At 35.7% G+C, this 50,140-nt stretch carries 36 protein-coding genes and 2 pseudogenes; 28 read left to right on the top strand and 10 right to left on the bottom strand.

The window, feature by feature from the left end; translation table 11 throughout:
- The 3 genes and pseudogenes from HNS38_RS11150 to HNS38_RS11140 all read right to left on the bottom strand — a co-directional run.
- A pseudogene (locus HNS38_RS11150) lies at window positions 1–1,339 on the bottom strand (hypothetical protein); the annotation flags it as partial.
- 21 nt (window positions 1,340–1,360) lie between these two features.
- On the bottom strand, window positions 1,361–2,710 hold the full coding sequence (locus HNS38_RS11145; protein WP_172346471.1) for a T9SS type A sorting domain-containing protein: 1,350 nt from the start codon (window positions 2,708–2,710) through the stop codon (window positions 1,361–1,363).
- Window positions 2,711–2,757: 47 nt separating this feature from the next.
- The gene (locus tag HNS38_RS11140) at window positions 2,758–4,539 is read right to left on the bottom strand and encodes a T9SS type A sorting domain-containing protein (protein WP_172346470.1); all 1,782 of its coding nucleotides are present in this window, start codon (window positions 4,537–4,539) and stop codon (window positions 2,758–2,760) included.
- Window positions 4,540–5,074: 535 nt separating this feature from the next.
- On the opposite strand from HNS38_RS11140, the gene HNS38_RS11135 reads away from it, so the two are divergent.
- The 3 genes from HNS38_RS11135 (at window position 5,075) to HNS38_RS11125 (ending at window position 7,772) form a co-directional block, all read left to right on the top strand.
- On the top strand, window positions 5,075–5,905 hold the full coding sequence (locus HNS38_RS11135) for a serine O-acetyltransferase (RefSeq protein ID WP_172346469.1): 831 nt from the start codon (window positions 5,075–5,077) through the stop codon (window positions 5,903–5,905).
- A 12-nt stretch (window positions 5,906–5,917) separates the two neighbouring features.
- Window positions 5,918–6,823: a cysteine synthase A gene (gene cysK, locus HNS38_RS11130; protein WP_172346468.1), complete on the top strand. Its 906-nt coding sequence runs from the start codon at window positions 5,918–5,920 to the stop codon at window positions 6,821–6,823.
- A 256-nt stretch (window positions 6,824–7,079) separates the two neighbouring features.
- Window positions 7,080–7,772: an SOS response-associated peptidase gene (locus tag HNS38_RS11125; protein WP_172281076.1), complete on the top strand. Its 693-nt coding sequence runs from the start codon at window positions 7,080–7,082 to the stop codon at window positions 7,770–7,772.
- Between the two features lie 2 nt (window positions 7,773–7,774).
- Here HNS38_RS11125 and HNS38_RS11120 read toward each other — a convergent pair whose 3' ends face one another.
- The gene (locus HNS38_RS11120) at window positions 7,775–8,575 is read right to left on the bottom strand and encodes a cation transporter (protein WP_172281078.1); all 801 of its coding nucleotides are present in this window, start codon (window positions 8,573–8,575) and stop codon (window positions 7,775–7,777) included.
- A gap of 115 nt (window positions 8,576–8,690) precedes the next feature.
- On the opposite strand from HNS38_RS11120, the gene HNS38_RS11115 reads away from it, so the two are divergent.
- Window positions 8,691–11,120, top strand: coding sequence for a mechanosensitive ion channel family protein (locus tag HNS38_RS11115; RefSeq protein WP_172281080.1), 2,430 nt, complete (start codon window positions 8,691–8,693; stop codon window positions 11,118–11,120).
- A gap of 3 nt (window positions 11,121–11,123) precedes the next feature.
- Here HNS38_RS11115 and HNS38_RS11110 read toward each other — a convergent pair whose 3' ends face one another.
- On the bottom strand, window positions 11,124–12,179 hold the full coding sequence (locus tag HNS38_RS11110; RefSeq protein WP_172346467.1) for an aldose epimerase family protein: 1,056 nt from the start codon (window positions 12,177–12,179) through the stop codon (window positions 11,124–11,126).
- Between the two features lie 83 nt (window positions 12,180–12,262).
- On the opposite strand from HNS38_RS11110, the gene HNS38_RS11105 reads away from it, so the two are divergent.
- From HNS38_RS11105 to HNS38_RS11095, 3 genes are all read left to right on the top strand, one after another.
- Window positions 12,263–13,789 carry a head GIN domain-containing protein gene (locus tag HNS38_RS11105; protein ID WP_172346466.1) on the top strand — a complete coding sequence of 509 codons (1,527 nt, stop codon included), beginning with the start codon at window positions 12,263–12,265 and terminating at the stop codon, window positions 13,787–13,789.
- A 146-nt stretch (window positions 13,790–13,935) separates the two neighbouring features.
- Window positions 13,936–14,841 carry a M48 family metallopeptidase gene (locus HNS38_RS11100; protein ID WP_172346465.1) on the top strand — a complete coding sequence of 302 codons (906 nt, stop codon included), beginning with the start codon at window positions 13,936–13,938 and terminating at the stop codon, window positions 14,839–14,841.
- Window positions 14,842–14,844: 3 nt separating this feature from the next.
- Window positions 14,845–15,558, top strand: coding sequence for a porin family protein (locus tag HNS38_RS11095; protein ID WP_172281088.1), 714 nt, complete (start codon window positions 14,845–14,847; stop codon window positions 15,556–15,558).
- On the opposite strand, the gene HNS38_RS11090 is transcribed toward HNS38_RS11095, so the two are convergent.
- Both HNS38_RS11090 and HNS38_RS11085 read right to left on the bottom strand, forming a co-directional pair.
- Window positions 15,555–16,319: an SDR family NAD(P)-dependent oxidoreductase gene (locus HNS38_RS11090; protein WP_216663698.1), complete on the bottom strand. Its 765-nt coding sequence runs from the start codon at window positions 16,317–16,319 to the stop codon at window positions 15,555–15,557. The two genes, HNS38_RS11095 and HNS38_RS11090, sit on opposite strands and share 4 nt — an antisense overlap.
- Window positions 16,320–16,349: 30 nt before the next feature.
- Window positions 16,350–17,909 carry a hypothetical protein gene (locus HNS38_RS11085; protein WP_172346464.1) on the bottom strand — a complete coding sequence of 520 codons (1,560 nt, stop codon included), beginning with the start codon at window positions 17,907–17,909 and terminating at the stop codon, window positions 16,350–16,352.
- Between the two features lie 261 nt (window positions 17,910–18,170).
- Between HNS38_RS11085 and HNS38_RS11080 the strand changes: the two genes are divergently transcribed.
- From HNS38_RS11080 to HNS38_RS11010, 14 genes and pseudogenes are all read left to right on the top strand, one after another.
- Window positions 18,171–19,103 (top strand): M23 family metallopeptidase, encoded by a 933-nt coding sequence (locus tag HNS38_RS11080; RefSeq protein ID WP_172281092.1) that lies wholly within the window; start codon window positions 18,171–18,173, stop codon window positions 19,101–19,103.
- A 391-nt stretch (window positions 19,104–19,494) separates the two neighbouring features.
- On the top strand, window positions 19,495–21,636 hold the full coding sequence (gene rnr / locus HNS38_RS11075; RefSeq protein WP_172346463.1) for a ribonuclease R: 2,142 nt from the start codon (window positions 19,495–19,497) through the stop codon (window positions 21,634–21,636).
- A gap of 130 nt (window positions 21,637–21,766) precedes the next feature.
- Window positions 21,767–22,357 (top strand): outer membrane beta-barrel protein, encoded by a 591-nt coding sequence (locus HNS38_RS11070; protein WP_172281096.1) that lies wholly within the window; start codon window positions 21,767–21,769, stop codon window positions 22,355–22,357.
- Complete coding sequence (locus HNS38_RS11065) at window positions 22,347–23,570, top strand: CotH kinase family protein (RefSeq protein WP_172346462.1); 1,224 nt, start codon at window positions 22,347–22,349, stop codon at window positions 23,568–23,570. Before HNS38_RS11070 ends, HNS38_RS11065 begins: the two co-directional genes overlap by 11 nt.
- Before the next feature lie 200 nt (window positions 23,571–23,770).
- Window positions 23,771–24,376, top strand: coding sequence for a hypothetical protein (locus HNS38_RS11060; RefSeq protein WP_172281100.1), 606 nt, complete (start codon window positions 23,771–23,773; stop codon window positions 24,374–24,376).
- Window positions 24,369–25,592, top strand: a complete 1,224-nt coding sequence (locus tag HNS38_RS11055; protein ID WP_172281102.1) for a CotH kinase family protein — start codon at window positions 24,369–24,371, stop codon at window positions 25,590–25,592. The genes HNS38_RS11060 and HNS38_RS11055 overlap by 8 nt, the downstream gene beginning before the upstream one ends.
- A 155-nt stretch (window positions 25,593–25,747) precedes the next feature.
- Window positions 25,748–26,326: a TetR/AcrR family transcriptional regulator gene (locus tag HNS38_RS11050; protein ID WP_172281104.1), complete on the top strand. Its 579-nt coding sequence runs from the start codon at window positions 25,748–25,750 to the stop codon at window positions 26,324–26,326.
- A 100-nt stretch (window positions 26,327–26,426) separates the two neighbouring features.
- Window positions 26,427–27,251: pseudogene (locus HNS38_RS20415) on the top strand (metallophosphoesterase).
- Window positions 27,252–27,404: 153 nt separating this feature from the next.
- The gene (locus HNS38_RS11035; RefSeq protein ID WP_172281108.1) at window positions 27,405–27,992 is read left to right on the top strand and encodes a hypothetical protein; all 588 of its coding nucleotides are present in this window, start codon (window positions 27,405–27,407) and stop codon (window positions 27,990–27,992) included.
- Window positions 27,993–28,123: 131 nt separating this feature from the next.
- Window positions 28,124–28,657: a methylated-DNA--[protein]-cysteine S-methyltransferase gene (locus tag HNS38_RS11030; RefSeq protein WP_172281110.1), complete on the top strand. Its 534-nt coding sequence runs from the start codon at window positions 28,124–28,126 to the stop codon at window positions 28,655–28,657.
- Window positions 28,658–29,159: 502 nt separating this feature from the next.
- On the top strand, window positions 29,160–30,071 hold the full coding sequence (locus HNS38_RS11025; RefSeq protein WP_172281112.1) for a proline dehydrogenase family protein: 912 nt from the start codon (window positions 29,160–29,162) through the stop codon (window positions 30,069–30,071).
- A 141-nt stretch (window positions 30,072–30,212) separates the two neighbouring features.
- Window positions 30,213–32,153, top strand: coding sequence for a T9SS type A sorting domain-containing protein (locus tag HNS38_RS11020; RefSeq protein ID WP_172346461.1), 1,941 nt, complete (start codon window positions 30,213–30,215; stop codon window positions 32,151–32,153).
- A gap of 398 nt (window positions 32,154–32,551) precedes the next feature.
- The gene (locus HNS38_RS11015) at window positions 32,552–33,811 is read left to right on the top strand and encodes a peptidase U32 family protein (RefSeq protein ID WP_253916330.1); all 1,260 of its coding nucleotides are present in this window, start codon (window positions 32,552–32,554) and stop codon (window positions 33,809–33,811) included.
- Window positions 33,807–34,394: a sugar transferase gene (locus HNS38_RS11010; RefSeq protein WP_172281152.1), complete on the top strand. Its 588-nt coding sequence runs from the start codon at window positions 33,807–33,809 to the stop codon at window positions 34,392–34,394. Before HNS38_RS11015 ends, HNS38_RS11010 begins: the two co-directional genes overlap by 5 nt.
- Window positions 34,395–34,403: 9 nt before the next feature.
- On the opposite strand, the gene HNS38_RS11005 is transcribed toward HNS38_RS11010, so the two are convergent.
- The 3 genes from HNS38_RS11005 to HNS38_RS10995 all read right to left on the bottom strand — a co-directional run bounded on the left by HNS38_RS11005 (window position 34,404) and on the right by HNS38_RS10995 (window position 37,895).
- A complete protein-coding gene (locus HNS38_RS11005) occupies window positions 34,404–35,156 on the bottom strand; it encodes a hypothetical protein (protein ID WP_172281116.1) in 753 nt (250 codons plus the stop codon).
- Window positions 35,157–35,256: 100 nt separating this feature from the next.
- Window positions 35,257–35,502: a DNA-binding protein gene (locus HNS38_RS11000; RefSeq protein ID WP_371742942.1), complete on the bottom strand. Its 246-nt coding sequence runs from the start codon at window positions 35,500–35,502 to the stop codon at window positions 35,257–35,259.
- Between the two features lie 122 nt (window positions 35,503–35,624).
- The gene (locus tag HNS38_RS10995; RefSeq protein WP_172281120.1) at window positions 35,625–37,895 is read right to left on the bottom strand and encodes an NADP-dependent malic enzyme; all 2,271 of its coding nucleotides are present in this window, start codon (window positions 37,893–37,895) and stop codon (window positions 35,625–35,627) included.
- A 270-nt stretch (window positions 37,896–38,165) separates the two neighbouring features.
- On the opposite strand from HNS38_RS10995, the gene HNS38_RS10990 reads away from it, so the two are divergent.
- From HNS38_RS10990 to HNS38_RS10960, 7 genes are all read left to right on the top strand, one after another.
- Window positions 38,166–38,702: an RNA polymerase sigma factor gene (locus tag HNS38_RS10990; RefSeq protein ID WP_172281122.1), complete on the top strand. Its 537-nt coding sequence runs from the start codon at window positions 38,166–38,168 to the stop codon at window positions 38,700–38,702.
- Window positions 38,695–40,509, top strand: coding sequence for a hypothetical protein (locus HNS38_RS10985; protein WP_172281124.1), 1,815 nt, complete (start codon window positions 38,695–38,697; stop codon window positions 40,507–40,509). The genes HNS38_RS10990 and HNS38_RS10985 overlap by 8 nt, the downstream gene beginning before the upstream one ends.
- 47 nt (window positions 40,510–40,556) lie before the next feature.
- A complete protein-coding gene (locus tag HNS38_RS10980; protein WP_172346460.1) occupies window positions 40,557–42,578 on the top strand; it encodes a T9SS type A sorting domain-containing protein in 2,022 nt (673 codons plus the stop codon).
- A gap of 490 nt (window positions 42,579–43,068) precedes the next feature.
- A complete protein-coding gene (locus tag HNS38_RS10975; protein WP_172281128.1) occupies window positions 43,069–43,605 on the top strand; it encodes an RNA polymerase sigma factor in 537 nt (178 codons plus the stop codon).
- The gene (locus HNS38_RS10970; protein ID WP_172281130.1) at window positions 43,598–45,214 is read left to right on the top strand and encodes an outer membrane beta-barrel protein; all 1,617 of its coding nucleotides are present in this window, start codon (window positions 43,598–43,600) and stop codon (window positions 45,212–45,214) included. Before HNS38_RS10975 ends, HNS38_RS10970 begins: the two co-directional genes overlap by 8 nt.
- Window positions 45,215–45,279: 65 nt before the next feature.
- Window positions 45,280–47,292 carry a T9SS type A sorting domain-containing protein gene (locus HNS38_RS10965; protein WP_172281132.1) on the top strand — a complete coding sequence of 671 codons (2,013 nt, stop codon included), beginning with the start codon at window positions 45,280–45,282 and terminating at the stop codon, window positions 47,290–47,292.
- Between the two features lie 262 nt (window positions 47,293–47,554).
- A complete protein-coding gene (locus HNS38_RS10960; RefSeq protein WP_172346459.1) occupies window positions 47,555–49,300 on the top strand; it encodes a T9SS type A sorting domain-containing protein in 1,746 nt (581 codons plus the stop codon).
- Window positions 49,301–50,140: the final 840 nt, after the last annotated feature.

The raw sequence follows: 50,140 nt of genomic DNA, 5'->3' as shown, positions 1-50,140 counted from the left end.
GAAATTCTCCTGTACTAGCACTAATAGGTGTTAACTTCACCACTGTGGCATCTGCTGTCCAAATATCAACATGTAAAAACTCCATGGCTGATAAATCTTGATTACCATCCAATTGAGTTCCTTGATAGTTGAAACTAGCATATTTCATCATTTCATTGCCACCAATATCTTCATTACTAACTACAGTTGTTTGTCCCCAGCCTGGATTAAAATCCGTTCCTGCAAGATTTGTATAGCTGTCACTATAAATAGAGACTACATCTTCTGCATCCTCTGTTGGTAATGGTGCCGCTGCACTTGGTTCTGTGGCTGTTGTTGGCTCTTTATAGAAATAAATATTATCTAAATATATATTAGATGGATTTACGCCCGCTTGGCCATCAAACTTTAACTGATGAATATCGGCCATGGAAACATCTGTGAAATCACCTACTGGAATATCATAACTATTCCATGTTCCTTGTGTCAGAGGAGTCAATTCATAAAGAAATTCTCCTGTACTAGCACTAATAGGTGTTAACTTCACCACTGTGGCATCTGCGGTCCAAATATCTACATGTAAAAACTCCATCGCTGATAAGTCTTGTACTGTACCATCATTACTACCTAAATTAATTCCTTGATAGTTGAAATTAGCATATTTCATGGTTTCATTACCTGCAACATCAACAAAAGAAATAGCCGTAGACTGACCCCAATTTGGATTGAAGTTCGTTTCAGCAATATCAGTATATGTTCCGCTATAAACGGAAACTACATCTGCCTGATCATGACTTGGAACTGGAGCTGCGATAACTGGGGCAGCAGGTGCAGAACCAGCATTAAAAGTCATTTCGTCAAAATAAATGATATTATCTTGGTCTCTAGCTGCAAAATCAGGAAAAACGACCAATTTATTATAGGTATTTCCAATTACAGCTGAAAAATCAAAAGTCAATTCTTCCCATTGTCCAGTAAGGGTATTTAGAACGTCATAACTTTCAACATTTCCACCTGTTCCTTCAAGTTTGATTTTTACTTGACTCAAGATATCTTTATAAACCCAAAGTTTAATAAGGCTATTGTCCTCATCAAAGGTAAAACTGCCAATGTCAAGAGTTTCACAACCTGCCCAATCCATTCCGGCATCTAGAGCTGTGAATTTAGCGACTGTAGTAGTGGTATTTCCATCACCACTAAAAGGATTTGGAATTATTTCTAAGGGAGGGTTGGTGCTGTTTTCGAAGGTAGCCCATGTCCAATCTGCTCCATTTCCACCAGCTTCAAAATCAATCGGATTATTTTGAGCAAAACCGAAAGCCAGTGAAAATATTAAAATAAACGTACTTATATATTTCATTGCGATAAGTTTAATATTTCATTATTGAATAATACATTTCTTAACATCCACAAAGCTTCCAGCCTCTATTTTAATAAAATAAATGCCCGCTTTTTCATTGGTGATATTCCATTCTACCTGATGAGTTCCTGCCTCAAATACAGTATTCACTAAAGTTGAAATCCTACGTCCAGAAATATCAAGGATGCTAATCTCTGTTTGTTCCTGACTAGGAATTTCAAATTTTATAGTTGTAGCATGAGAAAAAGGATTGGGTTGATTATCATATAATTTATAGTTGCTTAAGCTGGAATAATCGTCAAGTCCCACTATATCTTGATAATAGAAAACATTATCAACAAAAATAGTTCCTTGAGGAGCTTTCACCAATATTAACTGAGCAATATGGTCTCTATTCAATAAATCTGTGAAATCACTTAGAGCAATATCGTAAGATATCCATGTTTCTATTTCTGGAGCAGCAAAAGTAATTTCATGTTCCGTATCATCACCCCCACCATAGGCAGCATCGGCTCCAAAATCTACAAGTTTCACTTTAAAATCATTAGCATCTGGAGTCCAAACATCTAAATGGAAATGAGTCATTGCGGTAGCATCTATCAAATTTACTCCAACCGTTTCGATTCCAACATAATTTAGAGCTGTATATTTTTTTGTAGGATTTCCATCAATCATCACATCTTCTAATGCAGCTTCAGACCAATCAGTTCTCCAAGTATCAACAGTAACATCATCATATACATCACTAAACATAGAAATTACGTTTTGAGGATCCTGAGTAGGTTCTACTGCAGCAGTTTCTGGCTCAGCACCTGTTCCGCCACCACCTTGTTCAGAGAATGTAATATTGTCAAAATAGATAATATTATCTTGCGTTCTTCCTGCCAGATCAAAATCAGGAAAAATAACTATCTGATCATATCCATCTTGAACTTGACTGCTAAAGTCAAATGTTAGTTCTTCCCATTCATTTACAACTGTATTTGCCACTTTTATTTCGCCCATAGACCAACCATCGGGTTTTACGAGTTTAATTCCAACATCGCTGATAACTGATTTCCAAACCATTATTTTGATTGTAGCATTACTTGCATTTATTGAATAGCTGCCTATGTCTGATCCATGCATGGATTCACAACCTACCCAGGGGGCACCTGTTTGACGGGCTGTGATTTTGGCTACTGTAGAAGAGGTATTGACCCCTGTCATATCGGGGTTTTCGATAATTTCCACTGGTGGATTATCATCGTTTTCGAATACCGTCCAGGTCCATTCAGCACCATAACCACCGGATTCAAAATCAATAGGAGCATTCTGAGCATTCAATCCTATAACGGATAAAAGCGAAATAATAAGTATTAGATTTTTCATAGATTTTGTTTTGATATTATTTAATTGTTTTAATTATTTTCTTTTCTTTATTGGATAATAGTTTTCTTAACTACCTCACCAGAAGCTGTTTTTAAGTGAATGAAATAAATTCCAGGATTTAAATTTTTAGGACTCCAAGTAAACTCATATTGACCTGATGGTCTAAAACCTTTGACCAAATCTTCTATTTTACGACCAAAGATGTCATAAACTATCATTTCTATATCACCAGAGTCCTCTATTTCAAATGCAACAGTAGCCTGAGTCATTACGGGATTTGGATTTATAGATAATAAAGATTTATTACTTAGGTTTTGTGTCTCAATGGCAGCCACCATTCCCCCATCATAATAAATATCATCTAAGGCAAACTCACAATTGGCTCCATTCACCTCAAGTATTACAAATTCATAACTTAACATCCGCAGATCGATGAATTCTCCTCTTAAATCAGAGATGGGAATGCTGGCTTGTCCCCACTCACCATTCCTTACCAAATCATATTTAGTTTGGTTCGCTGGAAACTCTACGTAATTTTGATTTCCCCAAGCATCAATCACGCCTATCTGAAAACTCACATGAGCAGGAATTTTAATTCTGAATTTCAAATATCCTTCGCCAAAACCCAAAAGATTAATAGGTTGAGCCGACATAATTCCAGCACCAAACCAACCTAAACCATTACTAATCCAACTAATGCCATTTTCTCCTTCGTAAGGTGGGATATTACCATCTGATAGCGTACCTTCCCAAACATAAATATGTGCAGGTTCATTAGTAAATAGGGCATTATTAGTGGGTGTTTCGTCGGTAAATATTCCAAATGTTTCTAATTGTTCTTGAGGAGGTCCAACATTAACACTACCCTGACCATTCCATTCCATTACTTTTATATAATCAACATACATTTCAGCATCAAAAGGCATTGAAACAGCCTCTCCACTCCCTGGGTCGCCAAGATTATAAGCATCTGTAAAGGCTCCGCCAATAGCCATATTTACAATCAAGAAAAAAGGTTGATTAAACTCATCACTAATAGAATCTATGTAGAATGTCTCAGCAAATAAATCATATTCAATATCATTATCGATTACTGTAAATCTCAAACTATTTTCATCCCAATAGGTACGGTAAATAAGGTATCTATCAATAAGCGGATCGTTATGATTAAAATAAGGTCTGCAGTACTCATCATCCGGATCCCATGCAAGGCTAGCTGCTCCAGAAGGATTATCAGGATTTATAGCATCCTCACTAAAAAAGATGGCATTAGAACCAACCATTTGATTCACTGTAGAATTATTTAATCCATTGCCTCCATTATGTCCATCATGTAAGTCTCTGAAAGCTTGCTGATGTCCCATTTCCATGATGTCTATTTCTCCTTTAGTTGGCCATGAATAATTGGCGGTGCCTAACATCCAAACTGCTGGCCAACCACCTAAATCTATATTAGGAATTCGAACACGAGTTTCTACCACTCCATATTGAAGAGAAACTTTCGATTTGGTATTGATTCTCCCGGAAGTGTAATTTAAAGGGTTTCCCCATTGGTCCACTATATTTGCACCTGATTCTTGTCGTGCTGTTATACGAAGGGCGAAATTCCCAGGTTCTTCTGAAACTTCCTCAATAGTGACATTATCGCTCTGATAAAACTCTAATTCACCATTACCCCATCCCCAACTACCATTTCCAGTCTCAATGATCCAATTATCAAGATTATTAAAGTCTTCTTGCCAGATTACTTCGCCTACTTGGGAAGAAGCATTAACAACAAATAAAAAAACAAAAACATGGATAAATAAATAATGTAAAGTATTGCTCATATAGTCTTTTTGTTAAAGGTTAGTTAACAAAACTCGGTATAATTAACTGGTTAAGACAAACTTTCCACTACATAATTAATACATCATTATCAATAAACACTACACTATTTATACATCATTTTCATTTTTTAAACACTGTATATCTGGCTTTTATATTATACGCAATTTACTCAAAAGCTATACTACAATTTAATTGCTTTTTAATTTTACTAAAAATCATAGAAATAGATAATTATTCGAATGAGCAATTCATTGACAACCATAAAAACCTTACATTTTCATCCACTTCATTATTGATATCTTTAATGAAGTGGATGGTAAAAAAGGAATAAATTAACATGCCATCTATTTATTGAAAACCAAATAATCAATACTTTTGCCCCATGATAAAAAACATACACATTACTAATAATTGTTGTTGCTCTTGGGAAACCAATAGTGATAGGGTGATGTGTATTCGAGAAATTTAGAAATCAAGATATTAATATATACAGCCCTTTCGAAATTCGAGAGGGCTTTTTTTATGCTAGAAAAAATGAGAAAAAACAACTTTATACAATCCCGTGGTCAGTTTTTGGAAAACAGCTTAGGCAGAGTTCCCCGTAGAAAAAAGGTTCATGATTTCCTCAATGAAACCATAGGCTATCTATTTCCTATTTTATCATTCTGTGATAATGAAGATGAAGAAATAAACCTAGATGATATTCTAGTTCTTCTAAAAGAAATACTGGAATCTTATGATTCGGGTGTTTCGGATACCAAAGAGCCTATCATTCAATTCAAAGAAGAGTTACCTAAAATCTATGAGACCTTGATCAAAGATGCCACGGCGATTTATGAAGGCGATCCAGCAGCAAAATCCATAGAGGAGGTTATTATATCATATCCTGGTTTCTATGCCATTTTAGTCTATCGAATTGCTCATGTTCTGAATAATTTATCAGTGACTATCATTCCCCGAATGCTCACCGAATTTTCCCACAGCAAAACAGGAATCGATATTCATGCCCATGCTAAAATTGGGGAGTCTTTTTGTATAGATCATGGCACGGGTATCGTGATTGGAGAAACTACCGAAATTGGTAAACATGTAAAGATATATCAAGGAGTAACGCTTGGCGCTTTGAGTGTTTCGAAGAGTTTAGGAGGTAAGAAGCGACATCCAAGCATCGAAGATCATACCGTGATTTATGCAGGCTCTACAATTCTTGGTGGAGATACTATCATTGGCCATCATTCAACCATCGGCGGAAATGTTTGGCTTACTCAGTCTGTAGCTCCCCATTCTGTGGTTCTAAATCAAGCTAAGATTCATTTAAGAAATAACCAACAAGAACAAAAAGATAAGATTGACTTTGTCATCTAAAAACGAAAAGACATGAAAAAACAAAATATATTAGAATTAATAGGAAATACTCCAGTTCTTCAAATCAACAGACTATTTAAACCCAATTTAGACGCTTGGGTCAAACTAGAAAAACAAAATCCTGGTGGAAGCATAAAAGATAGGATTGCTTTAGCCATGATCACGGATGCCGAAAACAAAGGAATCCTCAAAAAAAATGGTATTATCATAGAACCCACTTCGGGAAATACAGGAATAGGATTGGCTCTGGTTTCTGCTGTAAAAAAATATCGCTTAATATTAACCATGCCCGAATCCATGTCCATAGAAAGGCGAAAACTTATGAAAGCTTATGGTGCTGAAATCATACTCACCCCAAAAGAACTAGGTATGAAAGGTGCCATTGATAAAGCCAAAGAATTGCAAGCCGACTTAAATGCTTGGATGCCCATGCAGTTCGAAAATCCTGCCAACCCTGAAATACATAGTCAAACTACAGCACAAGAAATCATAAATGACTTTCCAGAGGGATTAGATGTTTTGATAAGTGGAGTGGGAACAGGTGGACATATTAGTGGTATAGCCTTAGAGTTAAAGAAGCATTGGCCAAACCTAAAAGTAATCGCAGTAGAACCAAGCGACTCCCCCTTTATAAGCGAAGGTAAAGCTGGACCTCATGCCATCCAAGGCATTGGAGCTGGATTCATTCCCAAGAATCTAAATACAGAAATCTTAGACGAAGTGATTAAAATAACAAAGGAGGAGGCTTATTTATTCACCCAAAGAGCTGCTTTAGAAGAAGGTTTATTTATCGGAATTTCCACAGGCGCTTCCCTTGCTGCCATTCATCAAATACAAGAACAATTGGTCGGGAAACGAGTATTGACTTTTGCTTATGATACTGGGGAACGCTATTTATCATTGGAAGATTTGTTTTAAGAATCCTTAATCACTCCAGTCAAAAAAACCAAAGTCCTATTATTCATTATTGAGTCTACTCCAAAAAGCCTTTTTTAGCCACAAAGGCTCAAAGACACAAAGATGCACGAAAATTAAAGCGTTAACGGTAAGCCCTTTGTGTTTTTTTGGTGTCTTAGTGGCGATATCATTTTATTTACTTTTCGGTGTGGACTCATTATTGACATTCAAATGTTGTCCAAGAGTATCAATTTGTATATTTGTTCAAACTAAGGCTATGTGTGGACGCTATTCTTTTGCTCAATTAAGTTCGGAAGTCGAGAAACGATTTAAAATTCATGTGGATGGAAACACCTATGTGGCAAGGTATAATAATGCTCCAGGCCAAAAACTCGGAGTCATTACCAATCATTCACCCAAGCACCTGAGCTTATACCATTGGGGCTTATTACCCTCTTGGGCTCAGGATCCTCGTATGGCTTTTAAAATGATAAATGCCAGAGGGGAGACTATTCAAGAAAAACCAGCATTTAAAGAAGCATTCTCCTCCAAAAGATGTTTGGTACCAGCCGATGGGTTTTACGAGTGGAAGAAGCATGGAAAGCAAAACATTCCCCATTATATCTGTTTAAAATCGAAAGAAATGTTTGCTTTTGCGGGTTTGTGGGAAGAGTGGAAAGATGCAGAAGGAAGAATAAAAAACACCTTTACTATCGTTACTACAGCATCCAATGAAATCATGAAACCATTACATGCAAGAATGCCTGTCATATTACCTCCTCATTTGGAAAAAGAATGGGTTGAAAATCAAAATACAAAAGACTTACAAAAGATGATTCAGCCATTTGACTCTTTAAAAATGGAAGCTTTCGAAGTGAATACCAGAATCAACAAAGTGGAAAATGAGGATTCAGATTTAATTCTGCCTTTTCAAAACAATAAACAGATTTCTTTATTTGATGAAGACTAAACCTAATTGCCAAGCCTTAATATTCTATAAGCACCTTTAATAACAATAATAAATACTAGAGTCCCAATCACCAAGTCTGGAATACTCGATTGCAGCCAATAAACTAATCCTCCAGCCAAAATCACCCCTAAATTAATAATGATATCATTGGAAGTAAAAATCATACTTGCTTGCATATGTGCTTCTTTGCTCTTGGATTTTTGTAATAAAAACAAACTGACTGTATTTGCCAATAATGCTATGAAAGAAATGGAAATCATCATACGAAAATCGGGAGATAATTCTGGATAAATAAACCTCCTCATCACTTCAAACAAACCTACACTAGCTAAGGTAATTTGCAAATAACCTGCTACTCGTGCCACTCTCTTTTTAATTATTATTGAGGAACCAACAACAAGAAGGCTAAGCCCATATACCAAAGAATCAGCTAGCATATCTAAACTATCAGCAACCAAACCCATGGATCTGGAAATAAACCCAGTAACCATCTCTATAATAAAAAAGCCAAAATTAATAATCAAAACGGCCCAAAGCAATTTCCTTTGCTGCTTTTGGTCATGGACTTTTTCTATGCTTTCCCCATTGAATTCAACCGTGTTTAGCCTTTTCCCTCCAAGGTTTAAATCCAATATTCCTTGCTCTATTTTCTCTAGATCTTCAAAATGAATAACCTCAAGTCTACGTTTTGGAATATCAAAATTCAAACATTGGATTCCAGAAATAGATTCCAATTTCATACGGATTAAAGCCTCCTCTGAAGGACAATCCATTTGACTAACCTCAAAAGTTGTTTTCTGCATAAATATATTATTGATTTTACAATGATACTAAAATACCCTTTCCATGAAAGTTTTAAAAATCATTTTAATATTCTATATTTGTTTTGGATCAAAATCATCAACAAAACCTCATAAAATGAAAACTATACTTCAATATAAAAACACAAAGTACTCCTTCATTTTTTTAGTTTTGTTCTATTTAGTGCCCAATTTAGGAGTAGGTCAAACCAATGATAGCATACCAGCTATTAAACCCATACCCATATCAGAAATTACCTTTAAGTATGAAAGCTTATTAAAATCACTGGAAAAAATCCGTGAAAATTCCAAGCGACCCTCATTCGTGATTGAACTAGATACAAATTATCAGAAATATATTTTCGCTATTGATAGCCTGAGTACCAAGGTGATAAAAGATAGCAGCAGATATACACTTCAAAGAATTAATAATTTAATTGGCGAGTGGAATGGATATAGCCTTCGAATACATAACTGGCAAACGGATGTAAGTAGGCATGCACAACTATTGGAAGTCAATTTAGATTCTCTTGAATATAAAAAAAGCGTATGGCTCAAAAGCTTGAAATATGCCGATGAAAAAGAAGCTCCACAGGAAATTCAAAACAGATTAAAATCGGCTATTGATAGTACACAAATGATTGATGATGAAGTATCTGAGATAAACGATCATATGATACGTCTTCAAGATAAACTCATCTATGCACAAAACCAGGTGAGCAAAGTCATTGACTATCTAGAAATAGAGAAATCAAATTATCAAGGTCGTTTATTTATTCTCGATAGCCCTCCCCTATGGAACTACCAATCGGAGAAATCGGTTGAGGATTATTTTGCAGAAATAAAAGCCAATTGGGCAGACCAACAAAGGATACTCAAAATTTTTTATGCTGCATATACATGGCAATTCATTATTCATCTTTTTTCTTTCATTATCCTGATTATCGTATTTCTATATTTTAGAAAAACCTATTCCACCACAGAATTCCCTGGAAATGATCATCGAATAAAACTAGCCATTACCACTATTAATCATCCTATAATATGTGCCTTCGCATTAGCTTTGATGCTCAGCATCTATTTCTATGAAGGAGGTCCAGTAGTGTTTTTTAGTTTCGTTACCTTATTAGCTGCCATACCGGTCATCATCTTATTTCCTAAATATGTTAGAATCGAGAACAAATGGGTGCTCTATGTGGTTTTAGCCGTATTCTTGACCAATGAAATACAAGAGTTCCTGATCGTAAACCCATTAACTAATAGGATATTTCAATTAATCAAAGCCTTTGCCCTTGGTTTTGTTTTATACAAAGCCCATCAAAGCCAGATAAAGAGTAAGGAACATGTGATAGGAAATCCTTATTGGAAAAAAGCAATCTTGTTTTTAGCTCCCCTATTTATGTTATTAATTCTTTCATCTATACTTGCCAATATTGCAGGTGCCTATCAGCTTTCAGAATTATTAGTGAATGGGGTTTTAGATACAACTACTTACGCCTTGATTTTCTTTGTTTTTGGTGCAGTATTCTCTAGTGTTTTGGTAATCCTTCTAAGATCTAAATATGTAAGTTCCATAAAAGTATTTTCACATAAAAACTTGAAATTCGAATCTAGAATTAGCGGATTGATCTTTCTATATATTGCCTTTTTATGGATAAAGATAGTGTTTGGGGCCTTTCACCTCCTCAAACCAATGATAGATGCTTATGAGGCTTTCCTAGACTTGTTTTGGCAAATTGGAGGAGTAAAGATATCGGTAGGGGGAATTATGTCATTTGTCATTATTCTTGCTGGAACTTTCATACTTGCTCGCCTGGTAAAGGAATTGATCAACGATAATGTATTCCCCATTCGTAATTCAACCAGAGGATTGCCAAATGCCTTCTCCATGGTCATCAGATATATGATAGTGGTATTGGGAGTTTATGTGGCCTTATCGGCTGCGGGCATCAACCTGTCTGAATTTGGTTTAATGGCTGGTGCACTTGGTGTGGGTTTGGGGTTTGGTTTACAAAACATCCTCCATAATTTAGTATCGGGCTTAATTGTAAGCTTCGAAAGACCTATTCATGTTGGCGACACTGTAGAAGTTGATAAGCTTCATGGTACTGTTACTGAAATTGGAGTTCGAAGCAGTAAGATTCGTACTTTCGAGGGCTCAGAGGTGATATTACCCAATGGAGATTTGTTGAGCAAACAAGTCATCAACTGGACGCTCACCGATCAAAAGCGAAGACTAGAAATTAATATCAGAACCTCTTTTGATGCCAATCCACATGAGGTTATTGAACTATTGAAGAAAGAAATTTCATTACATCCGAACGTAAATCCAGAACCTAATCCTCTATGCTTATTTGAAGGATATGGCGATTCGGCCTTGAATTTTAGAATCTTGTTTTGGGTTCAATACAATGTAGGCTTATCTACCAAAAGCGATGTCGCTTTAGGTATTTATGATAAACTCAAAGAAAAGAAAATTGAAGCTCCTATTCATCAGCAACGCTTGATTTATCAGGATAGATTTCCTGATCATGGTCATCCCATGTAGTGTTTAATGATGATGGCTATGGCTCACAAGCCCAAATGTAAATTGATTGCGGCTTTTATATATTTCACCAGCCCTAACAGTAATACAAGGAAAGTTGTCATGATTTGGAGCATCAGGAAAATGCTGTGGCTCCAAACAAAAAGCACCATGTCTAATCAATGGTTTTCCATTTCTTCCCATTTCACTTCCATCAAAATGATTACTGGTATATAAGACAACGCCAGGCTGATCGGTAACTAGATCTAGAGTGCGACCACTCTTCTCGTCTACTGCTTTTGATGAAATTCCAAAAACACCATATGCTTTATTGATGATATATACTCTATCAATTCCCTCTTTCATCCCTTTTAAAGCCTCCCCTAGTTTGGCTCCTCTACTGAAATTATAGGGTGTTCCTAGCACATAATCAATCTGACCATCTGGAATCATTTCCCCATCCACATGAAGTGCTTTTTGGGCATTCATCATCACTAGAGTATCATAGATATTATCGTCTTCATTGGACATATTAAAATAAGAATGGGAAGAAAGATTAATGATGGTGTCTTTATCTGTAGTGGCATCAAAATAGATCAATAATTGATTCTTATTATTGAGGATATAGGTGGTTTTAAACATTCTATTACCTGGATATCCACCTTCACCATCTGCTGCTAAAAATGTTAAAACCAATTTCACAGAATCTGTTCGTTTCTCCAATTCTGCGGTCCATGTTTTTTTTCCTAGACCTGCAGCTCCACCATGCAGACTATGCTTTGCTCCATTATTATCTAAGGAGAAATCCCTATCATCAATTGTAAAATGACCCAAAGATATTCTCCCAGCTGTTGGCCCAACAATGGCACCCAGAGAGCTTTCATCTTTTTCATATCCTTCTAAATTGTCCTTACCTAGAACAATATTCTTTAAAAACCCCTCCTCATCTGGCGTGATTATGCTTTCTATAATACCTCCATAAGTAAGTATTTTAATGGTAATCTTATGGTCGTTGGAAAGTTCAATGATGTCGACATTACTGCCGTTTGAGAGTGTTCCGTAGTGTTTGCGAGTGATATTCATAGTCTTTTTTTGAAATGTAACTGTAACAAAAGTAAATATACTTCCGTCACATGGAAAACAACAAAATTATTAAAACAATAATTATGAAGACAAAAATGATACAATTTTTTATTTTAAGCCTGATAGTTCTTTTCCCATTTCTATCAGAAGCTCAAGATGCAAATATAAGCGAACGCACACCAGAACAAAACTTCACTGGTCTTATAGTAGGTGGATATTATAAAATCTATTTAATGAATGGCGATCCAAAATTAGTGATTCATGCTAAGCCTAGCGTTGCTGAAAAAGTTAAAACAGAAGTTAGAAATGGTGTTCTTGAGATTTCAAACCGTCCCATCAGACAAAGTAATCCCATCAGAATAGATATTTATAGTGATTATATTTCTGATTTCGATATCAGTGGTGCGGTGATAGTCGTTTCGGAGGAGCCTCAAAAACCAGAGCATATAAACTTCGAAGTGAGTGGTGCTGCACAAGTAAACCTAGAAGTAGAAACAGGTCATATAGATGGACAAGTAAGTGGAGCTAGCATCTTAGAATTGAGTGGAAAAGCAAAATCCATTAGCTGTAAAGCCAGTGGCGCATCTATTTTGAAGACTTCTCTTTTGCAAGCTGAAAGTAGCGATATCGTGGTCTCAGGTGCTGCTGGTGTTTTAGTAACCGACAAGCGTACCGAGATTCCTGAAGACAGAGAAGTAAATTATGATAATGAAATACAAGCTACCGATGAAGATGGCGAAAAAACAACCTATGGAGTTACTTATGATGGTTCTACTGCAAGAGCAAAATTCTTAGGAATTAAGGTAAATGTAGACGAAGATGATGAGACTGGTGAAGTAACAGTGGGTAGTCACAAATGGGTTTATGATAGTGAGGGTGAAGTAACCCATAAGCGAATTCGTCACAATAGATTTAATGGCCATTGGGGTGGAGTTGGTATAGGAATCAATGGGTATGTAAACGATAAATATTACTATTCACTACCTGAGGAGTATGAATATCTAGATCTTTTATGGCAAAAATCAATAAATGTAGATTTGAATATCTATGAGCAAAATATAAATCTCTCAGAAAATAGAAACTTCGGGTTAGTCACTGGAATTGGATATTCCATCCATAATTATAGCTTTACCAAATCCTTTACCGTCATGCAAGATTCTACCTATTTTGTTGGTGCCTATAACAAAGGAGTTAATGTTCGCAAAAGCAAAATCGTCACCAATTTCATTACCATTCCAGTTTTATTCGAATTCCAAGATAAAAATCCAAGTCCTTTAACAAAGCATCGCTGGCATGTAAGCCTTGGAGCTATTTTTGGCGTTCGTGTTCATGCCCATCAGAAAACCTATTTCAACGAAAACAACAAAGACTATAATTTAGTTCATGCAGTAAGTGGCGATGTAATAGCTACAGCTACTTCACCATCTTATAACAAAGCAAAAGTTCACGACAACTTCTATATGCGTCCTTTTAAAATGGATGCCAGTTTAAGAGTGGGTTGGGGATGGATTAATTTATATGCGAATGTATCCTTAACAGAAATGTTCAACTCAAGTAAAGGCCCAAAACTTTATCCTTTCTCAGTTGGAATTATGTTAGTGAGTTGGTAAAACATCTTGATTATTGATCATACCTTTTGAAGACCCAATGCTATTATAGTGTTGGGTTTTTCTATTAACCTTAATATGATTAAAGAGATATTCTTATATGTAATTGTTCTTATCTTTGCCACGAGATAATATAATGATACCAAATGATGAAGAAACCTATATTGGCTTTTACCGCCTTATTGATTGCGCTTACTTTTCTAAATTCTTGTAGCACTGTTCCAGTAACAGGTCGTTCCCAGTTAAATATGATTCCATCTAGTGAAATGCTATCTATGAGCTTTCAGCAATATGACCAATTTTTGGCTGAAAATCAAGCCAGTCAGGACCAAGCTAATGCACAAATGGTAAAACGAGTAGGCCAAAAAATACAAGCCGCTGTGGAACAATATCTACAACAAAATGGCTATGCTGATTTATTAGAAGGCTACGAGTGGGAGTTTAATTTGGTAGATAACGAACAAGTAAATGCTTGGTGTATGCCAGGCGGAAAAGTAGTAGTGTACACCGGAATCCTTCCTATTACTAAAGATGAGACTGGATTAGCGGTGGTCATGGGTCACGAAATTGCTCACGCTGTAGCTGAACATGGTAACGAAAGAATGAGCCAACAATTAATGCAACAAGCTGGGGCAACTGGCCTAATGCTAGCACTAAGCGAAAAACCAGCCGAAACACAAATGATTTGGTCCACAGTATATGGCTATGGAAGCCAATACGCGGTGATGCTTCCATATAGTAGAACTCATGAAAGCGAAGCCGATCATTTGGGATTGATATTTATGTCCATGGCAGGATATAATCCACAAGAAGCACCAGCTTTTTGGGAAAGAATGTCATCAGTTGGTGGAGCAAAACCACCAGAAATATTAAGTACCCACCCCAGCGATGATACCAGAATCAGCAATTTGAATAAATGGATGCCTGAAGCCATGACCTATTATAATAAATCGGGCGGAACAAGTACTGGAGTGAATAGCAATACCAGTGGTTCGAATAATTCAAATAACTCAGAAACAAATGGAAAACCAGTTCAAATTATTCGTAAAAAATAGAATATGAAGAAACTTCTTCTAGCCATTTTATTATTGGGTATGGCTCCCTTAGCAAATTCGCAAATATTGATCTCATTGCTTTTAGGGGATAAACTAAACTCCGGTGGTATAGAGTTTGGACTAGAGGGAGGTATTAATTGGTCGAAAATTAATGGCTTTGAATCCCATAAATACAATAGAGCATTAAATCTTGGCTTTTACTTCGATATAAGATTAAAAAAGCAATGGAGCTTAAACACAGGAATATTGGTGAAATCCAAGTTGGGAACAGCAAAACTCAGTGCGCATGATTTAGAAGTTTTAGAAGCTCCTACTTATGACTCCATAGGGAATTATGCTCAAGTGATTAATTATTTTATCCTTCCTGTTTTAATTAAATATAAATTTAAGAACCACATGTATGTGGAGCTTGGAGCTCAAGGAGGATTAATGTATAGTGCTTGGACAGAGTTTATTCGCAAATCGGATAATTCTGATGTCAGCATTCGAAATTTTAATGAAGAAAAAATCAACAGAATAGATGCCGGAATGACCATTGGAGCAGGATATAGACTATTGAAGGGGAAAGGGTTTACTCTTGGTGCCAAATATTATCAAGGATTCACCAATGTATATAAAGGCAAATCTGGTTCTGTAAATAGTGGTTTCTTTTTAAAAGTGAATATCCCCATTGGTGCTGGTGATAAAGAAGATAAAAAAGTAGAAGAAAAGGGTTAAGACCTTAAATAAGAAGCCCCATTCACATCAATTATTCCACCGGTAAGGTAATCAGTACCTTCGGATGCCAGAAAAGCTATAGTTTTGGCTATTTCCTCTGGTTTAGAGAATCTCGATAATGGACTTTGATTTTTATAGAAATCTGCATCTTCTCCATCTAATAAATACTGTACCATTTCGGTTTCTATAAAACCTGGAGCCACCGCATAAACAAATACATTTTTGTTTCCTAAAGCTTTGGCCATGGACTGGCTCACTGAGTTTAAACCTGCTTTTGCTGCACCATAGGCTGTAGCTGTGGGCTCACCTCTAAAAGCGCCTCTACTGGTGATGTTTATGATTTTTCCGCCTCCATTCTTAATCATATATGGCGTGGCGGCATAAGAAATATGAGCAGGTGCCAAAAGACAAATATTGATGGTCCGCTCCCAAACATCCATCCAAGATTCTAGGTCGGTTTCTTCTTGGGGATGCTCTTCATAAATACCTGCATTGTTGATTATGATATCGATGTTTCCAAATGCATTTATCACTTGTTCTACCAGTTCAACTCCAGCTTCTTTTCTCACCAAATCTGCTTGAAATAATTGATGGTTTTCACCAGATAATGAACCTATAACAGCCTCCGCCTTTTCTTTGTTTTGATTATAATGCAAAGCTACTCTAGCTCCAGCATTGGCAAATAATTGAGCGGCAGCAGCTCCAACACCTTTACTTGCTCCTGTAATTAAGACCGTTTTGTTTTGAAAATTGAAATTCATGATATCTGTATTTATGGGCTAATGTCGCCATTATTCATCAATTAGAAATAGTAGAGATATATTTATTTTCTGCTTTGATAACTGAAGCAAATAATAACCTTTATGATTCTGGAATGGAATTTCGCCTCTTCCACCTTCTATAAAGACTTCTCCTTCTCGAATATATTGTCCTTGAAGATTATAAATCTTAAAACCCATAGCTCCTGATATTTCAGAAGAAATAAATATTTGCTTATTGGAATAGTATATTTGAAATACTTCTTCCTTTATTTCAGGAATGTCATCGAATGCCTTTATCACAAAGCTCTGCCTCTTTCCCAAATGGCAGCTATTTGCTGGCCTCACCATAATACTATCTCCTTCATTAAAATTAAAGGCAAATTGTAAATCTACAGCATCCTCCCAAAATGAGGAATCAACAAAAGAAACACCCGGTGGCAATACCCAATAAAAACGATTGGCATTTTCATAATCCATCACCTGAAAAGTATAAATGGAATCTTTGAGCAATTCGCCCTCTGGTCCATCTAACCAGCCTTCTGCTCCCAGAGAATCAAAACAAAGGGGCATATTAGAATAATTATACCAAACATAGCCTTGTAGATTTATATTCTCGGTATAAGCAGAAGTATCCATTAAATAATCTTGTGTATAATCCTCATATACATAAGGAACAATGCCAATAGAATCGAGCCAATCACCTAAATCATTGCCTTCACTTTCTTTACTTGCAAAAATGGGTAAAAATTTGATTTGAGTATTCTGATTGCCCAAAAAACTCATTCTTCTCAATTGGTGATAGAAATAGTAAAGATTCAAGCTTCCATCCTCCAAAGCGGGTTTATAAATGGCTCCCAGAATTCTATCAATGATACCCTGCTCCATTTTATCAGCCAAAACTTCTGCATGATATTCATTTATCCAACCAATATATATTTCAGTACTTACGACACTTGGCACTTCTGTTAAACTGGTATCAGCAAGTATTCCTGCTATAGAATCGATTTTCACCATTTCATCCATAGCAAACTCGAAAGCACCAATACTATCGCAGCTATAAGAATTAGGCTCTAGGTAATAATCACAATAATAGCCTTCATAAATTCCAGCATTATAAGACTTCCAAAACTCAAACTCCAAATTATAGGAATCTAGTCGTTCAATGGAATCTACAATTTCTAAACTTTGGTATTTCTGGTGTATTCTATCGAAGAACTTGGAGGATTGCCCAATGCAGCCCACCTTCATATCATAATTCTCATGCGCTCGTCTCACAAAACTTCGTAAAGCATCCACAGCATCAGGATTACTTCCCAATGGAACCTGAGAAAGTCCATAAAGAATTAGGTAATTAAAACCACAGTTTTGGGCATAATTGAATAATTCTTGCTCTGCTACGGAATCACCTAATAGGATCTCTGAGCTATCGGCTGAAAAGAAATTGTCGATATACATGGCCTTTATTAAGGTATCTGAAGACAGAGTTTGCAAACCTTGCTTTAATATAGAATTTACCTCATTTGCCAATAGGCTTAGAGGAAAAAGCAAGGACAATACAATAATGATGAGTATTTTAAGTTTTTTTAGCAATTGTTCAAATTTAAGTTTTATTGGTATTTCAAATATAGTATAAATCAAGCTCTAAATGAATGTTTTTGCATCATGCTTATCAACAGAAGCCTTTTGAAAACTAGTATTAGGGGCCTTTAATAGTAATGAAAATTATTGCTTTATTTGCCAGATTACGAGAAGTCTTGCTCCAAGTAATCGCACTTAATCAGCTGAACAACACCGATTTTGTGGTTTAAAAAATAATATTACTTTTGCAGCCCGATTTTTTAAAACGGATTTATGATAAGAAGAAAATATTTTTATAATCAAAAAACACTCTCTTATGAAAGAGTAAAACCAAGCGCAAAGCGATTTTTTATGCAAGCAGGATTGGTTTTAGGATTGAGTGTTGTTTTGGCCATTGTTTTCACTTGGACATACTCTCTAAACTTTGATACTCCGGAGGAGGCCCAATTAAAATCACAGAATAATAAACTAGAAACTCAACTCTATGTATATGGACAGAAGTTGGATAGTATTCATGGTTATTTGAGTCAGGTAGAAAAACGAGACGAGGACTTATATAGAGTTTTATTAGGTGAAAAACCTTTGGAAGAGGAAATCAGACTTGCTGGTATTGGAGGTTCTGAAAGTTTTACTTTTAATGAAGACCAATTTATCTCACTATTAGACATGGATAAAGCTCAAGCTCGTGTGGCTGTTCAAAAGTCCTCATTAGATGAGTTGACTTATAAAGCCAATAAACTAGCTGGAGAAATAGTAAGCAGACCAAAAATCACTCCTATTCGCAAAAGCGATATTGTAAGGTTTACTAGCGGTTTTGGCTATAGAAATCATCCAATATATCACATCAGGAAATTCCACGAAGGAATTGACATCACCGCCAGAAGAGGTACCCCTGTTTATGCAGCTTCAGCTGGACGAGTAGTTATTGCAGGTAATATGAAAGATGGTTATGGGAATAAGATTGTGATTGATCATGGAAATGGATATCGCACCTTATACGGTCACCTCAACAAGATTAATGTAAAATTTGGCCAAGAAGTAAAACTAGCTACTAAAATTGGTGAGGTAGGAAATACAGGTGGCTCCATTTCTGCACACTTACATTATGAGGTTCAAAAAGACAGGAGGGTCGTCGACCCTGTTCCTTATTTATATGAGCATTTTAGCGATGAGGAATTCGATGACTTGGTGAGTTTGGGAAAATAAGCTCAAATACATAAGATTTTATAAGAGTTGGGGGTTTCTCTGGCTCTTTCTGTTTTAGAATATTACCATATCTTCAGATTTACAAGTGATACAGATCATTTGAGTAAGTTTACATTTGTCCGAATTTGTATTTAAATCTTTTAAATAATATTGGATTAATATTCTCTTAATCAAGTATTCCACAAATAGTGTATCTTTGCAGCAAATAATAACACATCCGTTTCTATGACGGACAATTTAATACCGTAAATATCCCCCTCTCGAATTTCCGGACTCATATCTAAGATTGCCCTTCATTTCACGGAAAAATAGAATACATATCATTTCGCTATTATTTATAAATTTGATGAATAACAAGCACATATAAATAGCGGAATAAAATTAACGAATAATGAAGAATAAAAACAATAACACAATAGAAAAAAACATACTAAAAGAATTTGCTAATAATCCATTTAGTGCGTTCAATTACAAGCAGATGTCTAAAAGATTAGGGATTAAAGATACGGCTGGAAAAATGCAAGTATTAAACCTAATCCTCAGCTTTTTTGAGCAGAAAATAATTGTAGAATCCAAAAGAGGGAAGTTTCAAATTTCTCCAAAATATATTACTACCCACGGGCAAAAACAGACTAAAATCACTGGAAAAGTAGATATGCAATCTACCGGAAAGGCCTATATCATAAATGATGAAGGCGGTGACGATATTTCTATTTCGGCAGGAAATACCAAAAATGCACTTCATGGCGATAAGGTGAAGGTTTTCATCTTTCCAAAACGAAAAGCTCGCAAGTTAGAAGGACAAATAGTAGAAGTATTAGAGCGAGGTAAAAATAAATTTGTAGGTTCTATAGATGTATCTAAAAACTATGCATTTGTTATACCAGACGATCCTAAAATCCATGTAGATTTCTTTATCGGAAAAGAACATTTGAATAAGGCTAAAAATGGCCAAAAAGTTATCGTTGAATTGCTCGAATGGCCTGAGCATGCTCGTAATCCATTTGCTAAAGTAACTCAAGTTCTTGGAGAGCCAGGCGATCATAAGGTGGAAATTGAAAGCATCGTTTTCGATTATAATTTCGAGAGTGAGTTCCCAGCTAATGTGGAAGCCGATGCCGCCAAAATCCCTAATGAAGTAGACAAGGCCGAGATTAAGAAACGTAAAGACCTTAGAGATACTTTTACCATCACCATTGACCCTTACGATGCTAAGGATTTTGATGATGCTATTTCTTTGAAGAAGTTGAAAGATGGACTCTGGGAAGTTGGTGTACATATTGCCGATGTGAGTCATTTTGTAAGACCAGGAAGCGCCATAGAAGAGGAGGCTTATAAACGAGCTACTTCTATTTATTTGGTGGATAGAGTTATTCCTATGCTTCCAGAGAAGCTTTCTAATCAGGTTTGTTCCTTACGTCCTCACGAGGAGAAACTGGCATTTTCTGCTATTTTCACCATGAATGAGGAAGCTGAAATTAAGTCAGAGTGGTTTGGAAAAACAGTAATAAAATCTGACCACAGATATAGCTATGAGGATGCCCAGCAAATTATAGAAGGCGGAGAAGGTCCTTTCCCAGAAGAAATTTTGAAGATGAACGAGTTATCAACTAAGTTGAGGGACAAGCGCTTTAAAAGAGGTAGCATTAGGTTCCATTCCACCGAGGTGAAGTTTAAGTTGGACGAGAAAAGCAATCCCATAGGCGTTTATGTAAAAGAGCAAAAAGAAGCTCATAAGCTTATTGAGGATTTCATGCTATTGGCCAACCAAAAAGTGGCTGAGCTTATAGGTAAAGTGGATGGTAAGCACAAGGCCAAAACCTTTGTTTATCGTGTTCACGATGAGCCAGATCCAGAAAAGCTAAATACCTTCGCCAGATTTGTGAGCAAGTTAGGCTATAATCTGAAATTGAATAACCGGGAAGACGTGGTGAATTCCTATAATCAGCTTTTTAAAGATATAGAAGGCAAAGGTGAAAAGAATATGATTGAAACCATTGCCATCAGAACCATGTCGAAGGCTTATTATTCCACCAATAATATTGGTCACTATGGCTTGTCCTTCCCCTATTACTCTCATTTTACCTCTCCTATTCGTCGTTATCCCGATTTAATGGTGCATAGATTATTGCAGCATTATTTGCAAAATGGAAACGATATGTCGGCAGTGGATTACGAAGAGAAATGTAAGCACTCCTCCGAAATGGAACGCAATGCAGCTATGGCCGAAAGAGCTAGTGTGAAATATATGCAGGCCGTTTATATGGCCGATAAGGTTGGACAAGAGTTCGACGGTGTCATTAGTGGAGTGAGTAAATGGGGTGTTTATGTGGAAATTCAAGAATCTAAAGTAGAAGGAATGGTTCGTATGAAAGATATGGACGATGATTTCTATTTCTTAGATGAAGAAAACTATCAGGTGATTGGTCAACGACATGGTAAAGCCATAAAGCTAGGAGACCCTGTTCGTATTCAGGTAAAAGCCATTCATGTTCAGAAAAAGCAATTGGATTTCGTGATGGTGAATGACTGAATATAATTAAGAACATAAATATTAAACTATCATCCGCAGGTTTCTATGATTCCTGCGGATTTTTTTTATTCAATAATATATTCAAAATTCAGACATTTTTTTATTTTTGTGTGCCTTTATAGTGGATAAAATGAAACTCAAAAAATTCATACTCTTATTCCTCATTTGTTTGAGCATAACTGTTTCTGCCAAGGGGAAATGGAATCTTGGCGTGGGCAGTACCTTTGGATATAATCCTACTGAACTATATATTTGGGATTATTCTGTGGAAAAGACCTTTTCAAGTGGCCTATATGTGAAACTAGGATATGAGTGGACTTTGTTTAAAAACTTTGGCATTGGTGTGTTTCCAGGTTTTCAACAACATTACGATGAGGTGGGGATTAATAATATAAATGTCGAAATCTTTAGTTATAATTTTGATTTGCCTGTCGAAATCTATTATCACTTTTATAATGATTGGAGTGTTTATGCGGGAGTATCACTTCAAGACTATAGAGTTATGGAAGAGTTTGCATTAGAGAGAAGTTATAATGCCCGCTTGAATCTAAATTTGGGATTATCCTATTATTTTAATCCTCATTGGTCCATGGAGATTGGATTTTCTACCATTCTCAGCGATCAGCGAGATGCTTTTCTACTTCGCAATTATCCCAATCACCTGATTGTAGGTATGAGGTATCGTTTCAATTTAAAGAGAGGATTGAACAATGATAAATAGATTTTATGCTGCAATTTTTACCTTGATACTTCTTTTGAGTTTCTCCTGCTCAAAGTATAAGGTTAATACCGAAACCAATATTGATATTGAAAACCTAAGTATAGATAATATAGAAACTCAGTTGGATATCATTCATATTACTGCCGATTCTGCTCCATTTGCCTATATGATGGCTTATCCTCATGAGGACATCGAGATAGATGCTGTTTTTAATATGTATTCCCAAGGGGATACCATCATTAGTCATAAAAATATTGAGCTGAAAATAAAGGGAACTTCCACCGTTTTCTATGATTTGAAAAGTCTGAAAATAAAATTCATTAAGAAAGTCAATAATCAAATTATTCCCATCATTCAAGTGGATAGTCCACTTCCGGGTCATCATCTAGAAGTTTTAAAAAAGATCAGCTTAAGAAACTCAGGCAACGATTTTCACGGGACTTTTATTAAAGACATTTCCTATACTGAATTGGCTATTCAGCTCGGACTCGACTTAGAATTGAGTTATTATAAACCAGTGCAAGTGTTTATTAATCATCAATACTACGGCCTTCTCAACCTTAGAACTGAAAAAGATGACAACAGCCTAGGAAAACTTCTTGATGTGGACAATGACGATATAAATATCCTAAAAATATCACATATAGGAGATGGACAAGAAATCATTGGTTTTAGTAGTGGAGATTCCCTCATTATTCAAAATTTTATTGATGCTGTAAAAAGAAATGATACTCCCTATTTACTGGAAAACATTGATCTCAAATGTTTTGCCGATTATATCATTTTCGAAGATTATATAGGAAATAGCGATTGGCCTTATAATAATGTTCAAATCTATAATGTAGGACCACAAGGAAAATTCAGGTTTTTCCTCTATGACTTAGATTTTGCCGCTGATAAAGACAAACTGTTTGTAGCAGAATCTTCCTATAATGGTTTTTTGAAACTTCTTTATGATGCACTTATACAAGATGCTCATTTTGTAGAATTACTCCAAAAAAGACAAGCCTATATTTATGAAAAAGCTACCGTGGAATTGTTTGATCACATCCTAGATATTAATGGGCATCGCATAGAAAAAGACATCATTTATAATATTGGAAAATACCAAACACCCACCAATGAAATCATGTGGTATTATGAACTACAAAGATTGAGTGAGAAGTTTGAAACTCGAAGAAAACTTTTTAAATGGTATTATCAATTGGATTAAATTTTCCATTCACCTCATGTTTTCAGAATGATTTTTATTAAGTATTTTGATTGAAATGGCTTCTTTATTCATCATAAACTCGATAATAATTGGTCTTTATGTACTATTATCGTGTTTACGTACAAATAAGTGTTCAAATATTAGAATGATTAGTTACATTTGCCGCCACAAAAACATCAAATAATACCAAATGTGATTCATTGGGAATTAAAGAATATAAAGTGAAGAAATACATCATTATAGGAGTACTAATCGCATTTAGTTTTCAAACATCGGCAAAAGGGAAATGGGATGTCGGTTTGGGAAGTGTTATCGGGTATAATACCAAAGAATTACAGCTTTGGAAATACACAGCAAAAAGCACTTTTTCCAGAGGCATCTATTTAAAATTTGGATATAAACTATCCCTTGGAAAGAAATTTTCCGTTAGTATTACACCTGGGGTTCAACAGCACCGCGATATTATTGAACTCAATGAAACCAAAGTGAGTGGTTATAGTTATAATTTCGATATTCCAATTGATATTCATTATTGCTTTCTACCCAAATGGAGTACTCATATCGGTTTCTCAATACAAGATTATAGAGCCCTAGAAGATGTGGCTTTAAACAAAAGTTATAATGCGAGATTAAATTTAAACTGTGGTTTTATTTATCATTTTAGTGAAATCTGGGCAATGGAATTAGCATATTCTAGGATTGTAAGCGACAAAATAGATTCTTTTCTATTTAGAAACTATACCAATCATGTTTGTTTGGGTGTTTGTATGAATCTTCAAATACTAAAAAAGAAAAATCATGACTAAACCAGTAATCATTATTAGCATACTCATTATGTTTTTATGCCTATTCTCATGCACAAAATACATAGTAAATGAAGAATATAGTATAGATCCAGCAGCTTTAACCATAGAAAATATTCAAACAGCTTTGAATGTGATTCACATAACTGCGGATACTGTTTTACTTGATTCCATGATGCATCATCCTTCTTCTGATGTGGAAATAGATGCTTTTTTTTCCTATTTCTCTCAAGACCAAAGTATAATAAAAGACAAAAAGATAGAACTCAAAATAAAAGGGACATCTACTGTTTTTTATCCTCTTAAAAGTCTGAAAGTAAAGTTTAAAAAGAAAGTGAATAACATATCCTCTCCCATTTTACAAGTTGATCAATTGCTGCCAAACCATTCAATTAATGAATTAAAAAAAATAAGCCTGAGGAATTCGGGAAACGATTTATATGGCACCTTTGTCAAAGACATCTCGTTTACTGATTTGGCCATCCAACTAGGTCTCGATTTGGAGTTAAGTTATCATCAACCTGTTCAAGTATTTCTGAATGAATCCTTCTATGGCCTCCTCAATTTGCGTACTGAAAAAGATGATAATAGTTTGGGAAAGCTCCTGAATGTGGATAATGATGAGGTGAACATTTTGAAGATATCACATATTAGAGACGGACAAGAAGTTTTAGAGTTTGGCAGTGGTAACGAGCAAATCATCAATAATTTAATAGAGGCTGTTCATACCAAGGATTCAGATTTTCTGCTGAACAATATAGATTTAAATTGCTTTGCAGATTATATCATTTTTGAGGATTTTATTGGCAATAGCGATTGGCCTTATAATAATGTGGAAATCTATAATGTGGGTCCCAATGGCAAATTTAGATTCTTCCTATATGATATGGACTTTGCAGCTAGTGCAGATAGACTTTTTGTGGACGAGACTGGCTATAATGGATTTCTTAAGAAATTATTCGATACCTTAAAAACCGATGCTGATTTTGCGACAAGTTTAAAGCGAAGACAAAAAGAAATTTATCATCAAGCCAGTCCAAATCTTTTTAAATCCATTGTGGAGAAGAATGCCAATAGAATAGAGGATGAGATCAAATATAATATGGCCAAATACGATATTCCTAGAGACCATATAGCTTGGTATTATGAACTGGAAAGATTGCAAGAGCAATTTGAAATGCGTTATCGCAATTTTGGAGATCATTATAAAATACACTAGTCTTTAGACTCCTTTTTCATCGAATTGTTCCAAAGACATTTTATCATATCTATCGTCATCAAAACAATATGAATTAATTATTCTTAAAACTCTTGCACAATTCATAAACTTCTTTTAAGTTTGTACCGAAAAACTAATATAGTCAGGAAATACGAATGAGCGACAAAACAAAAGATAAGATCTTAACAGTAGCCACCAAATTATTTGGTCGTTATGGGTTTAATAAAACATCCATGGATGAAATTGCCAAAATTGCTCGTAAAGCTAAAGGCTCGCTATATTATCATTTTCATAGTAAGGAAATCTTATTTACAGAGGTGGTTAAAAGAGAGTTAACTAATCTTCAAACCATCTTGAATAAGATCAGTCAGAACAAAGAAATGCTGGCAGTTGATAAACTCAAGCAGTATATTGTGGTGAGGATGGATACCATTGCTAATGCTGTAAACTATAATGAAACAGTGCGTGCTGATTTTTTTGAGCATTACGATTTTATTGATGATTTAAGAGAAAATATTGACAATTGGGAAAAAGCTCAGCTCAGAATCATTATTGAACAAGGGATTCAAGAAGGGGTGTTTAAAAACCCTTCAGACTTTGATGTGGCTTTAGATACCATCATCATGCTGCTTAAAGGAATGGAACTCACTTATTTCTTGAAAGACAATCCAAGAAAGACGAATCCACCTTTGGAAAAAGTTGCAGAAATATTAATTAACGGGGTAACTCGTTAATTTTTTTATTCATGATTTGACTAATAAACGATTTAAGTATAATCAAACCATTTCAACTCTGAGTCTGTTCAGGATAATTAATAATTAATACACAAATACGATGAAAATATCACCATGCATATTACGATACTTCGTCTTAGGGGTCTTTTCTACAATCATTCTTTTAGGAAGTCAATCCTGCAGTAAATTATTCGAGTACAGCCCCTATGATGCCAATGTGGAAAATGATCAGCTAAATACCAATGAGATTCAGCTACAGGGTATCAGTAATCAATTCAAATCCCCTTCAGAATTTTCTTTTGGGGTAATTGCCGATGTACATTATCATTATACCAGTTTGGCCAGCATTGTGAAACAAATCAATAATGATGATGAAATCGACTTTGTGATTATCGCTGGAGATATTTCTGATCAAGCCCTATTGACGGAGTATGAGCTTTTTTATTCTGTGATGAAAGACCTAAACAAGCCCTATTAAAACCTCATAGGGAATCACGATTATAATGCCAATGGAGAGAAAATATATGCACAAATGTTTGGAGAAACCAATTATGATTTTGTTTTTCAGAACTCCCATTTCATCATGTTCGATGATGTATTTTGGGAAAGCAATAGAACACCAGATTTTGATTGGCTAGCATCCAAATTACAAGAAAAAAACCAATATGAACATCAATTTGTAATTGCTCACATTCCTCCTTTTGGTGACCAGTTTGATGAAGATTCAGAGGCGAAGTATGCAAAAATAATGGCAGACAACAATGTTTCTCTATCCATACACGGTCATACGCATTCTTACCTCTCTAGAGATTATTATAAGGATGGTATTCCCTATTTGGTGGTTCCATGGCCCAAGAATACAGAATATGCTAAAATATCTGTAAATCAAGAAACCATTATTTACAGAATAGAAAATGCTAATTGAGAAGGTCTCAAATATGAGTTAAATATTGAGCAAATTTAGTAGTTGATAAAGCAAATGATAGTTCTTAAGTAGCTCCATAAATTTAGCTTTTACAGCATAGAAAGTGGGCCTTTCGACTCCGATCAAGGACCACTGAATACAGCAATGTAAAACATGAAAAAAATCATATTCATCCTTATGAGTTTTCTTCTTTTGACCACTGATTTATGGTCACAGAATAAAGCAGAAAGCCAAGAGCATCACTGGATAATTCCTGACTATGCTAAGGTCCAATTTGCAGGGAATATAGGCTATTTTTCAGGAGGTTTTGCTTATCAATTATTCAAGAAAAAACTACAGACGGAGTTTATTTATGGATATGTGCCTAAAAAATTTGCCCATACAGAAATACATACCTTAAACTTAAAAAACACTTTTCCACTCTTACGAAAACAATATTTAGGTTTGGAGTTTACTCCCTACTTGGGTTTTACCTTTAGTTACGAAACCGGAAGAAATTCATTTGTGGAACTCCCCTGCCAATACCCAAGTGGATATTATTCTCCCAATGCCTTTCATCTTTGCTTTCTAGCTGGAGTTTCTGCCAAGAAAAACCTCAATCCTAAGTATTTCATTAAAGGAATAGAATGCTATGCTGAAGTGGTTTCGGTGGATTCCTTTTTTTGGTATAAGCTCAATTCTCGACAGATTAAGCTATACCAAGTGGTGAGTTTGGCTTTGGGTGTAAATTTTTATTTCTAGTTTGGTTTTGGCCATTATTGCATAAATTGTAATGTCTAATCCCAATTTATTTACAGGAGTGTTTTGTAATGAAGGTTTAAAGATTCTCGAAAACAAACTATCTTTACACCAATAAACAAATCACAAACTCCATGTCAGAAAACATCCTCATCAAATATCACAAAACTCCATATGGAGAACTTATGCTAGGTTCCTACGAAGACCGATTATGTCTTTGTGATTGGAGATTCCGAAAAATGAGACCGCAGATTGACAAGAGGATTCTTACTCAGTTAAAAACCGACTATGAAGAAGGTAATAGCGAAGTTATTGAGAAAGCCATCATTCAGTTAGAGGAGTATTTTAGTGGAACAAGAACCCAATTCGACCTTCCTATTTTGCTAGTAGGCTCCGATTTTCAGAAGACAGTTTGGGAAGCGCTATTAGCCATCCCTTTCGGGGAAACCAACACCTATTTAGGATTATCCAAAGACTTAAACAACGAAAAAGCAATCAGAGCAGTAGCTACTGCCAACGGTGCCAATGCCATATCAATCATTGTTCCTTGCCATAGAATCATAGGCAGTGATGGGAAACTGGTAGGTTATGCCGGCGGCCTCTCAGCCAAAAAGAAACTCCTAAAACTAGAAGGCAGTTGGAACCCCTCTCAGTTGTCTTTGTTTTAGTTTCTTACAATGGTATAATGATTTAATGCTACAATAGTCTGGCTATTCTATCATTTCCTCATTCAATCATTTCCACCTTCTTATCTTCTCTCATTCCACCCTTACTTCACTTTACAATTCCTTACTAATCTTTACAAATCCTTAATTCTCTTTACGATTCTCCATAAAATGATATAATGATTGAATGATAAAATGGAACAAAAGCGAGCAACTATGCTTTACAACTCTTTACTATCCTTTGCAATTATCCTAAAACGAAAAGGTCTAATGTGAATGACAGGGAATAACAAATTCTCACAGATAAACAGAGATATTTTCAGCGCTACTCAACAATGAACCTTAATCATTGAACATCAAACATTGAATCTCCTCCACCTACCACTTGTAATTCAGTATTTTACTGACAATATTTTTATCTAGAAAATAGCAAGTATATTGTCCTAAATATTACATTTGCCGCAGACACAAACGTTAAAGTATTCACAATTTAAATGTAAGGGTTATGTTCAACAAAATGATAGCTGGAATGTTGCCTTATATGCCAAAGAAACTGGTATGGCTTTTTTCTAAGGAATATATTGCAGGTGAAACCATTGAGGAAGCCATTAAGTCGGCAAAAAAACTCAATGATGAAGGCATTCTAACAACTATTGATGTATTAGGTGAGTTCATTGAGAATCTTAATGAAGCTGAAGCTAATAAAAAAGAGTATTTAGAGGTAATTAAAGCTGCTGAGGCTGCTAAAATCCAAGGAAATTACTCCTTAAAACCTACTTCTTTCGGTTTATTGATTGATGCAGAAGTAGCTTACAAACATATCAGAGAGATTGTAGCTTATGCCGCCTCCTTCAATAACTTTGTGAGAGTAGATATGGAAGACAGTCCTTGTACTGATCTAGAAATTGATCTTTTCCGTAAATTAAAAGCAGAATTTCCTAAGAATACAGGATTGGTTTTACAAGCTTATATGAAACGTACTTTAGACGATATTAAAGGATTAGAAGATATTCATTCTAAAGACAATCCTATCAACTATCGAATTTGCAAAGGAATTTATGTAGAGCCTGCTGAAATAGCCTTTAAAGGTTATGATTTGGTGAACGATCATTATCTCAAGGATTTAGATTATATGATGCAAAAAGGAATGTATCCTGCCATTGCAACTCACGATAAGCCTTTGGTAGATGGAGCTTATAAATTAATTGAAAAATATAATTACAAACCAGACCAATACGAATTCCAGATGCTTTATGGTGTAACCCCAGCATTGCGTAAAAGCATTATGGATAAAGGCCACCGCATGAGAGTTTATGTACCATTTGGTAAAGAATGGTTTGGATATTCTACACGTAGATTAAAAGAAAATCCTAAAATGGCCATGCTGATCATTAAGGCTATTTTCTTTAAAGGATAAAAAGAAGATAAACACACAAAATATTTTCAACCCACTAGTTTTCTAGTGGGTTTTTTTATTAGAAATACTTTTTGAATTTAAGGTTGCATCTGTAAAACGTTTTTTATACATTTGGTGTTATATATTGTAAAACCATATCTCATGAAAAAAACTTTACTCTTTTTTTCCCTTATTTTTGGAATCATTTCCCTTTCTTCAGCTCAAATATCTAAAGAATCCTATCGGAAATATATGAAGAAACCGGTGGAGCCTAGTCAGAGTAAGGTGGATTATCCTAAGAGGGATATTAAGTTTCCAAATAATAATAACTCAAAAAACGATATTAGCCGGATTCATATAGGAAAATCACCTAATGCATTTTCTATATTAAATTCTGAGCAAAGGCCATTATCATTTGATTGGTTAAATAATACTAATGATCTTGCCCTCTTGATGGTATTTGAAGGCGATCCAGAATCATATTCTGAAATAAATCAAAAAGGAACTATAGTTTCAGCATATTCATTTGAAGGTGTAAGTTGGGATGAATCATTTTTAACACAGACTTCCAATTTTATTACCAATCCATCAGCCGTTTTCATCAATCCAAACGAAAGTGATGATCTTGAAGAATTCTATTCTCTTGTTGTTGGGCAAGATTCAATAAATGAACTATGGTCAAATACTGCATTTGTGTCCTCTCAAATTAATAATAATAATTACCAAGAAAACATATACAATTGGGAGGGTGATAACGATTGGGCTCGTTCCTCCATGACCTTTAAAGACGGTGAAGCCTATATATTTGGTCAAGATTTTGAGAGTATTGGAGCATATGGAAAAAACCAAATTCTTAAACATTATAGGGGAACTACCAATAACCCTGAAAATGGCTATGATTGGGAAATAAATACAGTTCAGCCTGATTGGCTTATTGATCCTGATGAAGGCTTTGCATATGCGCTATACACTACTTGGTCAGCATGGTCAAATGATGGGAGTATTGGTTATATGTGGATGATTGGAGTTACCAATGAGTCCTATGAATACGGAGTTTACCAACCACAAGTTTTTTATACTACAAATAAAGGTGAATCATGGAATGAAATAGAATTGAATTTGGAAGATCATTATGCATTAACTGAATATTTACAACCTTGGATTGATGAAAACGGAAACCCTGGCACTGTAAGGCCATCTTTTATTAACGGTGATAGGGATTTTCCAGGAATTGTCGACTATCAAGGTAAACTGCATATTGTTGCTAATGTTTATGGTTCAACAAAAGGAGATGTATTGAACCCAACTGATGGTAATTGGGTAGAAGATGATGCCTTAGGTGGTCATTTATTTGAATTTACAATCACTCCAAACGGACTACAAGATATTTTCTTTATTTCAAAGATAAAAACAAGAGTTTCAACCAACATGTTTGGCAATCTAGGATTCGATCATCGTTTACAAATGGGAAAAGAAAGAGGAGAATGCTTTTATGTAGTTACTTGGAACGACGATGTAATATCAGGAGCAGATAGTTTAATTAGCCCAGATATTTTTGGAGCAAGCCTATGCTTGGGTGGTGGTGAAATTTATATCAAAAACTTCACTGAAAACACATTATATGAAGGGTTCTATTTTTATCCGTATTTGGCGGAAAATATTTATATAGATGGGTGGAATTATATGTTAGCACTCCCAATGACAACAAGTGTAGGCCCATCAGAATGGGCATATAATAACCCATCACTCCCTATTAAACATAATTATATAGATGGTTTACGATTACCCTTTGACTATCTCTGTTGCGCTGATAAGATAACAGAAAATGAAATGCAATCACCTCATGTTCGCATCTCCCAAAACACCCCAAACCCCTTCTCTGGAGAAACAAAAATAGAAATCACCTCTAGTTTCCAAGAACCCAAAGAAGTGAATATAGAAATTACGGATTTGCTTGGCCATACAGTTTACCAAAGCTTCGAAGGAAAAATAGAGGAGGCTAAAGTGATTAACATTCAGGCTCAATATTTAAAAGCTGGTGTGTATTTCTATACCATTTGTGTGGATGAGGAATGCCAGACTAAGAAAATGATTGTAGAATAGTATGAGCTGGTAAGAATTTGAAAAAAATAGTTACCACGAATACACGAATTGAAACAAACAAATTTTTTTCTGAATAAACACTAATAAGCTCTGCGGCTTTGCGTGAGCCAATTAAAATCTTCATCCGCATATATAAACTTTCGCGACTTGGCGACTTTTCGTGATATATTTACATTCCCATTATCATAAATCATACTAAAGCTATTTCACAAAAAACACAAAGGAGACTCAAAGTTCCGCTAAGAGATACATTTTTATTATTCGCGGATTTGAGGCTTTTCGTTAAATATTAACATCCTCCAATAAATAAAAACAGCCCAAAACCAAGCAAAAACACATACCTTTCACTTCCTTAAAAAAAACTATTTTTGCAGCCGAATATTAAAAACACCGAATACATGCTTAAAACATCTCATGCTGTGGAGATTATGTCTCCTGTGGGTTCTTATGAATCTTTAATGGCTGCCATACAAGGTGGAGCCAACTCTGTATATTTTGGGATTGGTAAATTAAATATGCGCAGCAAGTCCTCAAAAAACTTCGGAATAGAGGATTTAGTAAAAATAGTAGGAATTTGTAAAGAGCATAATATCAGATCTTATATCACCCTAAATACTGTGGTATATGATGCGGAATTAGAGGAAATGAAAAAAGTGATAGATGCAGCAAAAGAGCATGGAATTACTGCTATTATTGCTTCTGATCAATCCGTTATTCACTATGCTTTTTCCAAAGGTATGGAAATCCACATGTCTACCCAGGCCAATATTACCAATATAGAGGCGGTGAAGTTTTATAGCTTATTTGCTGACGTGATGGTAACAGCTCGCGAGCTAAACTTGAAGCAGGTAAAAGCCATCACCGATGCCATAGAAAAAGAACAAATAAAAGGCCCCTCAGGGGAATTGGTACAGATTGAGATATTTGCCCATGGTGCGCTTTGTATGGCCGTTTCTGGCAAGTGTTATATCAGCCTCGATACCATGAATAGCTCCGCCAATAGAGGCGCTTGCTTACAACCTTGTCGTCGTCCTTACGATGTAAAAGATAAAGATGGTGGATTAGAACTGGAAGTGGATAATGAGTATATCATGTCACCAAAAGATTTGAAAACAGTAGACTTTATCGATAGAATCCTCAAAGCAGGTGTTCGAGTTCTGAAAATTGAAGGCAGAGGCCGCTCTCCCGAATACGTAAAGACAGTAACAAAAGTTTATCGTGAAGCAGCTGATGCATGGTTGACTGGAGCGTATACCCAAGAAAAAATAGTCAAATGGAACGAAGAACTTGGGGAAGTTTATAATAGAGGATTCTGGGATGGTTATTATCTAGGTAGAAAAACAGGAGAGTGGACAGAGCGCTATGGTAATCAAGCGACCAAGAAGAAACTTTTTTTAGGAAATATCACCAATTACTTTACAAAAATAGGCGTTGCAGAAGTGAAGATTCAGACCAATGAGCTATTGGCTGGTGATGAAATCAATATCATTGGTCCAACCACTGGTGTTTATGAGGATGTGGTAAATGAAATGCGAGTTGATTTAAAGATAGTATCACAAGCTAATAAAGGAGAAGCGGTTTCTTTTAAAACCAAGGAATTGGTAAGAAGAGGAGATAAAGTTTATAAGATTGTAGAAAACACAGAAGAAGATGATTAAACGTCTTTTTGATATCATAGCTTCTGTTTTGGCCTTGTTTTTTCTTTGGCCTGTCCTATTACTGATTGCGCTTTCCATAATTATAGAAACCAGAGGAGGTGTGATTTTTAAACAACAAAGAGTTGGAAGAGGTGAACAAGTATTCTGGATTTACAAGTTCCGAACCATGCGTCCTGATAGCGAATCGAAAGGATTGCTGACTGTGGGAGGTCGAGACACTCGAATAACTAAAGTGGGCTATTATTTACGAAAATATAAGCTGGACGAGATGACTCAACTATTAAACATCCTCAAAGGAGACATGAGTTGGGTAGGACCCAGACCTGAAGTTCTCAAATATGTAAATATGTATAACGAGGAGCAAAAAAAGGTATTATCGGTAAAACCAGGTTTAACAGATTATGCAAGTTTAGCTTATATTAACGAAAATGAGATTCTTCAAAAAAGCCCTCATCCTGAGCAGACCTATATCCAAGAAATCATGCCTGCCAAATTGCAAATGAACCTGCGATATATCAAAGAAAAAAGCCTTCTCACCGATTTAAAAATCATGTGGAAGACTTTCCTTAAAATTTTATCTTAGAGAAGATTCCTAGGGCATAGTAAAGCTTCCTGTTGGAACAGTTTGTCCTTCTAAATACCCTAAATTAGGCAACACCTTTCTTTGTGCATAATCGTCAAAATAAGAATTGCTATAATAAGAATCCCCATAAGCTTGAACATAATAACTTACACCACTTTCTAATCCAATATCTTCCAGCATTTCCTTAGTTAGCGTTATGGATTGACTACTCGCATTTAAAGTATACTTGGGAGAGTTATGACTAAATGTTTCGTTGCTAATAAGAGCAATGGTATGAAATAATAAGCGAAATACTCTTTTACCATTATAGGATCCTCCAGCAACGGCTAGTTGGAATTCTACTTCATCATCTGCAACATTGGTAAAAAGGGCTGTACAATATGCCGAGGATTTCTTTGACAAACGAGGAACCTCGTCTATCTCTCCTGCAGCGCCTGTATATTGATGATCAAAACTATATATTTTATAGGAGCCGAATCCTTCTTTTTCATAACTTATAGTGTAATTTAGGAAATAAGGAACATTTGGCACTAAAAAACTGCCGTCTTTTTGCGTTTCTCCAATATAATATTGACCATTTCCTTCTGCTTTCACAAACATTCTTTCACTACTGGTGGTGTTACCAAATTCATCATACAAACTCACTTGACCATTAATATTTGCTAATGTCAATATAGAATCACTATTAGTTTTTGTATCGTCTTTTTCACAAGAAACCAACACAATAGCCATAAAAGAAAATAGATAAATAAGCTTTTTCATAGTTTAGAAATACTGATGAATTGATACAATATGATACCCCATGCCAAAATCACTCATGGTGTTTGGCCATTAATAAAAATAAAACTCTAAGAAATGCTTTTTACGATTGCGCTAAAATCTCTTGCGCTTTTTTTAATATGGTATCATCAGCTATATCAACTATTCCACCATCAGGTCCTTGCTCAATGCTTAAACCCATAGTTTCGCCTTTTTCATAATTGGCTCCACCAAAATAATTGCGTACCGTTTCTGTTGTCACTTTTAATTCGTCTGCTATTTGATGCATACTTCCATCAGGTAAACTATCTTTTATCTTACGTAATTCGTTGAATGTTATCTTCATAATCTTAATTTAATGTTTGGAGCTAAAATAGCAAAAAAACAAAGGCTCTTGGCAAGCTTTAACAAAAATTAAGTCACCAGAAGAGCCTTTTTTATATCAAAAAACTGAGGATGTCTCGTATTGAATTATTTATCTAATTTTATGGCATCATTCACTGCTACAAAAATCATATCTACAATTTCTTCTACCGAACTTCCTAATTGCAATATATGAACAGGTTTTTTTAAACCATTCAAAATGGGGCCTATCACTTTTATATCTCCCATGGATTGTAGCATTTTATAAGCGATATTTCCTGAGCTTAGATTTGGGAATATCATGGTATTTACGGGTTTTCCAGCTAATTTGCTAAAAGGAAATCTTTCGCTTAATAATTCATTATTGATGGCGAAATTGGCTTGTATTTCACCATCTACAATTAAATCAGGGTGATTCTTGTGAAGATATTCTGCTACCTTCTTCATCTTACCTGGTCCAAAACCATCATTAGAACCAAAGTTTGAATAAGACAACAAGGCAATATGTGGTTCAATATTGAAATCTTTTACCATTTTGGCAGTTTGTAAGGTGATTTCAATTAATTGTTCTGTACTTGGGTTTTTGTTTACTGTGGTATCGGCCAAAAACACAGGACCATCCTTTGTCAACAAAATATAGAGACCCATTACCAAAGATTTGTCTTCTTTTCTGCCTATAATTTGCATGGCAGGTCGAATGGTTTCAGGATAAGTTCTTTCTAATCCCGATATCATACCATCAACCAGTCCAGCTCTTACCATTGAAGGTGCAAAATAATTTCTGCTTCGCATCATCTGACGTGCTTTCTTAAGGTCTATCCCTTGCCTTTGTTTTCTTTGATAGAAATCGTTTGCAAATTCTTCGCTTAAGCTTTGTACAATTGGATCTCTTGGATCAACTATTTCAACGCCTTCTAACTCTAAATTATTTTCCTCTATAATCTCCTCAATTATTCTCTTTTCCCCCAAAAGTACAGGAATGGCGATATTTTCATTCTTCACAATCTCTGCAGCCTTAAGCATTTTATAATTATCTGCATCGGAAAGTAAAATACGTTTTGGATTCTTCTTGGCATTTGCCTTCAGCTTTCTTAATAACGGATCTCCAATACCAAGCCGTTTCCTTAAATTCTCCACATAGGCTCGCCAGTTTCTAATGGTCCTTTGGGCTACTCCACTATCCATGGCGGCCTTAGCAACGGCAGGGGCAATAGTTTCTAATAATCTAGGATCGGTAGGTTTTGGCACTAGATAATCCTTACCAAAGGTTAGGTTCCCGTCAGAAAAGGCTACATTTACTTCTTCAGGAACAGGTTCTTTAGCCAAGTCAGCAATAGCCTTTACTGCAGCCACTTTCATCTCTTCATTAATATCTGTAGCTCTAACATCTAAAGCGCCTCTAAAAATATAGGGGAATCCCAAAACATTATTGATTTGGTTGGGATAATCACTTCTTCCTGTAGCCATAATTAAATCGGGACGAGTGGCTATAGCTAAGTTGTAATCAATTTCTGGATTGGGGTTGGCCAAAGCAAAAACAATAGGATTATCATTCATGCTCAATAGCATTTCTGGTGTAATCACATCTGCAACAGAAAGGCCTAAAATCATATCAGCACCTTTACAGGCATCTGCTAAAGTATGTAAATCTAAATCTGTAGCAAACTCTTTTTTCTCCAAGCTTAGCTTTTCTCTATCTGCTCGTATCACTCCTTTGCTGTCACACATGACTACATTTTCAGCTTTTATCCCAAGCCTCTTGTAAAGTCTGCAACAGCTCACAGCTGCAGCGCCAGCGCCATTTACAACTATCCTAACATCCTCTATTTTTTTATCGATGATTTCAAGGGCATTCAATAATCCAGCAGAAGAAATCATGGCTGTACCATGCTGATCATCATGCATTACAGGAATATCTAACTCCGCTTTTAATCTTGTTTCAATTTCGAAACATTCAGGAGCTTTGATGTCTTCTAGGTTAATTCCTCCAAAAGTTGGAGCTATCATCTTTACGGTTTCGATAAATTTGTCCACATCTTTGGTGTCCACTTCAATATCAAAAACATCTAAGTCGGCATAAATTTTAAAGAGGAGGCCTTTGCCTTCCATCACTGGTTTGCTGGCCAAGGGTCCTATATCTCCAAGTCCTAAAACCGCAGTTCCATTTGAAATCACCGCAACTAAATTACTTTTAGCAGTGTAGGTGTATACTGTTTCTGGGTTTTTTTCAATTTCTAAACATGGCTCTGCAACTCCTGGCGAATAAGCCAATGATAAGTCGCGTTGAGTGGCATGTGGTTTTGTGGGTTTAACTTCAATTTTCCCGGCTCTGCCTTGAGAATGGTAGCGGAGGGCATCTTTTTTAAATAAATTATCCATGAGGAAAGTTTTTGATATTCTGAAAATTTGCAATGGCGATTTTCAAATTCGTCTAACAAATTGAATTCTGTTATTTGCTGCAAAAATACACATTTTTATTGGAGGGCTGTCAAATGACTCATGGGTGATTTTACGAATATGAAAATATTATCACCTTTTTGTTATACATGATAGAATCATAGTTAAATTAGCCCATCTAACAAAAAAACATCATTTTTTGAAAAACTCAGACAACCAATTCGTAAAACACTTCGTTAATTAATTTGAGAGATGGAGTGGAACCAAGAGAACATGATATTAGCCTGCAAGAAGCAAGATAAGCAAGCTCAGATGGCTGTGTTCAGTAAATACCATGAAAAGTTTTTAGGTATTTGCATGAGGTACTTGTATAATAAAGAGATTGCCGAAGAAGTGGTGATGGATGCGTTTATGCTCATTTTTCAAAAAATAGATACATATAATAAGAATTCCTTTGAGGGATGGATGAAGACCATTGTTATTCACAAGGCTATTGATTATTATAGAAGTCATAAAAACGACCCCAAGCTTTCTGAATATGAAACCAGCGAATGGAAGACTACTGGAAAAAATCCGCAAAATCATTTAGAGGCTCAAGATTTAATTAAAATGTTAGACTTTTTACCGCAAGGTTATAGGATGGTATTCAATATGTATGCTATTGAGGGATTTAAGCATCATGAAATTGCCAAAAAAATGGGTATTAGTGTGAGTACATCTAAAACCCAATATCATAAAGCTAGATTGCGCTTACAGGAGATATTGAAGAAGGGAGGATATCATGGATAAGGAATTTAATGTGGACAAGTTATTTAAGGAAGGATTAGAAGATTATTCTGCTAAGCCTGCCGAGGGTATGGAGGCAAAAATGGCCGCTATGATTGGCCTTTCTGCAGCAGCAACCGGAACAGGTGCCGCAGCAGGATTGAGCTCAACGTCTGGAGCAAGCGGGGCAGCCGGAGCTAGTGCTAGCTCAGGAGCATCTGCGGTTTCTGGAGCTGCTAGTAGTGCTGGAGCAAGTAGTGTAGCGGGCTCAGTAGCCACCACTACCACTGGAGCTGCTGTAAGTTCTACTGTGGCTGGAACTACAGCAACAGCGGTGAAAAGCACTGGAATTATTGCAAAAAGCCTGAGCGCTATTAAAGTCACCGCTTTAAAATCAGGACTAATTAAAGCAGGATTAGCAAAAGCTACTGTAGTTTTAAAATCAGTAGGAATCATAAAAACCATTGGTGCTGTAGCTATAGTAACTACAACTACTGCTGTGGTAGTAGAAGAGGTGAAAGAGAGTAAAGCTGAAACTTCTCCACAAGAAACCACTCAGTTTACCAGTTTAAACACTCATGATGATCAATTGAATACTAGAAAACACGATACTAGTGAATGGACCTATTTAATGTCTCCTCAAGAAATAGAAAAAATACAATTAGAAGCATATAGAAAAGAATTATGTGCCAGTACTTCTGGATTATCGTGTCACGTTTTACTTCCTGAAGAAATGGAAGAACATTCATCAGAGGGAGAAGAAACAATAGCTTCAAATATTGAACTTGATGAGGAAATGATGACTGAAGCAGCTAATTCTGAGAATTCCAATCTAATTCACAAAAACACCAAAACTAAAACTTCGAAGGCATCAATATTTAATAAAGATAAGAATGTAGAGGATGTTATTGAAGAAGAAAACATACTTCAGAAAGCAAATAGCCTTTCCATGCAAAGTTTATTCGTGGAATCAGATGATGTGTTTTTTGAGAAGGATAGTTTGATATTAATAAGCTCTGTTCCTCAACCTAAAACCATGAGTTCGCTTGAAAAGGGCTTCTATCTGCCCAACTACTTGATACAAGCGGAATTTTCTGTGATGCCCATGATGTTTTCTAATCTCATAAAACCAGAAGCATTAAGTAATGATCCGGTCACCCTTCAAAGTTCTAGTGAATCTCAGAATATATCCTATCAATTTGGAGCTGGCTTGAGAATTCAAAAGAAAAGACATCCTCTATTTCTCCAATTGGGATTAAATTATCAAAGGCTGACAGAAGATATTGAATATTATTTTAAGAGGGAATATGATGATTTGGAACAAAGTTATTGGCAGGTGGATACCAGCTTTAGTTATGTGATCAACCCACCTACTATTGACACCAATATTGAAAGAATAGATTCGGCATATATGGCTCACTGGATTAGGACAGAGGAGACCAAGAAGGCAAGCAATACTTATCAGTTTCTAGAAATCCCAATCCGCTTTGGCTATCAGTATCATAAGTATTCGAGTAAATGGAGTTTTGAAGCCTCTGCTGGAATGAGCTTTGCATTTCATTTAAAGAGTCAAGGATATGTTTACGATAATTATGGGCATATTCTAAATATAGACGAAGTGAAAGCAAGTCCACAAGTTTATTATTATGGATTATTCAATATGGGTATTAATTATCAATTGAATTCCACAGTGTTATTTATAGAGCCATCCTTGCGTTATCAATTCAACCAAAAAGAAATTGAAAACACATCATATCGTAGTAAATATTTAATATATGGGATGAAGTTTGGAGTAAGAATCAAACTTTTTAAAAATGCTGGGCAACCATAAAGAATATTAAAACGTTATTCTATGTATAACCCCTAAAATATTTTGATATGAAAAAATTTATACTTTTTAGTTTTTTAATGGCTATATCCTTTAGCTTATTGTCACAGACACAGGTGCCTGTTGACGATACAGTATATGTTAACTTCGGAGACATTATAACTATAAATCCTTTACTCAATGATTATGATACAGAAGGAGGTGATTTGATTATAAGTGATGCTGGTGTTCCAGAATATTTTGAATTATTGAGTTTTAATGATTCGCTGGTGAGTTTTAAAGTATCTGATTATAATCTTTCGAGCAACGTAAAAGTTATTTACCAGTTGGAATCAGATTACCCAATCCCACCTAGTGGGAAGATCTGGGTCATGTTTAAAGACTATTCAAATGCTCTTGAAATTAATCAGGTAAGTGCAGCTGTTTATCCCATGAATATTCAATTTTGGGATGCATATACAGGATTTGGAGATGTGCCAGTATATAATTATCCTAAAGATGCAACAACAACAACCATGTTTAATATGGGCCTTTGGATAGGTGGAAAGAATACTGAAGATGATTTGCACTTTGCTGGGGAAAGATATCGACAAATGGGAGCTGACTTTTGGCCTGGTCCATTATCACAAGGTAATGAGCTAACATGTGATTCAGTAGTTGCAGGAGAATGGTTAAGAACCTGGAAAGTAACAAGGGATGAAGTAAATATTCACATGACTGAATTTGCAGATCCTGATTATGAAATGCCAGAAGCCATATTAAATTGGCCAGCACATGGAGATCCTGCTAAAAACCAAGCTGAGTTTATAGCTCCATTCGTGGATGTAGATCAGGATTTAGAATACCATCCTGAATTAGGGGATTATCCATTTATTAAAGGAGATGAAAGTATATTCTTTGTTTATAATGATCAATTGGAACACACAGAATCTGAAGGATTGCCAATGGGTTTAGAAATTCATTGTATGGCTTGGGGATTAGATCATGATGGAGACAGTCCTTATGAAAGCACGATTTTTTACAGTTATAAAATATTCAATAGAAGCGATGAAACCTATTATGACACCTATTTAGGCTTGTTTGCTGATATAGATTTGGGCTATGCTGGAGACGATTATGTGGGTTGTAATGTAGAACAAGGGTATTATTTTGCTTATAATGGTACAGAAATTGATGGAAATGGGGAACCAGGAAGTTTTGGTGAAAACCCTCCTTCACAAGCTATATGTATGCTTGGTGGTCCATTTATGGATGAAGATAACTTAGATAATCCATTAGGTTTGTGTGATGAAGGCATTAATGGAGCAGGATTTGGAGATGGTGAAATAGATAATGAACGCTATGGGATGGGTAGTTTCTTTTATTTTAATAACGGTGGGCTTCAATATCAATACGATCCTAGTACTGCCGATGAGTATTATAATTTATTACAAGGAAACTGGATAGATGGTTCACAAATGTGTTATGGTGGTAATGGGCATTCATCCGCCGGTGGTGATAGTTTATTTCTAACTAAGTTTATGTTTCCTGGAGATAGCGACCCATGTCATTGGGGAACAGGTGGTCTTGATCCTAATGTAAGCCAATCGTGGACTGAAGATAATGCAGGAAACAATCCAGGTGATAGAAGAGGAATGTCCTCGATGGGACCATTCACTTTCGAAGCAGGTAGTGTAGAATATTTAGATATTGCTTTAGTAACAGCACCAGGTGATCAGGTAAAAAGTAGTACAGAATTATTGCAAGATTTTATCAGCGAAATAAAAACGGATTATTTAGTGAACCCAGAAAGTTTTGGTAATCAGCATGTGGGAATAGAGGATGGTATTCAGATAGAATCACTCTTAGAAGTTTATCCTAATCCTATCAATGGAAATAGAATCCATTTTAAAATTCCTCAATCAAATACTGTTTCTTATAAAATCTATAATACAGCAGGTCAATTGGTTCAAGAGGCTGATTTAGAAGCACAAGAAAATCAGAGTATTGAAGTAGGAAGCTTAAAGGCTGGATGGTATATTTTAGAAGTACAAGCAGATCATAAGATATTTAGATCGAAATTAATTAAATAGAAGCATTAATACGGGATATTTTCTCCTCAGTCAGTATCCACTCTCAATAACAATTAATTTTAGCGCCCTCATCATTTTTTTGGTGAGGGTTTTTTGTTCATTTCTTTGCATGTCCATACTTCGACACCGCTCAGCATGAAAAGAAACAGAACCAAAGAAAGGGCACATTTTTCAAGGTATTATCATTCTCCCTGCATTGATGGTTGTGAATAGTATCGTCCAAGCCCTCAGCCTTCTTTAAAACTCCTTAAGCAAACCAGGGCCTCAATCCTTTCACTTTGTTCAAGGCTTTGATCCCTTTGATCTGCAGAAAAACACTTCCCTGCTCCGGATTTTAATGACCTCAGCTGGTGAGCCAAAAAACAAGCTAGAGTTATGGTTCAGAAAGAAGAAAACCAAAAAACATTTATTGTCGCTTATTCCGTTAGAATAGAAATTATTTTCATATCTTGCAGGCAACCCCAAAGCACCAAATCTCGACTGAACACATATGGAGTGGAACCTAGCTGATATCATTAAATCTTGCAAAAAGCAAAATGCTCAGGCACAGCTAGCCTTGTTCCGCCATTATAAAAAGCAACTTCTGGGTTTATGTTTGCGATATGTGAATAGCCGGGAAGTAGCGGAGGAGGTCTTAATGGATGCTTTTGTTATCATTTTCAAAACTATAAAATCGCAAAAAGGTGCTTCATTCGAATCGTGGATGAAGTCGATTGTGGTACATAAGGCTATTGATTATTTTAGAAAGCATAAAAACGACCCCGCCTTTGAAGAAATAGAATATGTGCTGGATAAAAAAGTGCAAGAACATCAATCGGAGCAATTGGAGCTGGACGAATTGGTGAAGCTTTTACAATGTTTGCCAGCAGGTTATAGAATGGTATTTAACCTTTATACTATTGAAGGATTTCAACATAAGGAAATAGCCGAAAAGCTAGGTATATCGGTCAATACTTCCAAATCACAACTACATAAAGCCAAAGTGAAGCTCCAAGAAATATTGCAGAAAGGAGGTTATCATGTCTAAACAAGTAGATATAGATCAACTCTTTAATCGCGATTTTGATAATTTCCAAAAGGATACCTCCTCCAATTTCGACTTGGCCATGGAGAGCAAAATTAAAAGAATGCAGTGGTTTAAATACTGGAAGTGGATTCTAGGTTTGACCATCATCTCTGCAAGCTTGTTAACTACTATTATTTTAATCAATAAGGAGGTGGATGCAGTTCAAACTCAATATCACTCTACAGAACTCGTCGAACTAAATGAAACAAAAACGACTACTGAAATAGAATCGATTAAAGAAGGAGAATTGGAGGAGTCAATTCCAAAAAGCAGCACTCAGTCTGGAGTTTTAGAGGATAGTTTTATTCATGAACCTCCTCAGAGAAACAATAAAGAATCTATTATTCTAAGCATGAAAAGCAAATCTATTGAGGATGATTTAAGTCCAGTAAAAGAGCTTAATATTGAAAATTCGAGGAGCCTAGTATTTGAAAAAATCCCTTTTCATTCAGAAGTTATTTATCTAGATTTTCAGGTGGAAAGAGAAGTATTAGCGGAAAAGAGTGTTTCAGCCTTGCCGTCTATTCCAATAAAGATTGAGCAAGTAAAAAAAGAGAAGAAGCATAAAGAAAAGCAAAAAAAGAAGAAGGAAGAGAATATTAAGACCAGTAGTTCTTCAATGAGCTTAGAAGCTAAGAAAGACAAAAAGAAACGAAATAAGAAGGAAAAGAAAGAGAATATCAGCATGGCCGCTTCTGTTGAAGTAAAAGATACTTATCATAAAACTAAATCACAAAAACAAAAAACAAGTAATCAGAAAGCACAGAATGAGCCCAGTTCTGCATTAGTTTTGAAATCATCAAAACCACCCAAGGAGAAAAAACCATTGAACTTTTCTGGGAGTATTGAATTGGGATTTACACCTGTTTTCTTTAAAAATATGGCAGCTCCTTTAGAACCAGAAAACGATACCGTCACCTTTTTTCTCAATAATAAAAAAACAAAGCTTTCCTATGATTTTGGTATAGAGTTTCTATTTAAGCCTGTGGATAGTGATTGGAGTTTTAAAACTGGATTGCATTACCAGCAATTAAACGAGGATATCGATTATTATTTCCTTCGAGAATATGTGGATGAGGAATTAAGTCATTGGCAATACGATTCCATTTTCGAGTATCATATCGATCCACCCATTCATGATACCATTTTAGTGGGTATAGATTCTTCTTATTATGAGCATTCCATAAGTGAAGTACATCAACAAAAGTATAGCAATCAGTATACCTATTTGAATATTCCCTTATTAATTGGCTATCAAATAGATTTACCCAGCCAACATTTTAAGGTGCATGTTTTGGCGGGTATCAATATGGCCATATTATTGCAAAACGAGGGCTATTATTATAATACTGATGGTTATATTCTCGCTTATCCTCAAAAGCAGAAAGCATTGATTAACTGGGGCTTAAATGCTCAAATGAGTTTCAATTATCACTGGAAGAATTTATCGGTTTATGCCAAGCCCTCCTTACAATTTCAGTTGAAAGAAAAGGACTTACCCAGTTATTTCGAGAAGCGACAATATGTGATTTATGGCTTGGAATTAGGAATAGCTTTCAAATTATTTTAATACTCAGGCACCCTATCATAGAATATATACGACTAAACATATATAAGCACCAAATTCTATTTATTATGAAAAAGCACTTGTTTCTATTTGGATTATTATTTTGCACAATTGCTCTGTTTTCCCAAGTAATTCTTGTTAATGATACAACATCAGCAAAACATGGAGAACTCGCATCTATTAATCCTTTATTAAATGATATTAACCAAAGTGGTTCAAATCTCGTTATTGATACAATTATTAGTGAAGACTTAAATATGGTCACCTATAATGATTCAATTGTTTTGTATAAAATGCCCGATTATTCATTAGTTACTTATAGTATTAAGTATAAAATTGTTGGTGTTGATGGGTTTGCTTCAATAACTATTTTTCCCAAGTTCACTTTTGATACATTAGATTGCAACCAGATAGAGGCTCCAATATATCCCTGTAATTTACAATTTTTCGATGACTATTACCATTATCAACTTAGTCCAAACTATTTTGGAAGCCAGTATTATTATCCAAATGAATCTACTTCGAAAACAATGTTTTCGTATGGATTGTGGATGGGAGGGCTAAGCCGAAATACAGGGGAATTACATTTAGCAGCAGAAAAATATAGACAAATTGGCACCGATTTTTGGCCAGGTCCATTAACAGATAATGGCTTGGCTATAACTGATTCTTTAAATGCAGGAATATGGTGTAGAACTTGGAAAGTCACCAAGCAAGAAATAGAATATCACCTTAAAAATTATAATCAACCAAATTATATCATACCTGAAGCCATTGCCTCTTGGCCAGCTCACGGAGATCTCAATATTGGCCAAGCAGAATATCTTGCTCCCTTTGTGGATGTTGATTTAAATTCACAATACAATCCTAGCCAAGGTGACTATCCTTTAATAAAAGGTGATGAATCGGTGTTTTTTATTTTTAATGATCGTTTGGCTCATACAGAAACTGAAGGTAGTAATATAGGAATGGAAATACATTGTCTGGCGTGGGCTTATGAAGAGCAAGCAGATAATGAAGAATTAAATTCCACTATATTTTATAGTTATAAGCTCTTTAATAGGAGTATGATTACCTATGATGATTTCTATATTGGAGTATTTTCAGATATAGACTTGGGATTTGCCAATGATGATTATATAGGTTCTAATGTGCAACAAGGATATTATTATGCTTATAATGGCCGTGACATTGATGGTAATGGCGAGCCAGAAAGCTATGGTGAGAACCCACCCTCACAGGCGACTTGTATTCTCGCTGGTCCATTTATGGATAAGGATAATATGGATAATCCAAGTGGAGATTGTAATGAAAGTATCAATGGTTCAGGCTTTGGAGATGATATTATAGATAATGAAAGGTTGGGAATGAGTTATTTCTTAGCTTATAATACAGATGGCCTGTTGACAGACCCCACAATTGCTCCAAGATACTATAATAATTTAAAAGGGCTACTTACATATGGTTCGCAATTTTATTATGGAGGTAATGGTAGTCCTACTGGTGGTGACAGTTCGATCCCAGCAAGATTTATGTACCCTGGAGGTAGTGATACTTGCAACTGGGGAACGGATGGAATGGACGTTTATCCAGGATTATGGACGGAGGAAGCCTCTGGCAATCAGCCAGGCGATCGCAGAGGGATGGCAAGCATTGGTCCTTTCACCTTCGAAGCAGGAGCAGTACAATATCTAGATATAGCTCTAGTAACCGCTCCTGGCGATCAAGAAAGAAACAGCAAAGACCTTTTGGAAGAATATGTGGCCAGTATTAGAGCCGAGTATTTAAAAAATCCTGAAGAATTCGGCAACCAATATGTGGGATTAGAGGAGGCCATAGAACAAGAATCAATACTAGAAATATATCCCAATCCAGTGAATGGAGACTTTATCCATTTCGATTTACCCCAATCCAATTCAGCCATTTATAAAATCTATAATACCACTGGGCAAATCATGATTACTGGGCAATTACCGCAACAAAAACATCAAAACTTGTTTGTGGGTGATTTGGAGTCGGGCTGGTATATATTAGAGGTACAAGTAGGAAAGAGTACATACAGAAGTAAATTGATTAAATAAGAATTAATTTTTTAGAGCATGCTTTTTTCGCTCCCCTTGGGGTTGGGGAAAATGAAAAAAGAGTACATACAGAAGTAAATTGATTAAATAAGAATTAATAATGGATATTTTCCCCTCAGTCAATATCCGATCTCTATTATAATTACAATTAATTTTAGCTCCCTCATCAAATTTATTTGGTGGGGGTTTGTTTATATGGTATTTAAGTTTTGATAATAATGATATTTTTTTTAATATTTGTAGTGCATTTAAAACCCTTATTATGAAAGCCAAAATCCTGATATTACCATTCCTATTTGTCTTTACCATAGCATATTCACAAAAGCTACACCTTCCCCCTACCGATACGATTAGCTGTAACGAAATACTGGCACCGATATTCCCTCGCGGAGCTCAGTTTTATGGGAATGACATGCCAACTTATCTTTATCCAAAAACTAGCACAAAGTCTCCCCTATATACTTTTGGTTTGTGGATAGGAGGAATGTTTAATGATGAACTACACTTAGCAGCTGATAAATATTATCAAAATGGGCGTGATTTCTGGAGTGGACCTTATACAGATGCAGGGTCTAATAGCCTTAATTCTGCCATCTCAACTCTATGGTATAAATCATGGAAGGTAACTAAGGTTCAAATAAATAACCATGTTCAAAACTATTCCTTACCAGGATACCAGATGCCTGAGTGTATTTCATCTTGGCCTGCACATGGGAATTTAGAATATAATCAAGCACAGGATTTAGCTCCTTTTGTTGATGTTGATTCAGATGGGGTTTATCACCCAGAAAGTGGAGATTATCCACTCATAAAAGGTGATGCTAGTGTCTTCTACATTATTAATGATAATAGAGAGCATACTGAGTCGGAAGGGAAAATCATGGGTGTCGAAATACATTGTATGGCATGGGCAATGAACCAAAGTGCGAGCAGTGTCTATAACACGACGATCTTTTTTAGCTATAAGATAATCAATAGAAGTGAGAATACATATCAAGATACCTATCTGGGAGTGTTTGCCGATTTTGATATTGGTAAATCAGATGATGATTATATCGGATGTCATGTTGAAAATGGTAATTTTTACGGATATAATGCAGATGATTTTGATGGTCCAGAAGGCTATCCATATGGATATAGAGACACCATTCCATCTCAAGCTTGTTGTATTTTAAGTGGACCCAATTTAGATGCTGATCATATTGATAATCCATCAGGGGAATGCAATGAAAGTATTAATGGCTCTGGATTTGATGATGGTATAATAGATAATGAACGCTTCGGAATGAATAGGTTTGTAGCATTTAGTAGTGTTTGGAATGATGCAATGACAGATCCAAGAAATGATACAGAATTCTATAATTATATGAAAGGATTTTGGAAAGATGGGAGCTCAATATTATATGGTGGAAATGGCCATTCTAGTAGTGGGGCGACAGGTCCTGAAACAAGGTTTGTATTTATGGAAGATAGTGACTCATGTCATTGGAGTATTGAAGGTGAAGAACCTCATAACGAAATTCTTTGGAGTGAGTATTCCGCAGGGAATCAGCCTCAAGATATAAGAGGACTGGCTTCAATGGGACCTTTTACCTTTGAAGCTGGGAGTACTCATTATTTGGATCTGGCTTTGGTCACAGCACCTAGTGACTTAAGAAAAAACAGCAAAGATTTATTACAAGACTATGCTCACGAAGTCCGAGTAGATTACCTTAAAAACCCGCTTCATTTTGGTGATTATAATGTAGGTCTAGAGGAGGATCTTTATAAAGAAACACTCTTAGAAATTTACCCCAATCCCATAAATGGAGATTTTGTCTATTTCGATTTACCAGAATCCAATTCAGCCAGTTATAAAATCTACAATGCCGCAGGGCAATTAGTTTTAAGTGGACAATTGCCAAGTCAAAAGCTACAAGATTTGTTTGTCGGTGATTTGGAGTCGGGCTGGTATATATTAGAAGTTCAATCAGGAAACAAAATATTTAGAAGTAAATTAATTAAATAATACTCCAATATTGGATATTTTCTCCTCAGTTAGTATCTGATCTCATTACAATTAATTTTAGCTCCCTCATCAAATTTATTTGGTGGGGTTTTTTTTGCTTACTCAGATTTCAAAATCGATCTGCTTAGACGGAATTGTATTCCGTCCTTTATGTTTAGCCTATGCTTTGAGATTAGAGTATAGGTCGGCAGGAAAAGTAGTTTCCTAATATGATACTCTGGCCGACCTAAAACCTTCGGTTTATTCATCACCACGGGCTTTGCCCGCGGCTAGTCATAATTGAAGTGCTGACGCATCGATACAGCATCGTGCCGAGCCCTCAGCCTTCTTTAAAATTCCTTAAGCAAACCAGGGCCTCAATCCTTTCACTTTGTTCAAGGCTTTGATCCCTTTGATCTGCAGAAAAACACTTCCCTGCTCCGGATTTTAATGACCTCAGCTGGTGAGCCAAAAAACAAGCTAGAGTTTTCGTTAAGAAATGCTTTCTGCTTGAAATTTTTAATTCGCATTAAAAATTGAGGTTTAAGCATTTTAGAAAATCTAGTGTAGCTTTTTTGAGTGAAGCAGGTGGAGTCTTGACTTTTTTTGCTTCGTTTTTTGTGTCAAGACAAAAAATGACGACTTCATGTTCATTTCTTTGCGTGCACATACTTCGGTACCGCTCAGCATGAAAGAAACAGAACCAAAGAAAGGGCACATTTTTCAATGTGTTATAATTCTCCCTGCATTGATGGTTGCGAATAGTATCGTTCGAGCCCTCAGCCTTTTATAAAATCCCTTAAGCTAACCAGGGCCTCAATCCTTTCACTTTGTTCAAGGCTTTGATCCCTTTGATCTGCA

Source organism: Lentimicrobium sp. L6 (assembly GCF_013166655.1).
Lineage (GTDB): Bacteria > Bacteroidota > Bacteroidia > Bacteroidales > UBA12170 > UBA12170.
This window is presented reverse-complemented; position numbering and strand designations above follow the sequence as displayed.

What these genes read in the sequence shown, in the direction of transcription:
- HNS38_RS11145 (WP_172346471.1), bottom strand. Translation starts at nt 2,710, where the DNA reads ATGAAAAATCTAATACTTATTATTTCGCTTTTATCCGTTATAGGATTG.
- HNS38_RS11140 (WP_172346470.1), bottom strand. Translation starts at nt 4,539, where the DNA reads ATGAGCAATACTTTACATTATTTATTTATCCATGTTTTTGTTTTTTTA.
- HNS38_RS11135 (WP_172346469.1), top strand. Translation starts at nt 5,075, where the DNA reads ATGAGAAAAAACAACTTTATACAATCCCGTGGTCAGTTTTTGGAAAAC.
- cysK (WP_172346468.1), top strand. Translation starts at nt 5,918, where the DNA reads ATGAAAAAACAAAATATATTAGAATTAATAGGAAATACTCCAGTTCTT.
- HNS38_RS11125 (WP_172281076.1), top strand. Translation starts at nt 7,080, where the DNA reads ATGTGTGGACGCTATTCTTTTGCTCAATTAAGTTCGGAAGTCGAGAAA.
- HNS38_RS11120 (WP_172281078.1), bottom strand. Translation starts at nt 8,575, where the DNA reads ATGCAGAAAACAACTTTTGAGGTTAGTCAAATGGATTGTCCTTCAGAG.
- HNS38_RS11115 (WP_172281080.1), top strand. Translation starts at nt 8,691, where the DNA reads ATGAAAACTATACTTCAATATAAAAACACAAAGTACTCCTTCATTTTT.
- HNS38_RS11110 (WP_172346467.1), bottom strand. Translation starts at nt 12,179, where the DNA reads ATGAATATCACTCGCAAACACTACGGAACACTCTCAAACGGCAGTAAT.
- HNS38_RS11105 (WP_172346466.1), top strand. Translation starts at nt 12,263, where the DNA reads ATGAAGACAAAAATGATACAATTTTTTATTTTAAGCCTGATAGTTCTT.
- HNS38_RS11100 (WP_172346465.1), top strand. Translation starts at nt 13,936, where the DNA reads ATGAAGAAACCTATATTGGCTTTTACCGCCTTATTGATTGCGCTTACT.
- HNS38_RS11095 (WP_172281088.1), top strand. Translation starts at nt 14,845, where the DNA reads ATGAAGAAACTTCTTCTAGCCATTTTATTATTGGGTATGGCTCCCTTA.
- HNS38_RS11090 (WP_216663698.1), bottom strand. Translation starts at nt 16,319, where the DNA reads ATGAATTTCAATTTTCAAAACAAAACGGTCTTAATTACAGGAGCAAGT.
- HNS38_RS11080 (WP_172281092.1), top strand. Translation starts at nt 18,171, where the DNA reads ATGATAAGAAGAAAATATTTTTATAATCAAAAAACACTCTCTTATGAA.
- rnr (WP_172346463.1), top strand. Translation starts at nt 19,495, where the DNA reads ATGAAGAATAAAAACAATAACACAATAGAAAAAAACATACTAAAAGAA.
- HNS38_RS11070 (WP_172281096.1), top strand. Translation starts at nt 21,767, where the DNA reads ATGAAACTCAAAAAATTCATACTCTTATTCCTCATTTGTTTGAGCATA.
- HNS38_RS11065 (WP_172346462.1), top strand. Translation starts at nt 22,347, where the DNA reads ATGATAAATAGATTTTATGCTGCAATTTTTACCTTGATACTTCTTTTG.
- HNS38_RS11055 (WP_172281102.1), top strand. Translation starts at nt 24,369, where the DNA reads ATGACTAAACCAGTAATCATTATTAGCATACTCATTATGTTTTTATGC.
- HNS38_RS11050 (WP_172281104.1), top strand. Translation starts at nt 25,748, where the DNA reads ATGAGCGACAAAACAAAAGATAAGATCTTAACAGTAGCCACCAAATTA.
- HNS38_RS11035 (WP_172281108.1), top strand. Translation starts at nt 27,405, where the DNA reads ATGAAAAAAATCATATTCATCCTTATGAGTTTTCTTCTTTTGACCACT.
- HNS38_RS11030 (WP_172281110.1), top strand. Translation starts at nt 28,124, where the DNA reads ATGTCAGAAAACATCCTCATCAAATATCACAAAACTCCATATGGAGAA.
- HNS38_RS11025 (WP_172281112.1), top strand. Translation starts at nt 29,160, where the DNA reads ATGTTCAACAAAATGATAGCTGGAATGTTGCCTTATATGCCAAAGAAA.
- HNS38_RS11020 (WP_172346461.1), top strand. Translation starts at nt 30,213, where the DNA reads ATGAAAAAAACTTTACTCTTTTTTTCCCTTATTTTTGGAATCATTTCC.
- HNS38_RS11015 (WP_253916330.1), top strand. Translation starts at nt 32,552, where the DNA reads ATGCTTAAAACATCTCATGCTGTGGAGATTATGTCTCCTGTGGGTTCT.
- HNS38_RS11005 (WP_172281116.1), bottom strand. Translation starts at nt 35,156, where the DNA reads ATGAAAAAGCTTATTTATCTATTTTCTTTTATGGCTATTGTGTTGGTT.
- HNS38_RS10995 (WP_172281120.1), bottom strand. Translation starts at nt 37,895, where the DNA reads ATGGATAATTTATTTAAAAAAGATGCCCTCCGCTACCATTCTCAAGGC.
- HNS38_RS10990 (WP_172281122.1), top strand. Translation starts at nt 38,166, where the DNA reads ATGGAGTGGAACCAAGAGAACATGATATTAGCCTGCAAGAAGCAAGAT.
- HNS38_RS10985 (WP_172281124.1), top strand. Translation starts at nt 38,695, where the DNA reads ATGGATAAGGAATTTAATGTGGACAAGTTATTTAAGGAAGGATTAGAA.
- HNS38_RS10980 (WP_172346460.1), top strand. Translation starts at nt 40,557, where the DNA reads ATGAAAAAATTTATACTTTTTAGTTTTTTAATGGCTATATCCTTTAGC.
- HNS38_RS10975 (WP_172281128.1), top strand. Translation starts at nt 43,069, where the DNA reads ATGGAGTGGAACCTAGCTGATATCATTAAATCTTGCAAAAAGCAAAAT.
- HNS38_RS10970 (WP_172281130.1), top strand. Translation starts at nt 43,598, where the DNA reads ATGTCTAAACAAGTAGATATAGATCAACTCTTTAATCGCGATTTTGAT.
- HNS38_RS10965 (WP_172281132.1), top strand. Translation starts at nt 45,280, where the DNA reads ATGAAAAAGCACTTGTTTCTATTTGGATTATTATTTTGCACAATTGCT.
- HNS38_RS10960 (WP_172346459.1), top strand. Translation starts at nt 47,555, where the DNA reads ATGAAAGCCAAAATCCTGATATTACCATTCCTATTTGTCTTTACCATA.